This window comes from Sphingobium sp. CECT 9361, assembly GCF_918741285.1.
Classification (GTDB): Bacteria; Pseudomonadota; Alphaproteobacteria; order Sphingomonadales; family Sphingomonadaceae; genus Sphingobium.
In genome coordinates this window covers 1-55293 of the sequence record NZ_CAKKNC010000014.1, presented here as the reverse complement: position 1 = coordinate 55293, position 55293 = coordinate 1, and the positions used below count along the sequence as shown (strand labels likewise).

The 55293-nt window shown below is 62.4% G+C and carries 62 protein-coding genes and 1 pseudogene (1 of these 63 only partly in view); 43 read left to right on the top strand and 20 right to left on the bottom strand.

Annotated elements, in window-relative coordinates; genetic code table 11:
- Together LQ220_RS17485 and LQ220_RS17480 are read right to left on the bottom strand one after the other, a co-directional pair.
- Positions 1-300, bottom strand: the 5' portion of a protein-coding gene (locus LQ220_RS17485; protein ID WP_230189421.1) for a UrcA family protein. Its footprint begins 60 nt before the window's first position; the window shows 300 of its 360 coding nt (coding positions 1-300); its start codon is at positions 298-300; its stop codon lies off the left edge, out of view.
- A gap of 603 nt (positions 301-903) precedes the next feature.
- Positions 904-2211, bottom strand: coding sequence for an amidohydrolase family protein (locus tag LQ220_RS17480; RefSeq protein ID WP_230189420.1), 1308 nt, complete (start codon positions 2209-2211; stop codon positions 904-906).
- Between the two features lie 194 nt (positions 2212-2405).
- On the opposite strand from LQ220_RS17480, the gene uvrA reads away from it, so the two are divergent.
- The 3 genes from uvrA to LQ220_RS17465 all read left to right on the top strand — a co-directional run bounded on the left by uvrA (position 2406) and on the right by LQ220_RS17465 (position 6878).
- Positions 2406-5300 (top strand): excinuclease ABC subunit UvrA, encoded by a 2895-nt coding sequence (gene uvrA / locus LQ220_RS17475; RefSeq protein ID WP_230189419.1) that lies wholly within the window; start codon positions 2406-2408, stop codon positions 5298-5300.
- 110 nt (positions 5301-5410) lie between these two features.
- Entirely contained in the window at positions 5411-6193 is a 783-nt protein-coding gene (locus tag LQ220_RS17470) for a transglutaminase family protein (RefSeq protein WP_230189418.1), read from the top strand.
- Between the two features lie 49 nt (positions 6194-6242).
- Positions 6243-6878, top strand: coding sequence for a YqaA family protein (locus LQ220_RS17465; protein WP_230189417.1), 636 nt, complete (start codon positions 6243-6245; stop codon positions 6876-6878).
- Between the two features lie 2 nt (positions 6879-6880).
- Here LQ220_RS17465 and LQ220_RS17460 read toward each other — a convergent pair whose 3' ends face one another.
- A complete protein-coding gene (locus LQ220_RS17460; RefSeq protein ID WP_230189482.1) occupies positions 6881-7339 on the bottom strand; it encodes a VOC family protein in 459 nt (152 codons plus the stop codon).
- 41 nt (positions 7340-7380) lie between these two features.
- On the opposite strand from LQ220_RS17460, the gene lnt reads away from it, so the two are divergent.
- From lnt to LQ220_RS17350, 22 genes are all read left to right on the top strand, one after another.
- Positions 7381-8970: an apolipoprotein N-acyltransferase gene (lnt, locus tag LQ220_RS17455; protein WP_230189481.1), complete on the top strand. Its 1590-nt coding sequence runs from the start codon at positions 7381-7383 to the stop codon at positions 8968-8970.
- A gap of 45 nt (positions 8971-9015) precedes the next feature.
- Entirely contained in the window at positions 9016-10215 is a 1200-nt protein-coding gene (gene metK / locus LQ220_RS17450; RefSeq protein ID WP_230189416.1) for a methionine adenosyltransferase, read from the top strand.
- A gap of 134 nt (positions 10216-10349) precedes the next feature.
- Positions 10350-11186 carry a hypothetical protein gene (locus LQ220_RS17445; protein ID WP_230189415.1) on the top strand — a complete coding sequence of 279 codons (837 nt, stop codon included), beginning with the start codon at positions 10350-10352 and terminating at the stop codon, positions 11184-11186.
- A gap of 138 nt (positions 11187-11324) precedes the next feature.
- A complete protein-coding gene (locus LQ220_RS17440) occupies positions 11325-11510 on the top strand; it encodes a hypothetical protein (RefSeq protein WP_230189414.1) in 186 nt (61 codons plus the stop codon).
- A gap of 45 nt (positions 11511-11555) precedes the next feature.
- Complete coding sequence (locus tag LQ220_RS17435) at positions 11556-12236, top strand: tRNA (guanine(46)-N(7))-methyltransferase TrmB (RefSeq protein ID WP_230189413.1); 681 nt, start codon at positions 11556-11558, stop codon at positions 12234-12236.
- Between the two features lie 128 nt (positions 12237-12364).
- Positions 12365-13579 (top strand): integrase family protein, encoded by a 1215-nt coding sequence (locus tag LQ220_RS17430; protein ID WP_230189412.1) that lies wholly within the window; start codon positions 12365-12367, stop codon positions 13577-13579.
- Between the two features lie 311 nt (positions 13580-13890).
- Complete coding sequence (locus LQ220_RS17425) at positions 13891-14253, top strand: hypothetical protein (RefSeq protein ID WP_230189411.1); 363 nt, start codon at positions 13891-13893, stop codon at positions 14251-14253.
- 100 nt (positions 14254-14353) lie between these two features.
- Entirely contained in the window at positions 14354-14641 is a 288-nt protein-coding gene (locus LQ220_RS17420) for a hypothetical protein (protein WP_230189410.1), read from the top strand.
- A 165-nt stretch (positions 14642-14806) separates the two neighbouring features.
- A complete protein-coding gene (locus LQ220_RS17415; RefSeq protein ID WP_230189480.1) occupies positions 14807-15973 on the top strand; it encodes a TolC family protein in 1167 nt (388 codons plus the stop codon).
- Positions 15970-17202 carry an efflux RND transporter periplasmic adaptor subunit gene (locus LQ220_RS17410; RefSeq protein ID WP_230189409.1) on the top strand — a complete coding sequence of 411 codons (1233 nt, stop codon included), beginning with the start codon at positions 15970-15972 and terminating at the stop codon, positions 17200-17202. The genes LQ220_RS17415 and LQ220_RS17410 overlap by 4 nt, the downstream gene beginning before the upstream one ends.
- Complete coding sequence (locus tag LQ220_RS17405) at positions 17199-20345, top strand: efflux RND transporter permease subunit (protein WP_230189408.1); 3147 nt, start codon at positions 17199-17201, stop codon at positions 20343-20345. The genes LQ220_RS17410 and LQ220_RS17405 overlap by 4 nt, the downstream gene beginning before the upstream one ends.
- On the top strand, positions 20345-20689 hold the full coding sequence (locus tag LQ220_RS17400; RefSeq protein WP_230189407.1) for a copper-binding protein: 345 nt from the start codon (positions 20345-20347) through the stop codon (positions 20687-20689). The genes LQ220_RS17405 and LQ220_RS17400 overlap by 1 nt, the downstream gene beginning before the upstream one ends.
- Before the next feature lie 461 nt (positions 20690-21150).
- Positions 21151-21777, top strand: coding sequence for a YHS domain-containing (seleno)protein (locus tag LQ220_RS17395; RefSeq protein ID WP_230189406.1), 627 nt, complete (start codon positions 21151-21153; stop codon positions 21775-21777).
- A complete protein-coding gene (locus tag LQ220_RS17390) occupies positions 21774-22289 on the top strand; it encodes a TlpA disulfide reductase family protein (protein WP_230189405.1) in 516 nt (171 codons plus the stop codon). The genes LQ220_RS17395 and LQ220_RS17390 overlap by 4 nt, the downstream gene beginning before the upstream one ends.
- Positions 22290-22362: 73 nt before the next feature.
- Positions 22363-23358 (top strand): YeeE/YedE thiosulfate transporter family protein, encoded by a 996-nt coding sequence (locus LQ220_RS17385; protein WP_230189404.1) that lies wholly within the window; start codon positions 22363-22365, stop codon positions 23356-23358.
- Positions 23359-23494: 136 nt separating this feature from the next.
- A complete protein-coding gene (locus LQ220_RS17380; protein ID WP_230189403.1) occupies positions 23495-23935 on the top strand; it encodes a CBS domain-containing protein in 441 nt (146 codons plus the stop codon).
- Between the two features lie 52 nt (positions 23936-23987).
- Positions 23988-24650, top strand: a complete 663-nt coding sequence (locus LQ220_RS17375; protein ID WP_230189402.1) for a 3-oxoacyl-ACP synthase — start codon at positions 23988-23990, stop codon at positions 24648-24650.
- Entirely contained in the window at positions 24650-25729 is a 1080-nt protein-coding gene (locus tag LQ220_RS17370) for a 3-oxoacyl-[acyl-carrier-protein] synthase III C-terminal domain-containing protein (protein ID WP_230189401.1), read from the top strand. Before LQ220_RS17375 ends, LQ220_RS17370 begins: the two co-directional genes overlap by 1 nt.
- A complete protein-coding gene (locus LQ220_RS17365; protein WP_230189400.1) occupies positions 25716-26444 on the top strand; it encodes an ABC transporter ATP-binding protein in 729 nt (242 codons plus the stop codon). Before LQ220_RS17370 ends, LQ220_RS17365 begins: the two co-directional genes overlap by 14 nt.
- Positions 26441-27517, top strand: coding sequence for an ABC transporter permease (locus tag LQ220_RS17360; RefSeq protein WP_230189399.1), 1077 nt, complete (start codon positions 26441-26443; stop codon positions 27515-27517). The genes LQ220_RS17365 and LQ220_RS17360 overlap by 4 nt, the downstream gene beginning before the upstream one ends.
- Before the next feature lie 92 nt (positions 27518-27609).
- Positions 27610-27999, top strand: coding sequence for a thioredoxin family protein (locus tag LQ220_RS17355; protein ID WP_230189398.1), 390 nt, complete (start codon positions 27610-27612; stop codon positions 27997-27999).
- A 145-nt stretch (positions 28000-28144) separates the two neighbouring features.
- Entirely contained in the window at positions 28145-28870 is a 726-nt protein-coding gene (locus LQ220_RS17350; protein ID WP_230189397.1) for a cytochrome c biogenesis CcdA family protein, read from the top strand.
- 55 nt (positions 28871-28925) lie between these two features.
- On the opposite strand, the gene LQ220_RS17345 is transcribed toward LQ220_RS17350, so the two are convergent.
- From LQ220_RS17345 to LQ220_RS17330, 4 genes are read right to left on the bottom strand one after another with little or no spacing between them, the layout of a single operon-like run.
- Positions 28926-29690, bottom strand: coding sequence for a DNA-binding domain-containing protein (locus tag LQ220_RS17345; protein WP_230189396.1), 765 nt, complete (start codon positions 29688-29690; stop codon positions 28926-28928).
- Positions 29687-30529 (bottom strand): DUF692 domain-containing protein, encoded by an 843-nt coding sequence (locus tag LQ220_RS17340; protein WP_230189395.1) that lies wholly within the window; start codon positions 30527-30529, stop codon positions 29687-29689. The genes LQ220_RS17345 and LQ220_RS17340 overlap by 4 nt, the downstream gene beginning before the upstream one ends.
- Positions 30529-30807: a DUF2282 domain-containing protein gene (locus tag LQ220_RS17335; protein ID WP_230189394.1), complete on the bottom strand. Its 279-nt coding sequence runs from the start codon at positions 30805-30807 to the stop codon at positions 30529-30531. Before LQ220_RS17335 ends, LQ220_RS17340 begins: the two co-directional genes overlap by 1 nt.
- A 23-nt stretch (positions 30808-30830) precedes the next feature.
- On the bottom strand, positions 30831-32087 hold the full coding sequence (locus LQ220_RS17330; protein ID WP_230189393.1) for a hypothetical protein: 1257 nt from the start codon (positions 32085-32087) through the stop codon (positions 30831-30833).
- 396 nt (positions 32088-32483) lie between these two features.
- Here LQ220_RS17330 and LQ220_RS17325 point away from each other — a divergent pair, with 396 nt between their 5' ends.
- The 3 genes from LQ220_RS17325 (at position 32484) to LQ220_RS17315 (ending at position 34758) form a co-directional block, all read left to right on the top strand.
- The gene (locus LQ220_RS17325) at positions 32484-33422 is read left to right on the top strand and encodes an AraC family transcriptional regulator (RefSeq protein ID WP_230189392.1); all 939 of its coding nucleotides are present in this window, start codon (positions 32484-32486) and stop codon (positions 33420-33422) included.
- A gap of 168 nt (positions 33423-33590) precedes the next feature.
- The gene (locus tag LQ220_RS17320) at positions 33591-34127 is read left to right on the top strand and encodes a sigma-70 family RNA polymerase sigma factor (protein ID WP_230189391.1); all 537 of its coding nucleotides are present in this window, start codon (positions 33591-33593) and stop codon (positions 34125-34127) included.
- Positions 34117-34758, top strand: coding sequence for a DUF1109 domain-containing protein (locus LQ220_RS17315; protein ID WP_230189390.1), 642 nt, complete (start codon positions 34117-34119; stop codon positions 34756-34758). The genes LQ220_RS17320 and LQ220_RS17315 overlap by 11 nt, the downstream gene beginning before the upstream one ends.
- A gap of 350 nt (positions 34759-35108) precedes the next feature.
- On the opposite strand, the gene LQ220_RS17310 is transcribed toward LQ220_RS17315, so the two are convergent.
- Positions 35109-35384 carry a hypothetical protein gene (locus LQ220_RS17310; protein ID WP_230189389.1) on the bottom strand — a complete coding sequence of 92 codons (276 nt, stop codon included), beginning with the start codon at positions 35382-35384 and terminating at the stop codon, positions 35109-35111.
- Between the two features lie 233 nt (positions 35385-35617).
- On the opposite strand from LQ220_RS17310, the gene LQ220_RS17305 reads away from it, so the two are divergent.
- Genes LQ220_RS17305 through LQ220_RS17290 form a run of 4 tightly spaced genes read left to right on the top strand, consistent with a single transcriptional unit; the run spans position 35618 to position 37929 of the window.
- Complete coding sequence (locus tag LQ220_RS17305; protein WP_230189388.1) at positions 35618-35896, top strand: DUF2282 domain-containing protein; 279 nt, start codon at positions 35618-35620, stop codon at positions 35894-35896.
- An 11-nt stretch (positions 35897-35907) separates the two neighbouring features.
- The gene (locus tag LQ220_RS17300) at positions 35908-36741 is read left to right on the top strand and encodes a DUF692 domain-containing protein (RefSeq protein ID WP_230189387.1); all 834 of its coding nucleotides are present in this window, start codon (positions 35908-35910) and stop codon (positions 36739-36741) included.
- Positions 36734-37468: a DNA-binding domain-containing protein gene (locus LQ220_RS17295; RefSeq protein ID WP_230189386.1), complete on the top strand. Its 735-nt coding sequence runs from the start codon at positions 36734-36736 to the stop codon at positions 37466-37468. The genes LQ220_RS17300 and LQ220_RS17295 overlap by 8 nt, the downstream gene beginning before the upstream one ends.
- Complete coding sequence (locus LQ220_RS17290; protein ID WP_230189385.1) at positions 37465-37929, top strand: DoxX family protein; 465 nt, start codon at positions 37465-37467, stop codon at positions 37927-37929. Before LQ220_RS17295 ends, LQ220_RS17290 begins: the two co-directional genes overlap by 4 nt.
- 451 nt (positions 37930-38380) lie before the next feature.
- Here LQ220_RS17290 and LQ220_RS17285 read toward each other — a convergent pair whose 3' ends face one another.
- From LQ220_RS17285 to LQ220_RS17260, 6 genes are all read right to left on the bottom strand, one after another.
- Positions 38381-39358, bottom strand: a complete 978-nt coding sequence (locus LQ220_RS17285) for a hypothetical protein (protein WP_230189384.1) — start codon at positions 39356-39358, stop codon at positions 38381-38383.
- Positions 39359-39362: 4 nt separating this feature from the next.
- Positions 39363-39749 carry a thioredoxin family protein gene (locus LQ220_RS17280; protein ID WP_230189383.1) on the bottom strand — a complete coding sequence of 129 codons (387 nt, stop codon included), beginning with the start codon at positions 39747-39749 and terminating at the stop codon, positions 39363-39365.
- 66 nt (positions 39750-39815) lie between these two features.
- Entirely contained in the window at positions 39816-40538 is a 723-nt protein-coding gene (locus LQ220_RS17275; RefSeq protein WP_230189382.1) for a DUF1223 domain-containing protein, read from the bottom strand.
- Positions 40539-40549: 11 nt separating this feature from the next.
- Positions 40550-40687 (bottom strand): hypothetical protein, encoded by a 138-nt coding sequence (locus LQ220_RS17270; RefSeq protein WP_230189381.1) that lies wholly within the window; start codon positions 40685-40687, stop codon positions 40550-40552.
- Between the two features lie 189 nt (positions 40688-40876).
- Positions 40877-41842: a carbon-nitrogen hydrolase family protein gene (locus LQ220_RS17265; RefSeq protein ID WP_230189380.1), complete on the bottom strand. Its 966-nt coding sequence runs from the start codon at positions 41840-41842 to the stop codon at positions 40877-40879.
- A gap of 203 nt (positions 41843-42045) precedes the next feature.
- Positions 42046-42573: a MarR family transcriptional regulator gene (locus LQ220_RS17260; RefSeq protein ID WP_230189379.1), complete on the bottom strand. Its 528-nt coding sequence runs from the start codon at positions 42571-42573 to the stop codon at positions 42046-42048.
- A gap of 235 nt (positions 42574-42808) precedes the next feature.
- Here LQ220_RS17260 and LQ220_RS17255 point away from each other — a divergent pair, with 235 nt between their 5' ends.
- From LQ220_RS17255 to LQ220_RS17220, 8 genes are all read left to right on the top strand, one after another.
- Positions 42809-43294 (top strand): DUF417 family protein, encoded by a 486-nt coding sequence (locus tag LQ220_RS17255; RefSeq protein WP_230189378.1) that lies wholly within the window; start codon positions 42809-42811, stop codon positions 43292-43294.
- A 322-nt stretch (positions 43295-43616) separates the two neighbouring features.
- Positions 43617-44264, top strand: a complete 648-nt coding sequence (locus LQ220_RS17250; protein ID WP_230189377.1) for a DUF1109 domain-containing protein — start codon at positions 43617-43619, stop codon at positions 44262-44264.
- Positions 44265-44432: 168 nt separating this feature from the next.
- On the top strand, positions 44433-45260 hold the full coding sequence (locus LQ220_RS17245; RefSeq protein ID WP_230189479.1) for a DUF692 domain-containing protein: 828 nt from the start codon (positions 44433-44435) through the stop codon (positions 45258-45260).
- Positions 45257-46003, top strand: a complete 747-nt coding sequence (locus LQ220_RS17240) for a DNA-binding domain-containing protein (protein ID WP_230189376.1) — start codon at positions 45257-45259, stop codon at positions 46001-46003. Before LQ220_RS17245 ends, LQ220_RS17240 begins: the two co-directional genes overlap by 4 nt.
- A gap of 28 nt (positions 46004-46031) precedes the next feature.
- A complete protein-coding gene (locus LQ220_RS17235) occupies positions 46032-46736 on the top strand; it encodes a glutathione S-transferase C-terminal domain-containing protein (protein WP_230189375.1) in 705 nt (234 codons plus the stop codon).
- Between the two features lie 10 nt (positions 46737-46746).
- Positions 46747-47553 carry an SDR family oxidoreductase gene (locus tag LQ220_RS17230; RefSeq protein WP_230189374.1) on the top strand — a complete coding sequence of 269 codons (807 nt, stop codon included), beginning with the start codon at positions 46747-46749 and terminating at the stop codon, positions 47551-47553.
- A gap of 17 nt (positions 47554-47570) precedes the next feature.
- Positions 47571-48413, top strand: coding sequence for a dienelactone hydrolase family protein (locus LQ220_RS17225; protein WP_230189373.1), 843 nt, complete (start codon positions 47571-47573; stop codon positions 48411-48413).
- Positions 48410-48844, top strand: coding sequence for a hypothetical protein (locus tag LQ220_RS17220; RefSeq protein WP_230189372.1), 435 nt, complete (start codon positions 48410-48412; stop codon positions 48842-48844). The genes LQ220_RS17225 and LQ220_RS17220 overlap by 4 nt, the downstream gene beginning before the upstream one ends.
- Positions 48845-49013: 169 nt before the next feature.
- Here the strand turns inward: LQ220_RS17220 and msrA are convergent, their stop codons facing one another.
- Positions 49014-49682 (bottom strand): peptide-methionine (S)-S-oxide reductase MsrA, encoded by a 669-nt coding sequence (gene msrA / locus LQ220_RS17215; RefSeq protein ID WP_230189371.1) that lies wholly within the window; start codon positions 49680-49682, stop codon positions 49014-49016.
- Between the two features lie 107 nt (positions 49683-49789).
- On the opposite strand from msrA, the gene msrB reads away from it, so the two are divergent.
- From msrB to LQ220_RS17200, 3 genes are all read left to right on the top strand, one after another.
- Entirely contained in the window at positions 49790-50302 is a 513-nt protein-coding gene (gene msrB, locus LQ220_RS17210; RefSeq protein WP_230189370.1) for a peptide-methionine (R)-S-oxide reductase MsrB, read from the top strand.
- Between the two features lie 156 nt (positions 50303-50458).
- Positions 50459-51385: a LysR family transcriptional regulator gene (locus LQ220_RS17205; protein ID WP_230189369.1), complete on the top strand. Its 927-nt coding sequence runs from the start codon at positions 50459-50461 to the stop codon at positions 51383-51385.
- A gap of 27 nt (positions 51386-51412) precedes the next feature.
- The gene (locus LQ220_RS17200; protein ID WP_230189368.1) at positions 51413-51721 is read left to right on the top strand and encodes a hypothetical protein; all 309 of its coding nucleotides are present in this window, start codon (positions 51413-51415) and stop codon (positions 51719-51721) included.
- 15 nt (positions 51722-51736) lie between these two features.
- On the opposite strand, the gene LQ220_RS17195 is transcribed toward LQ220_RS17200, so the two are convergent.
- The 5 genes and pseudogenes from LQ220_RS17195 to LQ220_RS17175 all read right to left on the bottom strand — a co-directional run.
- Positions 51737-51961, bottom strand: coding sequence for a DUF2274 domain-containing protein (locus LQ220_RS17195; protein WP_230189367.1), 225 nt, complete (start codon positions 51959-51961; stop codon positions 51737-51739).
- A complete protein-coding gene (locus tag LQ220_RS17190; RefSeq protein ID WP_230189366.1) occupies positions 51958-53181 on the bottom strand; it encodes a TrbI/VirB10 family protein in 1224 nt (407 codons plus the stop codon). The genes LQ220_RS17195 and LQ220_RS17190 overlap by 4 nt, the downstream gene beginning before the upstream one ends.
- Positions 53178-54194 carry a P-type conjugative transfer protein TrbG gene (trbG, locus tag LQ220_RS17185; protein ID WP_230189365.1) on the bottom strand — a complete coding sequence of 339 codons (1017 nt, stop codon included), beginning with the start codon at positions 54192-54194 and terminating at the stop codon, positions 53178-53180. The genes LQ220_RS17190 and trbG overlap by 4 nt, the downstream gene beginning before the upstream one ends.
- Positions 54191-54874: a conjugal transfer protein TrbF gene (trbF, locus tag LQ220_RS17180; protein ID WP_230189364.1), complete on the bottom strand. Its 684-nt coding sequence runs from the start codon at positions 54872-54874 to the stop codon at positions 54191-54193. Before trbF ends, trbG begins: the two co-directional genes overlap by 4 nt.
- A gap of 3 nt (positions 54875-54877) precedes the next feature.
- Positions 54878-55293: pseudogene (locus LQ220_RS17175) on the bottom strand (P-type conjugative transfer protein TrbL); the annotation flags it as partial.

Genomic DNA, 55293 nt, shown 5'->3' with positions numbered 1-55293 from the left:
TTCGGCCCGTGCGATGGCGGCGCTGATCGGCTGCTTGATGTGGTTCAGCGTCTTCTCACGGCATGCCATCATTTCACGGGCGTCAGCAGTTGCACACACTTTGGTAGCAGCCTTGTAGATGCGGGCGTTAAGGGCGCGACGGCCTGCAGCATTGTTCAGGTCCAGATCGCCGTGACGGACTTCGACGCTGCGACCGTTGGATACGAAGGTTTCTGCAAATGCTGGCGTGCCAGCGACGAGGGCGGCAGCGGCAGCCAATGCGGCAGTGAAGCTCTTCGTCTTGGTGGAAAATACGGACATGGCAAAATCTCCTCGAAACAGTGGGTTGGACCTGGAGTGGTCCTGCCCGTTTTGGGGGCGGCAGAGCCATTCCGGGGCGGGGAACCGTCGATCCTTGTTGCGATCGTTGCGATCCGTCCTGCCCTTTCTTTCTAGGCCGGGCGTGCACATTGATCGCGCTCGGTTCGACCAGCATCCCGTAGCATCGGCGGACAGCGGCGCTGTCGATAAACAGCATATGCGTAACGACCAACGGTCATTCGTCGAAGCGGACGAACGCATTAATCGCGGTTTCCGTAAAGGAAATGTGGAACTGCGCCGGATTTGGGAAGAGAACTAAAAACGCCCCCGGTGCAAGGGATGACCGGGGGCGCATCCTGCTCATGCTGTCGGGCACTTCAGGATCTCTCAAAACTCAAAGCGATGGCTGCACGGGCAGCGCCATCCGCTTTGGCTATTCATATCGCAACGCCGTGTACGCTGGGCGGTTGCTTCGATAGCGGACCATCCCTGTCGGCGAACGACACTGCAGTCGACGAACGACGGTTCCTAGTCGACAAATAACATCTGTCAGGGATGATGATAGAGCTTTATTGCTACGCAGATGCGTCAGATCGAGACATATTATTGCTCGACAACTACTCCAGCCTTCATCACTTTCGGGGGATTTTCGAGGATCCGGATATTGTTCAGCGGATTTCCATCGACTGCAATGATGTCTGCAAAGCGCCCTGGCGCAATTGCGCCGATGTCCTTTTCGCGCTGCATCAGTTGCGCGGCACTGATTGTCGCCGCTTGAATCGCCTGCATCGGCGTCATCCCGAAGCGCACCATATAAGCGAACTGGCGGGCGTTCCAGCCATGCGGATATACGCCCGCATCTGTGCCGTAACCGATTCTGACGCCTGCTTTGACTGCCTTTGCAAAGCCGTCACGCTGCGTCTGCGTGGTTTCCAGGTTCTTACGCAGATACTCGTTGGGCCAGCCCTGCTGCGTGCCGATGCTGTCGATATAGTCGCCGTCATAGACGTCCATGACGAGCCACACACCTTTGGCTTTTGCCAGTGCGATCCCTTCGTCATCGATCAGGCTGGCATGTTCGATGGAGCGTGCGCCGGCGCGGATGGCCGTCTTGATCCCGGCAGCACCATGGGCGTGGACGGTGACGTAGCTGTTATGTGCCTTGGCGACAGCCACCGCTGCGGCGATATCGTCGACGGTCATTTCTTCGGTTCCCGGCTCGGTGCCGATGGCCAGCACCGCGCCGGTTCCGATCACCTTAAGTTGATCGATGCCGCTTGCGAACAACGCCTCGGCTTTCTGCTGCACTTCGGCCGGATTGCGGGCTACGCCCAGACGCATGTCGGGGGGCACTGCCATTCCGACGGGCAGACCTGTTATTTCGCCACCCCCGCCGGGAATAGTAAGATATGCGCCGGCAACGGCCATTCGTGGTCCCGGAAACAATCCTTGTTCGATCCCATCGCGCACCGCGACATCGACCAGACCGCGATATGTGCCCAGATCGCGCACGGTGGTGAAACCCGCCTTCAACGTCAGCCGCGCGTTCCGCACACCCAGCAAGGCCGTCTGGACTGGTGACGTCTTGACCGGAAGAGCGACATCTTCCGAAGTACCCGTGTCCGCAATATGCGTGTGCAAGTCGATTAGCCCAGGAAGTACGGTGCGTTTCGTCCAGTCGATTACAGTCGCGTCCGCAGGTGGCTCTGTCCACTTCCCTACCGCAACGATGCGATCGTGGCGCACATGAATGCTCTGATCGGTCAAAACCGTCCCAGCCAGCACATCGATGATACGCCCGGCATGAATGTAGGTATCTCGTGCGAAAGCGTATGCGGGTTGCAATAAGCCGATGAGCGCAAAAGGCATCGTCAGCCGATTTTGCCACTTTTTGCCTGACCGATACTCCATAGCCTCACCCTTTTGCCGCGTGTTTGACAGGCACATTCCTGCCAAACGCGCTCTTCGTCCAGTGTTAACAACAGAAGTGTTCGCAGTGGTGTCTTCCGGCCTTGCCCCGGCTACCCTGCCGCCCCATATTGCTGCCGCGGACCGTCCCGTTCGCCCCCTTGCCTCACCTGAACAAATGTGGAACAAAGCGCCCCATGCTGACTCATATCTCCGTGCGTGGAGCGCGCGAACATAATCTCAAAGGCGTGGACGTGGATCTGCCGCGTGACAGCCTGATCGTCATCACCGGCTTGTCTGGTTCGGGGAAGTCCTCGCTCGCTTTCGACACTATCTATGCCGAGGGGCAGCGGCGTTATGTCGAGTCCCTATCGGCTTATGCGCGACAGTTTCTGGAGATGATGCAGAAGCCCGATGTCGAGCATATCGACGGGCTGTCCCCGGCGATCAGCATCGAGCAGAAGACCACGAGCCGTAATCCCCGCTCCACCGTGGCCACGGTAACGGAGATATACGATTACATGCGTTTGCTCTGGGCGCGTGTGGGCGTTCCCTATTCGCCGGTCACGGGTCTGCCGATCAGCGCGCAAACCGTCAGCCAGATGGTCGACCGCGTGATGCAGTTGCCCGAAGGAACGCGGTTCTTCCTCCTTGCCCCCGTCGTGCGCGGTCGCAAGGGGGAGTATCGCAAGGAACTGGCGGAGTGGCAGAAGGCCGGGTTTACGCGCGTCCGCATTGATGGCGAACTGTACGAGATCGAGGATGCCCCTGCCCTCGACAAGAAACTTAAGCATGACATCGAAGTCGTGGTGGATCGTATTGCGGTGCGCGATGATATCCAGACGCGGCTGGCTGAGAGTTTCGAGACAGCGCTGAAGCTGGCCGACGGGCTGGCCTATGTCGATCTGGCGGATGGGAACGTGCCGGGTCGCGAAGATGAGACCCAGACGACCGGCAAGATGAAAAACACCGGCATCCCCGCAAACCGTATCGTGTTCTCGGAGAAATTTGCCTGCCCGGTCAGCGGCTTTACCATTGCTGAGATCGAGCCGCGCCTGTTTTCGTTCAACGCCCCGCAAGGCGCTTGCCCCGCATGCGACGGTTTGGGCGAAAAACTGCTGTTCGACAGCCAGCTTGTCGTCCCGAACGAAGACCTGAGCCTGAAAAAAGGCGCCATCGTTCCATGGGCGAAATCCAATCCGCCTAGTCCTTATTATATGCAGGTGCTGGGATCGCTTGCGAAAGAGTTCGGCTTTTCGCTCGATACGCCGTGGAAAGATCTGCCCGGCGAAGTGCAACTCGTCATCCTGCACGGCACCGGCGGCAAGGCAGTTACCCTGCGCTTTCAGGATGGACGCAAATTCTACGAGGTCAAGAAAGCTTTCGAGGGTGTCATCGGGAACCTCAATCGCCGAATGCTCCAGACAGAAAGCGCGTGGATGCGCGAAGAACTGTCCAAATATCAAACGGCGCAGCCTTGCGAGACCTGCCATGGCGCGCGTCTGAAACCCGAAGCGCTAGCGGTTAAGATAGCGGGCGAGGACATCTCGATCCCCACCCGCCGTAGTGTGGTGGATGCGCTGGGTTTCTTTACCGAACTGCCGCAGCATCTCAACGATCAGCAGAACCAGATCGCCAAGGCAATCCTGAAGGAAATCGTCGAGCGTCTGGGCTTTTTGAACAATGTGGGCCTAGACTACCTCAATCTTGATCGAACCAGCGGCACTTTGTCAGGCGGTGAATCGCAACGTATTCGCCTTGCCTCGCAGATCGGCTCCGGCCTGTCGGGCGTCCTTTACGTGCTGGACGAGCCGTCTATTGGCCTGCACCAGCGCGATAACGACCGATTGCTCATCACGCTCAAGCGCCTGCGCGATCTGGGTAATACTGTGATCGTTGTCGAGCACGACGAGGATGCGATCCGTACGGCTGACTATATTCTGGATATGGGTCCGGGCGCGGGCGTGCATGGCGGCACGGTCGTCGCGCGCGGGACTCTGGACGAGATCCTCAAGTCGAAGGATTCGCTGACTGCCGATTATCTGAACGGTACGCGCCAGATCGAAGTACCGAAGAAGCGGCGCAAGGGATCGGGCAAGAAATTAACAGTTCATAATGCGCGCGCCAATAACCTGCGTGGCGTTACCGCGTCTATCCCACTAGGCACCTTCACCTGCGTTACGGGCGTGTCGGGTTCGGGCAAATCGAGCTTCACTATCGACACCCTCTACGCCGCGTCCGCGCGCGCCTTGAACGGGGCGCGCATCATCGCGGGTGCGCATGACAAGGTGACGGGCTTGGAATATTGCGACAAGGTCATCGACATCGACCAGTCGCCCATCGGACGTACGCCACGGTCCAACCCGGCGACCTATACGGGCAGCTTTACCAACATTCGCGACTGGTTCGCTGGCCTGCCCGAATCGCAAGCGCGCGGATACAAGCCGGGGCGGTTCAGCTTCAATGTGAAGGGCGGACGTTGCGAAGCCTGTCAGGGCGATGGGCTCATCAAGATCGAGATGCACTTTCTGCCCGACGTCTATGTCACGTGCGACGTGTGCCATGGACAGCGGTACAACCGCGAAACGCTGGAAGTGAAGTTCAAGGGCAAGTCGATCGCCGACGTGCTGGACATGACGGTCGAGGACGCCGTGGAATTCTTCAAGGCTGTACCGCCGATCCGCGACAAGATGGCAATGCTGGTCGAAGTTGGCCTTGGCTACGTCAAGGTCGGCCAGCAGGCGACGACATTGTCAGGCGGCGAAGCGCAGCGGGTGAAACTCGCCAAAGAGCTTTCCCGCCGCGCGACCGGCAATACTCTCTACATATTGGACGAACCCACGACCGGCCTGCATTTCGAGGATGTGCGCAAGCTGCTTGAAGTGCTGCATGCGCTGGTTGAGCAAGGCAATAGCGTGGTCGTGATCGAGCATAATCTGGACGTCATCAAGACCGCCGACTGGATCATCGACATGGGTCCGGAAGGCGGCGTGAAGGGCGGCATGGTGGTCGCGGAAGGCACCCCGGAAAAGGTCGCCGCCACTGAAGCCAGCTTTACCGGACATTATCTCAAGGCAATGCTCAAAACATAACAAATTTCAGCGTTCGCCGATTGTATTCATGATATTGCCGCAGGTAGTAGCTAGCAAGGAACAAACATCCTGCTCGATGCTTCACGCTGCTCCTCCGATGAAAGACTATCATGCGCCTTCAGATCGAAGCGGACCTGCACTATAATTTCCGAGAGCCTACGGATTTGCTGCTGGCGATAGAAGCAGCGGACTTGCCGGACCAGAAGATCATCGAGGACAAGATGGTTGTGACCGGGGCGGGGCCGCTATCCACCATTCCGGGCGGCAATCGTGTGGGGCGGCGTACATGGACGCGCACAGAAAGCGGCGCTTTCCATGCAAATTATCGCGCCACGATGGATGTTGATCGTCCCCATAAATCCGTTCTTGGCTTATCCGCGTCACCATTGCCGAAAATTCCGTCCGAAGTCGTGCCGTTCCTGTGGCCCAGCCGCTATTGCGAAGCGGACCGCCTGTTCAGCTTTGCGCATCAGGAGTTCGAAGGACTGGACGGCGGCGACTTCGTGCACGCGGCAGTTGAATGGGTGCGCAGCCATATCCGCTATGTCTCTGGCAGTTCGGACGCGACCACCACCGCTGCCGACACGTTCCTTTCGCGGCAGGGCGTGTGTCGGGATTTCGCGCATTTGACCGCAGCGATCGTTCGCGCCCATGACATTCCGGCTCGGATCGCATCGGTGTATTCCTGGCGCCTCGATCCACCGGATTTTCACGCAGTCGTCGAAGTGTGGCTGGATGATGCCTGGCATATCGTCGACGCCACGGGTCTGGCCCCGATCGAAGGCATGGTGCGGATGGCCGTAGGGCGCGACGCGACCGACGTGGCTTTCATGACAGCCTTCGGCAGCGCGATGTTGAACTCCCAGTCCGTGAGCGTGACCCGCATCGACTAAACGCGATTGGGGTAGCGGCGCACGCGCAAACCCGCTACCGCACCGCAGCATGCTCAATCGCCTCTATCAATGGACGCTGGCCAAGGCCGCCCATCGCCATGCCGAACGATGGTTGTTCGCCATTTCGTTCATGGAATCGAGCTTCTTTCCCATTCCGCCGCATCCTTTGCTGGGCCTCATGTGCCTAGCGCGGCCTGAAAAGGCGCTGCGCTACGGTTTCATCTGCACGCTGGCCTCGGTGCTGGGTGGGATGCTGGGCTACGCGATTGGCCATTTCTTTTTCGCCATGTTCGGCAGCGCGCTGCTGGACACTCTCGGATTGGCCAAGAGCTTCCCTGCGGCGCAATGTTATTTGCGCGAATATGGCGCGGAGATCATCCTGATAAAGGGTGCAACGCCCATTCCATTCAAGCTGATCACCATCACGGCGGGCTTCGTAGGCCTACCGCTCTTCACGTTCCTGTGGGCCAGCATCGTCTCGCGCGCCTTTCAGTTCATGCTCGTCGGCTTTCTGTTCTGGAAATTCGGGCGACCGATCAAGGCCTTCATCGAGAAGTATCTTGGCTGGCTCTCCGCGTTGTTCCTAGTGCTCATCGTCGGTGGGTTTATCGCGGCATCCATGTTGACCGGCGGCGCGGGCAAGAGCGACAAATGCAGCCAACCGAACGCCGTCCAAGCCGGTTAACTCTAAGTCGCGAATATCATTGCATCGTCGGCAAAACTCTTGAACTCCAGGGCATTGCCGCTGGGGTCGCGAAAGAACATTGTGGCCTGCTCACCGACTTGCCCCGCAAAACGCACATGCGGCTCGATGCCGAACACGGTGCCTGCGGCGCGCAACCGTTCGGCCAGAGCGTCCCAGTCGGCGCGTTCCAACACCACACCGAAATGCGGCACCGGAACATCGTGGCCGTCGACAGAATTGCAGTGCTTTTCTCCGGCACTCCCCGGCGCAAGATGCGCGACGATCTGGTGACCGAACAGATTGAAGTCAATCCAGCGGTCGGAACTACGGCCCTCTTCACATCCGAGCACCTCTCCATAAAACGCTCGCGCGGCCGCAAGGCAGTGGACGGGAAAGGCCAGATGGAATGGGCGGATCGGCGATGTCGCCACGCTATGCTGCTCCACGATTGAAACTGTCATCAAAGCAGGCAATAGCAGCAACCGTGTCACAACGTCATCCCCTGCCGCGCGTCCTTGCCGCGAACCCCAAGGCCACAGCTTTTTTTGCGGGGCTTATTTCCGCAACAGGATTTGCGCCGCTTTCGCTTTGGCCGGTCACGATTATCTGCCTCACGGTTCTGATCCTGCTTATTCAGGCGGCGGAGACCCGGCGGGATGTTTTCACGCGCGGATGGATGTTCGGCGCGGGGCATTTCACGCTGGGCCTGAACTGGATCGCGCATGCGTTCACCTTTCAGGACGCCATGCCGCACTGGTTCGGTTATGGGGCGGTATTGCTGCTATCGCTGTACCTGGCGGTCTATCCGGCGTTGGCCAGCCTCATTGCATGGGAAGCGGCGCGGCGATTGCCTCCGGCGCGCCGGATCGATGGCCGCGCCCCGCGCGTCAGTGCCGCGCTTTCGCTGTTGCTGGCGGCAAGCTGGATCGTCACGGAATATCTTCGCGCGACGTTGTTTACCGGCTTTGCGTGGAATCCGCTTGGGGTCATCTGGTTGCCGACCTCGCTGGCGTACAGCGCCACGGTGGTCGGAACCTACGGCCTTTCAGGCCTGACAATCGTTGCAGCCGGAGCGCTGCATTTGGCGATAGGACGGCGCATAGGATCGGCGCTGACCATGGCATTGCCGCTGGCGGGCGCGGCGAGCATCGGATTGCTGTGGAGTTTCTACACGACACCGGAAACATACGAAGTGCTGGCTCCTAGCATTCGCATTGTGCAGCCGAATATCGGGCAGGATGTGAAATACAGTCCCGAGATGGAGGCAACCAACTTCGCCAAACTCTCGACCTTGTCCGGCGTCCCCGGAACGCGCGGTCGCCTGGTCTTCTGGCCTGAAGCGGCGATTCCGGCATGGTTGGATATGGAGCCGGAATGGCGCGCGCGTCTTGCAACATTGCTCGGCCCCAGCGATCTCCTGCTGACCGGGGGAGAAAAGGTCTATTTCAAGGACAAGGTGCAGGACGGCTATACCAGCCGTGTGCTGGCCGGTGCACGCAACAGCCTGTGGATCGTCGATCCCAAGGCGCGGCTGATCGGGCGGTACGACAAAGCGCACCTCGTGCCGTATGGCGAGTATCTTCCCCTGCGACAGATACTGGAACCTATAGGCCTCTCTCGTTTGGTCCCCGGTGACGCGGATTTCTGGCCCGGTCCGGGTGCGCGCAGTCTGCCCCTGCCCGCCGGCAATGGCCGCCCTTCTTTGAAAATGGGCGTTCAGATTTGCTATGAAATCATCTTCTCCGGGCATGTGGTGGACGAAGCGAACCGGCCCGATTTCATCTTCAACCCGTCGAACGACGCTTGGTTCGGAAGCTGGGGTCCGCCGCAGCATCTGGCACAGGCGCGGCTCCGCGCCATCGAGGAGGCAATCCCGGTGCTACGCTCGACCCCAACCGGCATTTCGGCTGTAGTCGACGCGCAGGGCCGGATCGTCGACAGCCTGCCACATGAAACGGCGGGCTATATCGATGCGCTTCTTCCCAAAGCCGGGGGACGAACCCTGTTTTCGTACATCGGTAACTGGGCCTGTCTTTTGCTTGCGTTGGCGCTCGTCGCCTTGGCAGTTGCCACGCGCCGCACCAGCTACTAAAGGGTCTATATAAAGTTTTGTTTATATCCCTATGGCTGGAGCATTATGCGTAATCATTTCCTCTTCACGTCCGAAAGCGTCAGCGAAGGCCATCCCGATAAGGTTGCTGACCAGATCAGCGATTCCATCGTCGACCTGTTCCTCTCGAAAGACTCCGAAGCGCGCATCGCCTGCGAAACGCTGACGACGACGCAGCTCGTCGTGCTGGCCGGAGAAATCCGTTGCAAGGGCGTATACGAAAACGGCGAATGGGCACCGGGCGCGCTGGAAGAAATCGAGAAGACCGTTCGCAACACCGTCAAGAGCATCGGTTATGAGCAGGATGGGTTCCACTGGGAAACCTTCCGCTTCGAAAACAATCTGCACGGTCAATCCGCCCACATTGCGCAGGGCGTCGACGCATCCGGGAACAAGGACGAAGGCGCAGGCGATCAGGGCATCATGTTCGGTTATGCGACAGACGAAACGCCAGATCTGATGCCCGCAACGCTATATTACTCGCACAAGATACTGGAACGCCTCGCCGCTGATCGTCACGCGAAGACTGTCGACTTCCTTGAACCCGACGCCAAGAGCCAGGTCACTCTTGCGTACGAAAACGAAGTGCCCGTACGCGCGACCGCCGTCGTGGTCTCGACCCAGCATGCGACCGGTATGGACAATGACGAAGGCCGCGCCAAGTTGCGCGAATACGTCAAGGGCGTGATGACCGATGTGCTGCCCGCAGGCTGGATGCCGGAGGACAAGAATGTTTACGTCAACCCGACTGGCTGCTTCGAAATCGGCGGCCCGGATGGTGATGCTGGCCTTACCGGGCGCAAGATCATCGTCGACACCTATGGCGGCGCATCTCCCCATGGCGGCGGCGCATTCAGCGGCAAGGACCCCACAAAGGTCGATCGCTCGGCAGCCTATATCAGCCGTTATATGGCTAAGAACATCGTTGCGGCAGGTCTTGCTCGCCGCTGCACCATTCAGCTGAGCTACGCCATTGGCGTTGCGGAGCCGCTGTCGCTCTATGTGGATACGCATGGCACGGGCACGGTAGAGGAAGCGAAGATCGAAGCGGTGCTGCCGACCTTGCTTACCCTGACCCCGCGCGGCATTCGCACGCATCTGGGCCTGAACAAGCCAATCTACCTGAAGACCGCTGCTTATGGTCACTTCGGGCGGACGCCCGAGGGCGATCTCTTCCCGTGGGAAAGGACCGATCTGGTCGAGAAGCTCAAAGCCGCCCTCGCCTAAACCAGCGCATCCTGATCAGACACGAAGCGCGTCTTCCATGTTATCATCGCCATTCCGAAACGATTCGGGCGGAAGATGAGCATGGAGGGCGCGCTTTGTCACACCTAAGACTCGTTGCATTGGGCACGCTGGCAATGGCGAGCCCAACGTTCGCACAGACGCCCCAGATCAGCCGGGCAGAAGCTGCGCAGCTTTATGCCGCAGGCGGCTTCCCTATCGTTAAGAACCAGCCGACGGGCCCATGCGGTGCGCCTGCCAAGCCGACCATCACCTTCGTCGACATGAACGCAGACAAGCGCCCCGAAGCGCTCTTCATCGACCGAGGCCAATGTTATTTGCCGGATCGCGCATGGTTCAGCATCGCGGCGAAGGGCGCGGACGGCAAATGGCGGCAGCTCATCGGCCAGAACGGAACCGTCAAGACCATCGGCACGATGACAGGCGGCTGGTTCGATCTGCAATGGACGAGCAACGGAAAGGCGCAACCCCTGCGCTATGACGGCACAGGCTATACCGTACCGAAGCCCCTCAAAGCGGCAACCCCGTCGAAGACTCCGGTTGCCGCAGGCGGTGACGCTGCGATCTACCGGGCGGCAGGCTTTACCAAACGCGGCAATCAATGGCGCAGCGACTGCGACGATCCCGACACGCTCTCTTATTCTCCCGGCACGATCGAAAGTCGCAGCGACCTGAATGGAGACGGTCGCCCCGAAGCTGTCGTTACAGAGGGCGGCACTTATTGCTATGGCAACACCGGCACTGGGTTCTGGCTGGTCAGCCAGCAAGCGGACGGATCATGGAAACTGATGACCAGCAGCCATGGCATTCCGCAGTTCCTGAAAACCAAAGGTGTCGACGGATGGCCCGACATCCAGATAGGTGGCCCCGGATTCTGCTTTCCCGTATCGCGCTGGAACGGCAAAGCCTATGTTTCTCATCGCCGCGAATATGAAGGCAAGCCTTGCAAATAGTGGCGTTGACCACCGCACCCCAACATGACAAAAAGTTCACTAGGGATAACAGGGTATCGCGCTTATCAAATGGATGTCGGGTCTCGGTTACCCCCTGTTATCGAACCCGACACCGCATTCACACAGAGGGTGCCATTCATGCGTAACGCCATCGCCGCTTCGTTGTTTGCCGCGCTACTCGTGGTGACCAGTGCGACCCCTGCCCTCGCTGCCCCCTGCAAGGATGCAAAGGGTAAGTTCATCAAGTGCCCACCCAAGCCGACTGCTGCTGTAAAAAACGGTCCGTGCAAGGACGCAAAGGGCAAATTCATCAAGTGCAAATGATCTGACGGCTTGGCAGCGCCGCCCTGCGCCGCTAGTCCGCGCGCAATGAAAGATCCTACTACTCTCAATCGCCTGTACGGTCGCCGCTCGGGCCACAAGCTACGCGTCGGCCAATCCGATCTGGTCGAACAGCTTTTACCTGCGATTAGCGTGCCGGAAGATGGCCCGATTACTGCTGAGGGCCTGTTCGGATATGACCGGCCCCTGCATTTCGAAATTGGCTTCGGCTCCGGCGAGCATCTGGCATATCGCGCAGACATGCTGCCGGACCACGGGTTCATCGGGTGCGAGCCGTTCCTGAATGGCGTAGTCGGTGCGCTTGCGCATGTTCGCGACCAAAGCCTTCCCAATGTCCGTCTGCATATGGGCAATGCGCTTGAGGTGCTGTCACGGATCCCCGATGGCAGCCTCAGCTTCGTCTATCTGCTACACCCCGATCCCTGGCCCAAGCTACGCCATGCAAAGCGTCGGATGATGAACAAGGGGCCGGTGGACATGATATCCGCCAAGCTGAAACCCGGCGGTGAGTTTCGCTTCGGCACCGACCATCCTGTCTACCTGCGCTGGGCGCTTATGATCATGAACGGTCGGGTCGATTTCGAATGGCTGGCGAAGGAACCACAAGACTTCCTCGTCCGTCCCGGCGGATGGCCCGAGACGCGATACGAAGCAAAGGCCCGAAAGAAAGACCACGAAGTCTGGTACTTCCGTTACCAGCGGATTTAGATCAATAACCTGGCGCCATGAATTATGAGTTTTCAGTTGGTTAAACCGAAATACGCCGCCGCCTGCCGCCGCCGATTTCCGTTCCGGTGATTGCTGGGTGATTACTTTTCTGGTACATGAGGTTCGTCATGGCCACCGGAAAAATCACCAAGCGAACCCTCGATGCTCTCCAGGCAGGGGCTGTTACCGGCTTCCTTTGGGATGACGAACTGAAGGGGTTCGGACTCAAGATCACCGCAGGCGGCTCTGCGTCCTATGTCGTCCAGTATCGGATGGGTGGTCGCGAGGCGAAGACGCGTCGCTACACCATCGGCGGTCATGGCTCGCCATGGACGCCCTTCACCGCTCGCGAGGAGGCGACGAGACTCCTCCGCCTCGTCGCCCAAGGGATCGACCCCGTCGAATCGGACAAACAGCGACGGCGCGAGGCTGTCGACCTTGCCTTTTCCAACTATGCCGACCGCTTCGCAGCGGACTGCAAGGGGACAGGATGGTCGACCCTCGTAACGCGATCGCTTCAACTGCACGTCAAACCCGTTTTGCGTGATAGGGCGCTTCCTGCAATCACGCGTATTGATGTGGTGGCCGTGTTCGATCGCATGCCGGCGGAACAGGCAGCCAATCGTCGCAACGTGTTCGCGGTACTAAGACGGTTGTTTCGATGGGCGGTGAGCCGCGGCGACATCGACAGAAGCCCGATGGAGGGGATGGAGACGCCCAAAGCCGTCAAGCCCCGCGAGCGATGGCTTAGCGATAGCGAGTTGGCGAGGGTTTGGGTGCAGGTTCCGGAATGCCATCGCTGCTTCGGGCCAATCGTTCGCCTTCTGATTGTTACCGGCCAACGTCGAGAGGAGATCGGCGGCCTTCATTGGCAAGAACTTGACCGCTCAGAACGGGAGATGCGGCTGTCCGGCAATCGGACAAAGAATGGCGAGCCGACGACCATTCCGCTCAACGACCTAGCGATCGCAGAATTTGACAAGGTGGCTGGTGGGGAGAAGTGGCCAAGTCGTGGCAGGGTGTTTCCCACTGCGACTGGCGCCGCATTCACCGCCTATCACAAGGGTAAGGCGAAGCTCGACAAGCTGATTTCAAAAGACGGCGGCAACTCAATGCTACCTTGGCGCCTCCACGACCTCAGGCGAACATTGGCGACCGGCTTTCAAAGGCTCGGAGTTCGCTTCGAGGTGACCGAAGCGGTTCTCAATCATGTCGGAGGTTCGCGCTCAGGAGTGGCAGGTATCTATCAACGCCACGACTGGAAACCAGAAAAGCGCGAAGCACTAGCGATGTGGAACAATCACATTTCCAGCACCATCGCGGTGGCAGAAGTGCCCGTATGATACACACTAGCCGTAGTGGCAGCACAGAAGTTCGAATCGCTCCGGGCGCGGCGCCCCGCGCCGGACAAACATGACGAATATATGTCGCCGTTCACGCTACTCTAGCGCCGTCCGCTAACGCCCTTAGCCGTCGTGAGCCGTTAAATCTCGTCGCAAACGCTTCGATGAGGCCGAAATGACCAGTTCCGTCCAGCTACCTTTGTGCGGAGGCTCGGATGATTGGATGAGGAAGCGGCCAGCACGCGACACTGTAACCAAACTGCGCGGCAACGCGAATTGACTTTCGCCATGTCATCACGCACCCATATTAAATGCTGAGGCTGCTTCGCCATCTATTGCTCGTGGGAGTCCTGTTCGGGCTTGTCGGCAACGGCGTGGCCGCGGCAGCGCCGCCGTGCAACATGATGATGCAGAGCCAGACCTCGGCGATGGCGGATATGCCCGACTGCGACATGGCGATGAAGTGTCCGGACTGCGATAAGAAGCAGAGCAAAGATACGAAGCGCGGCTGCGCGCTGATGGCGAGTTGCGGCGTCATGCTGGCTGTCAGTGAGCCCGCGCCCGCCGCGTCGTCGCCGTACATCACTCCGATCGGGGTGTTCTGGCCGGTCACGGCCGTATTTGCCGGGCGCACCGTCACGCCCGAGCCTGAACCACCCTCACTCCTTGGCTGAACCGATCCGGCGTCGGTGATTGCTGTCCAGCGTCGTGCCCGGCACGCGCTCCGACGATCGCCATTCGTCCAACTGCGATTCAACCAAGGATACTATCACCATGAAGACTATCGTTCGCGCCGCAGCCATTGCGGCCACCCTCGCCCTGTCCGCAACGGCCTCGGCCGCGTTTGCTGCGGACGCGCAGCCGGCTCCTTCGACGGGGCACTTCGAATGGCGTAGCCAGCCGTCCTACGGCCCACGGGCACCCACTCGCGCGCCCGTGCGCGTTTGGGTCAGCGACAGCAAGATGATGGCCGCTGACTGCGATTGCTCGATGATGCGCGGACCCCAGGCGGCCAACTGCATGACCATGCCGTCCGCCAGCAACCCGGCTCGTCAGGGCTGAGCAACCGACTGGTGGCGTAGCGGGCGAAACGCATGTTTCCCCGCGGCGCCATCGGCGTCGGTGCCGCCCGCAAGCCGGTTCCGTCCCAATGGGGAGGACGACATGAAATACGCCATAATCCTGCTCGCCTGCGTGGGTGTGCCGTCCGCCGCGCTCGCCGACCAGATGACCTATGATCAGGCGCTGGCGCGCGCGGCGGCTGCGGCGCCCAGCGTTCGTGCTCGCGGCGCCGCGACCGATGCGGCGCGCTCATCAGCGATTGCGGTCGACCGCCTGCCCGATCCGACGCTCGATCTCCGCCTCCAGGACTTTCCCGTCACTGGCCCCGCGGCGGGCAGCTTCACAGGCGACAACTTCACGATGTCGGTGATCGGTCTGACGCAGCGCTTTCCCAATTTGGCGAAGCGTCGCGCGCTCGCCGAGCGGGCAACCGCCAATATCGGCATCGCCGAGGCCGGCGTCCTCACCGAAGCGCGCGCCGTTCGACTGGAGACGGCGCTGGCGTGGATCGACCTTTACTATGGCGAGCGCCGGCTGGCGCAGCTCGACCTGCTCGACGCGAGCCTCGACGATCTGCAAAAAACGGTTGCGGCGCGACTGACGGCTGGCACCGCACGACCGTCGCAGACGCTCGAACCGGCGCAGCTACGCGCCGCGGTCGCCGACCGGCGCGCGGATATGGTCGCGGCGGTGGCGCAGGCGCGCGCGCGACTGACGCGCTATACCGGCGATACCAATCCCGAGGTGAGCGGTCCCCCGCCGAGCCTCGACATCGACCCGGCGCTATTGATGGCCGGGATCGATGCGCTGCCGGCGCTGCGCGCTGCCGACGCGGCGATTGCCGGGGCCGATGCCGATACGCGGCTGGCGCGCGCCGACAAGCGCCCTGACTGGTCGCTGAGCACATCCTATGGCCGCCGCGACCCGCGCTACGGTGATCTCGTGTCGGTCGGCGTGTCGATCGATCTGCCGCTGTTCGCGGGCAAGCGGCAGAACCCGAAGATTGCCGCCAGTGAAAGCGCAGCGAATGGCACCAGACTGGATCGCGAAGCGGTCAGACGGCAATGGATCGCCGCGCTCCAGTCCGACCTCGCCGATCACGCCATGCACCATGAGCGGCTGGAGAATGCGCGCAGCACCCTCGTGCCGCTGGCCAAGCGCCGTGCCGAACTCGATCGCGACAGCTATGCCGCGGGCAAGCTCGACCTTGGCAGCGCGCTGCTCTCGGCGCTCGCGCTCGCCGAAGCCGAAGTCGATGCGCTCAATCGCGAAACCGATGTGGCGCGCGACGCCGTGCGCATCACCATCACTTATGGAGGGGAACCGTCATGACGCTTTCGAGCACCCAGGCTGCACGCTGGCGCGGCGCGGTCCTGCTGGCGGCGATCGTCGCCGGCGGAGGCGGATACTGGCTGGGTCAGAGCGCCAATGAAGCGCCGCTTACACCGGCAAGCGCGGGCGGCTCGGCGCCGCTCTATTACTATGATCCGATGTTCCCCAATCAGAAGTTCGACAAGCCGGGCAAATCGCCGTTCATGGACATGCAGCTCGTCCCCAAATACGCCGATGGCGCAGCGGGCGGCGCCGCGCCGGGCGTCAGCGTCGATCCCGCCGCACGGCAGAGCCTGGGCATTCGAGCGGTTGCGGCGACGATGGGCAGTCTCGCCAGCGCGCTCGACGTCACCGGCACGATCGATTTCAACCAGCGCGATGTTGCGATCATCCAGGCGCGATCGGGCGGGTTCGTGCAGCGCGTCTATGCCCGCGCGCCGGGCGACGTGGTGCGCGCTGGCGCACCGATCGCGACGCTGCTGCTGCCCGAATGGGGCGGTGCGCAGACCGAGTTCCTAAGCGTCAAGCGCCTCGGTAAGCCCGACCTGACTGCGGCGGCGCGGCAACGCTTGCGGTTGATGGGCATGTCCGACGGGCTAATCAGCAGCGTCGAGCGCAGCGGGCGGCCGAACGGCGTCGTGACGATCACCACGCCGATTTCGGGGGTGATCCAATCGCTCGACGCGCGCGCCGGAGTGACGCTGGCAATGGGGCAGACGCTCGCGCAGGTCAGCGGCCTCGACACGGTCTGGCTCAACGCCGCCGTGCCCGAGGCGCGCACCGGCGACGTTCGCGTCGGCCAGACGGCGACCGCGACGCTGACCGGCTTTCCGGGCGAGCCGTTTAGCGGGCGCGTGATCGCGATCCTGCCGACCGCGCAGGCCGACAGCCGCACGCTCACCGTGCGGATCGAACTCGCCAATCGCAGCGGGCGCCTGCGGCCCGGCATGTTCGCCAGCGTCGCGCTCGGCGGCGATGCGCGGCCAGCCCTGCTCGTGCCGAGCGAGGCGGTGATCCGCACCGGCACACGCACACTGGTCATGCTGGCGACCGGCGACGGGCGCTATCATCCCGCCGAAGTGCGGGTCGGGCGCGATGCGGGCGGCCAGACCGAAATTCTCGCCGGTCTGGCGCCGGGCGAAAAGGTCGTCGCATCGGGGCAGTTCCTGCTCGATTCCGAAGCGAGCCTGACGGGCATCCCGGTTCGCGCGATCGGCGCAGCGAAATGATCGCGCGGATAATCCATGCATCGGTCAAGGCGCGCATGGCCGTGGTTCTGGCGGCCTTGGTTCTAGTGGCGATCGGCATCGGCGCGATGCGGACCACGCCGGTCGATGCCTTGCCTGATCTGTCCGACGTGCAGGTCATCATCCGCACGTCCTATCCGGGGCAGGCGCCGCAGATTGTCGAAAATCAAGTTACCTATCCGCTCGCGACGACGATGCTGTCGGTGCCGGGCGCGCGGGTGGTGCGCGGTTATTCGTTCGTCGGCGACAGCTTCGTCTATGTGCTGTTCGACGACGGGACCGACCTGTATTGGGCGCGCAGCCGGGTGCTCGAATATCTGAGCCAGGTGCAGGGCCGCCTGCCCCCCGGCGCGACGGCCTCGATCGGCCCCGACGCGACCGGGGTGGGCTGGATCTACGAATATGCGCTGGTCGACAGGACCGGTCGGCAGGACTTGCAGCAACTGCGATCATTGCAGGACTGGTTCCTGCGCTACGAGCTGAAATCCGTCCCCGGCGTGGCCGAGGTCGCGAGCATCGGCGGCATGGTCAAGCAGTATCAGGTGCTGCTCGATCCGCAGAAGCTGATCTCCTACGGCATCACCCAAGCCGAAGTGAGCGAGGCGCTCAAGCGCGCCAATTCGGAGACCGGCGGCTCGATCGTCGAGATGTCGGAGGCGGAATATATCGTTCGCGCGACCGGCTACCTCTCGTCGCTCGACGATTTCCGCAGCGTGCCGATCCGCACCGCCACCGGAGGCGTTCCCGTTCTGCTGAGCGATGTCGCGACGGTCCAGATCGGCCCCGACATGCGCCGCGGCGTCGCCGAACTGAACGGCCAGGGCGAGGTCGCGGGCGGCGTGATCGTCATGCGCCAGGGCAAGAACGCGCGCGAGGTGATCGAGGGCGTCAAGGCGAAGCTCGACGAATTGAAGAAGAGCGTGCCGCCGGGGGTCGAGATCGTCACCACCTACGATCGCTCGGGGCTGATCGACCGCGCGGTCGATAATCTCACGGGCAAATTGTTCGAGGAGTTTTTGGTCGTCGCGCTCGTCTGCGCGCTGTTCCTCTGGCACGTTCGCTCGGCACTGGTCGCGATCCTGACTTTGCCGCTTGGCATCCTCGCCGCCTTCGTCGTGATGCGGGTGCAGGGTGTCAACGCCAACATCATGTCGCTTGGCGGGATCGCGATCGCGATCGGCGCGATGGTCGATGCCGCCGTCGTGATGATCGAGAATGCCCACAAGCACCTCGAACGCTGGGCGCACGATCATCCCGATACCGAACTGGCCGGACCGGAGCGCTGGCGCGTCATTACCGATGCCGCCGCCGAGGTCGGGCCGGCGCTGTTCCTCTCGCTATTGATCATCACCTTTTCCTTCATCCCGATCTTCTCACTTCAGGGCCAGGAGGGGCGGCTGTTCGCCCCGCTCGCTTTCACCAAGACCTATGCGATGGCGGCTGCGGCGATTCTGTCGATCACGCTCGTGCCGGTGCTGATGGGGTGGCTCATCCGCGGGCGGATTCCGGGCGAGGAAGTGAACCCGGTCAACCGCTGGTTGTCGCACGCCTATCGCCCGGCGCTCGATTGGGTGCTGGCACGGCCGAAGCAGGCACTGTTGATCGCCGGACTGGTCTTCGCTTCCAGCCTATGGCCGATCAGCCAGACCGGCGGCGAGTTCATGCCGCAGATGAACGAGGGCGACCTGCTCTACATGCCGTCCGCGCTGCCCGGTATCTCGACCGCGAAGGCCGGGCTGCTGCTCCAGCAGACCGACCGGCTGATCAAGACTGTGCCTGAGGTCGAGAGCGTGTTCGGCAAGGCGGGCCGCGCCGATACCGCGACCGATCCCGCCCCCCTCGAAATGTTCGAGACGACGATCCGGTTCAAGCCGAAGAACCAATGGCGTGCGGGGATGACGCAGGACAAATTGGTCGAGGAACTTGACCGCACCGTGAAGGTGCCCGGCCTCGCCAATTTCTGGATACCGCCGATCCGCAACCGCATCGACATGCTGGCAACCGGCATCAAGAGTCCGATCGGGATCAAGGTGTCGGGCGCCGATCTCGGCCAGATCGATCAGGTCGCGCAGAAGATCGAGGCCGTGGCAAAGACCGTGCCGGGGGTCAGTTCGGCGCTGGCCGAACGGCTGAGCGGCGGCCGCTATATCGACGTCCAGGTCAATCGCGCCGCCGCTGCGCGCTACGGCATGAACGTCGCCGATGTGCAGGAGGTGGTGTCGGGCGCGATCGGCGGCGCTGTAATCGGCGAGACAGTCGAGGGGCTGGCACGCTACCCGATCAGCCTGCGCTACCCGCGCGAGCTACGCGACAGTCCGGACAAGATCGTCAACCTGCCGATCCTGACGCCCTCGCGTCAGCAAATCACGCTCGGCACCGTCGCCGATGTCCGCATCGTCTCGGGCCCGCCGATGCTGCGCAGCGAGAATGGTCGCCCGGCGACGTGGATATATGTCGATGCCCGCGGCCGCGCGCTGACCGATATGGTCGGCGATCTGCAACGCGCGGTCTCGGCCAGGGTCGCGCTGCCGCCGGGAATCAGCGTTGCCTATACCGGCCAGTTCGAGTTTCTCGAACGCGCCACGCAACGCTTGAAGATCGTCGTGCCCGCGACCCTCGCGATCATCTTCCTGCTGCTCTACCTGACGTTCCGGCGATTGGACGAGGCGGCGCTTATCATGGCGACCTTGCCGTTCGCGCTGACCGGCGGGGTGTGGCTGCTCTACCTGCTCGGCTACAACCAATCGGTCGCGACCGCGGTGGGGTTCATCGCGCTCGCCGGCGTGTCCGCCGAGTTCGGTGTGGTGATGCTGATCTATCTGAAACACGCGCTCGCCGATCGTGGCGCTGCGCCCGATGCCGGCAAAGTCGAAGAAGCGGTCCGCGAAGGCGCCTTACTGCGCGTCCGGCCCAAGGCAATGACGGTGGCGGTCATCCTCGCCGGCCTGCTGCCGATCCTGCTCGGCACCGGCACCGGATCGGAAGTGATGAGCCGCATCGCCGCGCCGATGATCGGCGGGATGCTGACCGCGCCCCTGCTCTCGATGTTCGTGATCCCGGCCGCCTACCTGCTGATGCGCCGCAGCGCCGCTTCACCCGTTGCAACCCAAGGAGACCCGACGTGATGAAAATTCCGTTTATCGCCGCACTATTCGCCATTCCGCTGGCAGCCTGCGGACAGTCCGCCTCGACCGGCCAGGCAACCAAGTCGGATGCCATGTCCAACATAGCGATGTCCGGTGAGTCCAAACAGGCGAACGGCGTTGGAACGATCACCGCGATTGACGCCGCCACCGGCCAGATCACGCTCGATCATGGCCCCGTCGCGGAACTGAAATGGCCGGCGATGACGATGACGTTCGCGGGCAATGCCGCGATGGCGCAGGGCCTGGCCGTTGGCGACAAGGTGGCATTCTCGTTTCAGTGGGACGGGCAAGCCGGCCGGTTGACCTCGATCCGCAAGGAATGAGCCGACCGCTCTGCCAACGCGAAGGATTTTCAGACCTGCCGCACAGGCCCGGCTCAAGCCGCCGCACCTACTATGATGATCGAAGCGTAGGCGGCTCACGGGCACAACACGACGGCAGACGGCGGTGTTTGGTGCGCCGCGCCGGATAAGCGTGACGAATATATCTCGCCGTTCGTATTACTTTAGAGCCGTCACGAAGCGCCGCGCGCCGTCGCCGACCGTTACGTCTTGCATCGAGCGCTACGGCGATGGCCGGACAGATTCCGGCGGGCCGCGCTACTGATGGTCGTTTGCGCTGGGTAACGGATTGCAACCCAAGCTGCCATCCTAGGACCGACGGCGCCCCGAGGAATCAGGAGTGCTGGCCGACAGAGAAAGCGCCGCAACCAGCAGGGTGACCATTGCCGGCGCTACATTCATCGGCGGAGCCAACACGTCCCCACCGTCGCCCGACCTCGGGGTTGGCTCGTTGGCAAAAACAGCTGCAATCGCGCGCGATTCGTCGTGAAATAATCGCGGAACCTGTAACCGGGACCGTCATGCCGTCGAACTCATCTCGGATCACCTCAGGGTCCGAACAAATGGGAGACGGATATATGTTGCGCGTTGGTTTTCGTTCTTTAGCAGCTGCGTTGCTTGCAGTTTCTGCGCCGTCGGCTCTCCTATCCTCGACCGCCGTGCACGCGACCGTGCCAGGTTCAACCTTGGCCGTGAACGTCGACCAAGATGGCCTCGCGATGCGCGGTTATGATCCTGTCGCCTATTTCGATACCGGCACGCCGACGAAAGGACTCGCCAGCCTCGATGCGAGCTTTGACGGAGCCCGCTATCTTTTCGCGAGCGAGGAGCATCGCCAGCAGTTCATGGCCGATCCGGCAAAATATGTGCCGCAATTTGGTGGTTTCTGCGCGATCGGAACTTCCTTTGGCGAAAAGGTCGATGCCGATCCAGAGACCGGCCGCGTCGTCAACGGCAGGCTCTATGTGAATTTCAATGAGAAGGCGCAGGCGCTGTTCAACAAGGACGTGCCAGGCACCATCCAGCGCGCTGAGCAGAACTGGCCCACGGTGAAAGACGAGGCGCAGTGAGCGGGCGAGGCATTGTCTCGCTTTCAATTGGCCAGTGCCTGCTCATCTTGACGTTGCTCGGGGTCGGCGGTGTTTCGGCGAACGCCCGGTTAAGGCCGGACCGTGCCGGACCAGCGGCATTCCCGGCGCTAGTTGCGGACAAGGGCCGGACAATCAAGCTACAGTCGCTCCGCGGTCATGCCGTCATCGTCAATTTCTGGGCGAGTTGGTGCGTACCCTGCCGGGCAGAACTGGCGAGTCTCGAACGGCTTGCTGCAGCGCGAACTGGCAAACTGATCGTGATCGCCGCCTCGGTCGACGAGGATTCTCGCATGGGCAAGGCTGCCTTCGGCAACACCCGTCCGCACTTGCGCCTGGCGTTCGCTTCTCTCGCGGCCGTCCAGAACTACGGCGCACTCGGGATGCCATATTCCGTTATCCTCGATGCGAAAGGCGCAGAAGTTCAGCGGGTGACGCGCTCCATCGACTGGACCGGCCCTGAGGCGACCAAGATCCTTGCACGCACGCAATGAACGCAAGCGATCCGGATATCGGATCGCGTAGGCTCCCGGTGCACAGAGAGAGAGCAATCGAGGCGAATGAACGATGGCCATGCCTTGGTCGAGCGAACTTACCGAGATTGGGCTATCGCTGACCCCGCATCGAATCTTGTTCGGCACCATTTGCACCTTCGTCATGGGATATGCCATCCAGCGCGGGAGCACCTGCCTCGTTGCAGCAATCGAGGAACTGCTTCACATGCGACGAGGCTCTCGCCTCGCCGCAATCGCCGAAGCATCGATCTGGGTTGCGGGTGGGATGGCGATTGCGCGGCTTGCAGGTTTCGCGGTGACCGTACCACAACCTTCAACGACGGTGGCCTGGGCAATCGCCGGAGGGCTTTTGTTCGGAGCGGGCGCTTGCGTGAACGGCGCCTGCGCGTTTGGTACTGTCGCGCGGCTGGGCTCGGGGCAATGGGCCTATGCCTTCACCCCGATAGGAATCCTCGCAGGCGATATCGCGTTCGTTCATCTGCACCGGATGATGGCGGCGGGCATGTTCAGTGCCTCGACTGGCCTGATCGAGCACGGTTGGCTGCTGGCGCCGATCATCGGGCTGCTTGCATGGCGTGCTCTTGGCGTCGGAGGAGCACTCGCCAGACGTCCGCTGGTCGCACACCCATCGACCGCGCACCTTGCCACGATCGGAATTGCCCTGACCTTCCTCGCGATGTTTTTGACGGTCGGCCCCTGGGCGTACACGGACGTTATTGCGGATATCGCACGCAACGGCGGCAGCACCCGTGACGGAAGGTGGATATTGATCGCCAGCCTTTTCGCTGGTGCGGTCTTCGGCGGGTGGCATGGTGGCCGGCTCCGCCTGCAATCGCCGAGCGTGAGAACCGCCCTGCGCTGCCTCGTCGGGGGCGCGTTGATGGGCTGGGGAGCCGATTTGATTCCCGGCGGCAACGACGGCTTGCTGCTGATCGGTATGCCCCTCCTGCGCCCTTATGCCTGGATCGCGGCGGCAGCCATGGCGGCGGCGATACTGGTCCTCCTCACTATTTCGCGGCGTTCGCACAGCGGTATCGCTGCGGGGTGACGTCTTGGTCCGTCACGCGCCACACGCAAAATCGTCATCCTCCAGAGCCGTAGCCGTAACCGGAAGAAGCGCGCGGTCGAATATCTGATTGAGCGCGCCGAATGTGAGAGCGCTTAGTTTAAGAGAGGAATGTCAAATGCTTGTGCGCGACGTACTCAATAACAAATCGAGCAATGTTCATCAGATCATCATGACGGCAACACTATCGGCGGCCGCAGGTCTCATGTCCTCCTCCGGCATCGGCGCGCTCGTCGTCGAAGACGCCGCCGGCAACATGAACGGTCTGATATCGGAGCGCGAACTCACCGCCGCTGTCGCCCGGTGGGGCAGCGATGCTCCGCACCGTAAGGTGCAGGACATCATGGTCAAGGAACCACTGGCGGTGCGTTCGACGGACACGCTAAACGTTGTCACGACGGCCATGACGCATCTGCGCGCGAGGCACGCGCTCGTGATCGACGAGGACAAGCTGGTCGGGATTCTCAGCATCGGCGATGTGCTGAAGTTTCGTCTCGACGAGAAAATCCAGGAGAACCTCGTTCTTCAGGATATCGCGCGTTGGCGCACTGCGGCCTGACGGCGCGTGGCCTGTGACCGCTGTCGACAAGAGCCCCCCGAGCGGCTCGCCAATGAGCCAGCGCTGCTTCGGATCAGCCGCGCGTCCACAATTCTCGCCGATCCAGTCGAGTTTACCGGACCGCGCCGCAGCGGCCTTGGCCGAGTTGCTGCCAGTTCTGGGGTGCGGTGAGGAGGCGGCCGGACTCGCGTTCGGCAGCCTCGCCGATTCGGGGATAGCAGACGTCGCGGGCATTGCGGCGCTCAGGTTGATCGCCGACGAAGAACGGGTTCATGATGGTTTGATCGCTTCACTTATGGCAGGGTTGCCCCCGCCGCCCGACGCAACGCGGTTGCGCACCATTTCGAGGCGCTTCCATCTCGAGCTCGGCCGCGGCGATCATATCATGCGGCTGGCGCGGATCACGGCACTCGATTCCGCAGTCTGCCTCATATTGTCGCGATTGCTGCGCCCGGGCACTCCGTTATCGGCCGATCCGGTGATCACCGGCATATTACGCCGCATTGCACGCGACGAAGCGGGCCATGTCCGGCTCACGCGACATCTCGTATGTGATCGAGCTGACGAAGCTACGCTCGTTTGCGTCGGCGTGCATGTTCGCGAAGCCCTCGCCGTCCTGCTCGAGCAAGCTGGCGATGCGTTCGAGGCGCTTGCTTTCGATCCACGCTGGCTACGCGCCGATCTCGCGCGAATCCCTGCCGGCCTGTATCGCTGATGGATCGGCTCGTTCCGCCGGAAACCTGGTTTTCTCACCGGGTAGCCGCAGTGCTTGGAACCGGCATCGCGCTCCCGGGCCCGGCGGTCGCGACAGAACGCCTGCTGGATCAGGCTGGCCTTGAAGGACGCCAGCGGTCGCTTGCGAAAACCGTTGCCGATCGTCTCGGCATTCGAACGCGCCATGTCGGCCGAAGCTGGTCGGCGCGTATAGACGCGCTTTGCGAAGGCGCGGACAATCCGACGCTCGCCGCGCGAGCCATTGGCGCGGCGTTGAACGATGCGGGCCTCCAGGTAAGCGATCTCGGCTATCTGATCGGCCACACAGCGACGCCGGCGCAACCTCTCCCCGGCAATATCACCTTCGTTGCCGATCGGCTGGGGTATCGCGGGCCACATGTCGAGCTGCGCCAGGCATGTACCGGCTTCGCCAATGCGCTGATGATCGCCATGGGCCTGCTGTCTGCCCCAAATGCCCGGCCCGTCGCAATTGTCGGTTCGGAGACCGGGTCCGTATTCCTCGACCTTACGGCGCTCGCCGATGAAGCTGGCCAGATAGTGAACCTCGTCCAGATGGGCGACGGCGCCGGAGCGATTGTCCTTGGACCGCCAGCGCCTGGTGCCGATCGTCTGAGTGCCGCCTGGTTCGGCTCAATCGGGCTCGATCGCAGTCCCGGCTTGCAGATGCGCAATGGCGGCTCGGCCGCGCCCGGCAACAATAGTCGGGGACCACTCGGCTTCGAGCATGACTTCTCGGCCGTGCTACGCGGCGGTGCCGAGCTCTTCGAAGCGGGCATCGCAGCGGCGATGAGCCAAGGGCTCGCGCTTGGCGACGTGGACTGGATCATTCCCCATCAGGCTAGCGGCAAGGTCGGCACGCTTCTGGCGCGCCATCTTGGGCAACCCGAGGAGCGCTTCTTCGTCAATGCCGATCGCCTTGGTAACACGGGATCGGCCGCGATCTGGATCGCGCTTGCCGAATTGAGGGCGAGAGGACTGCCGCGCGGCACCCGAACGCTCGCGCTTGGTGCGGAAGCGACGAAGTACATGTTCGGAGGCTTCGTCCATGAAAGCGCGTGAGGCACCCCTGATTTCTGTCCGCGGGCTTGGAAGGCGTTTCGGCACACGCTGGGTCGTGCGCGACCTGAGCTTCGTCTTGATGCCCGGCGTTATTCTCGGCCTTGTTGGCGCCAATGGCGGCGGGAAGACCACGACGCTCCGGATGCTCGCGGGCCTGACCCGGCCAAACGAGGGCGAAGGCAGCGTGTGGGGACGCGACATCTATCGCCTCGATCGCCAGGCGCGCCGCGACATCGGCTATATGAGCCAGCGCCTGTCGCTCTATCCCGAACTGACGGTGCGCGAGAATCTTGCCTTTCGGGGAGCCTTGCTACCCCCGCCTTCGCGGCCGACGATTGATCTCGCGATCGAGCGATACGGATTGAGTGAGGTTCTCGACACGCGGTTTGACCTCTTGTCCGGCGGCTGGGCACGGCGCGCGCAATTCGCCGCGGTGACACTCCACAGTCCTCGGATCCTCTTGCTGGACGAACCGACGGCTGGCCTCGACGTCCTCACCCGTCAAACGATCTGGCATTGGCTGAGCGAGTTCGCCGACGCCGGCCATGGCGTCATCATCAGCACGCACGATCTCGCCGAGGCGGAGCGCTGCGCGTATATCCTACATTATGCCGATGGCAGGGTGAATGGGCCGATGCCGCCGGCGGCGCTTGTCGTCGAGGCCGGCGCGGCGAGTCTTGAGGACGCGGTGATCCGCCTCGCGACGCGCAGATGAGAGCAAGCCTGCGTGCCACGATCGCGATCTCGAGAGTCGAGCTGTTGCGCCTGTTGCGCTCGCCGACCAGTTTCACGCTGCTGCTGCTCGTCCCCGCGCTGCAAATCCTGCTGTTCGGTTATGCCATCCGGCCGACGTCAGCCGCCGTCGCGGTTGCGATTGCCGGTCCTCCGGCAGGCCAGGCCGATATCGCGCGCCTCGCCAGGGACGCGCACCTCACGCTTGTGGCGCAGAACCTTCGACCTGGCGGCGCGCGTGCCATGGTGGAGGCAGGCAAAGCCTCGATCGGGATCGAGCTTCCTATCGAGCCATTCGCGCCCGTGCGGGCGGTCATCGACGCGAGCGATCCCAATCTGACCGCCGTCGCGGAGCAAAAGGTCAGCGCCATCTATTGGCAGGCTCTCGCAGAGCGGAATGAGGTCGCCGACATTGGCCCCCGGTTACAGATCGATCGCTTGTTTAACCTCGACGCGCGCCCCGATTGGGCGTTCCTGCCAGCACTGGCAGGGACGATCATCATGATCAGCATGCTTATGTTGGGAACGCTGAGCATGGCGCGCGAGCGGGAGACCGGCACGTGGGAAACGCTCGCTTCGCTCCCTGTTGGCCGCGTGGCTCTTCTCGCCGGAAAAACGCTCCCGCTGGCTTTGGTGGGGACCGCGCAGGGGGTGATTGTGGTGGGGCTCAGCATCCTGCTGTTCGATCTGCCGGTTCGCGGCAGTATCGCAGCCTTGCTCGTTCTATTCCCGATCTTCGCATCCGCCCATCTAATCCTTGGCCAGGCCCTTGCCGCCCGTGCGCGGACCCAACTCGCCGCATTACAAGGCGCAATCGCATTCTATCTGCCGGCGATGTTGCTGTCGGGATTCCTCTATCCGTTTTCGACCTTGCCGGTCTGGGCGCAGTGGTTGGGTAATCTGTTTCCCCTGACCCATCTCATCCGGGCGGCGCGCGAAGCGACATTGCGCGGGGGCGACGCCGGTGCCGTCCTTCTTCAAGGCGCATCAATCGTCATGTTCCTTGCCGTCACCCTGCTGGCGGCACTCGCCCAATATCGGTCAAGGCTCGATTGAACCCGGATTGTAACGATGGCGCAGCCGCCATCGAACTATCGAATGGACCTGCGGGCCATACCTATTCAGACCACGAACTCTACGAGGTTACGATGCGGCGCTTCTTCCTGACTGCCAGCTTATTCTCCGCAGCGATTGCGGCCGCGCCAGCGCAAGCTGCGGAGTTCCGCGATTTCGACCAGGTGGCCTTTGCTGCGGCACAGGCGCAGGGCCGCCCCATTCTGCTCGACGTTCATGCCTGGTGGTGTCCGGTTTGCGCCTCGCAAAACCGCACGATCAAACAGACCGCGATGGCGTCCGCCTATGACAGACTGATCGTTTTTCGGATCAACTACGACAAGCAAAAGCCGGTTTGGCAAAGCTTCGGTGTTCGCAAACAAGCGACTCTGATTGCCTTTCGCGGGCGGCAGGAGGTTGGCCGGATTCAATACATGACCAACAAGGACAAGATCAACGCGCTGCTGGCGTCGACTCTTCACTGATCTCGGCGGTGCCCGGACCGCGATGTCGTTCGGCCTGTAACCAGCGCAAGGGCTGCCCCGAAATCTAACAAAGCCGAGGCGTTCGCGCCGTGATCCATTTGCTCCGGCGCCCAGTCATGGTCGCGATGTCCAGGGAGAAACGACGATGAGCAACGCATTGAACCCGGTGCTCGCCTATGCGGCGGGCGCCCTTACCATCCTTTCTCCCTGCGTACTGCCGCTGGTGCCAATCGTGCTGGGAAGTGCCGCGCAACGGCACCGCTTCGGCCCGCTCGCGCTCGCTACCGGACTCGTAATCTCTTTCTCGCTCACCGGCTTCGCCTTGGCGACCGTCGGCGAGGCGGCCGGCATCGACAGCGATACGGTTCGGCTGATCGGCGCGATCGTGCTCATCCTGATCGGTCTCGCGCTGATCATCCCATATTTTCAGCGATTGTCGGAGCGCCTGGCGTCGCCGCTGGCGGGCTGGGCGGGCGAACGCCAAGCCGGACTTGAGAAATACGGCCTTTGGGGGCAAGCCGGAATCGGAGCCCTACTTGGACTCGTGTGGAGTCCGTGCGTCGGGCCGACGCTGGGTGCAGCGACCATTCTTGCATCCCAGGGACAGAATCTTGCCGGCGTTGCGATCGTGATGGCGGCCTTCGGCCTCGGTATCGCTTCGGTATTACTCGTGCTTGCGCTTGCCGCACGGAGCGTGCTCGCGAAGTGGCGCGGCAAGCTGATGAACGCGGGCAACAGCGGGAAGAAAGCGCTGGGAGTGCTCGTCATGGCGGTTGGGCTGCTGATCATCACAGGCACCGACCGCCTCATCGAGGGAGCCATTCTCACCGCTTCGCCCGACTGGCTGACCGATCTCACGACGTCCATCTGACGCTGAAGGTTAGCCCGATCCGAGAGCGTGGCTCGATCAACCCCAGCGCCTACGCCTATCGGCTCGACGATCCCAATGCGCGCAGCATCGCCAGCTCCTGAAGGGCCGATGTCAAATCGAATTCCGGATCGTCGTCCAATGCCCGGCTCCAAGATGATCCTAGTGGGACACCCTTGGTCAGCGCGATGAGGAATGTCGCTCGCGCCGCCTCGAAGCGGCTGACTAGCGCCTCGCCGTCCGCTGACCGTGAGACAAGAACGATCTCGTTACCCGGGCCAGGCGGAGTAGCTTTCAATTCCTCAAGGCTGTCAGGCTCCTGATGAGCCATCCAGATTCGATAAATCGGAAAGGAGGTCGTGATGGTCGCCGCACACGGATGGAGGTTCACCACCAGCTCCATGAGCGCGTTCGGCGAAAGCAGCGTCAGCGCCCGCAGGTCGATTGCCGGCGCATCATCGGAGAAGGCCGCCCGGATCCGGGCCCATTCCAGTTCGGCGATATCGGCGAGATATGGCAATGTCGATGCGGGCTGATATGCCGAAAGGAATTCCGGGAAGCCGCGGCCATAAGCGGTCAGCCACGATTTGGTCGGCGGAGAATTGCTGACAAAGCAGCGCGCCGCCTCGACGAAAAAGGCATCCCCCACCAGCGCGCGGACCACCGGGAAACTCTGCTCAAGCGCTAAAACTAGCGAATTTCGGATGTTGCGAGCGTGAATGGCATAACCTCGAGTTGCCGTGGACGCGCTGAAGATGGGCGCGTCCGCAAACAGCCTTTCGGCAAAGCGTGACTGAAATTCAGCGAGGCGGCGGTCCGTCATCGCGCTGCCGTCCCGACAATCTCACTGGCGCGGTCTGCTTCCGCCAGCAGCGCGCCAAGCGGCGGCCAATTGCAATCACGCTCGATGATCGTCGGCCGGGGGCCAATGCGCGCGACGAGATCGGCGTAGAGCATCCACACACCCTCTCCGATGTCGCTGCCATGCGTATCGACCAGCAAGCCGCTACCGGCAGCATCCGACTCGTGGCCCGCAAGGTGGATTTCGCCGATTGATTCGAGCGGAACTTCCTCCAGCCAATCAAGCGGAGACCGACCCAGATTGCCGGATGAGACGATCAGATTGTTGAGATCGGCAAGTAATCCGCAGCCGGTCCGCTCGACGAGCCGCTTGAGAAAGGCGCCTTCGCTCATCGTCCCGCCCGGCACATCCAGATATGCGGAAGGATTTTCGATCAGGATGCTTCGGCCGAGTCGGCGCTGCGTGTATTCGACATTGCGCGAGACGACATCAAGCGTCTCCTCGCTCAACGGGAGCGGCAGGAGATCGTTGTAATAGATTTCTCCAAGCCGGCACCATGCGAGGTGCTCCGAGATCTGGCACGCACCGACACCATCGACGAGCGCGGCGAGACGCTCAAGATGGTCCTCATCGACTGGCCCGGCCGAGCCGAGCGATAGCCCCACACCATGTACGCTGATGGGATAGCGGTCCGCGATCGCTATGAGCGAGCGATAACGGGGGCCAGAGCGATCAAAATAGTTCTCGGCATGAATCTCGAGCCAGTCGACGGCGGGGTCGTTCTCGGGATCGCTGAAAGCAGCATGATAGGGGCCGCGCAATCCGATCCCGACCCAGTCGATGCCTGGTGCCCGATGCATCAAGATTTTACGGGCCCGGTCGATCCTCCGGCGATCTTCTTGCATGTCCCCGCCGGCACATAAATCCAGGCATCGGCTTGACGGTCGGCTTTGGACGTTCCGCCGCAGGCGTTCGCCGGCCCGAAGCAGTCGTTTTCACCCGCCTTCACGACGCCATAGCATTTTTCGAATTTGTAGGTGGGCTTGGGCACGTTGACCTGGCCGTGCGCGGCATTCGCCGCCATGGTGACCGCGGCGAGAAGCCCGGCGGCACTGACGATAGTGGTTGCCTTGTTCATCGATTGTCTCCCGGTTGAGAAAGTCAGTAGAATGAGAAGCGGGCGCCTGTGAGGAACACCTGACCCGATTGCCGCAACCGATCAGCTGCGCTCACAGTGCTTGCGAACCGATAGAGATAGATGCCGGCGAAGAGTTTTACGTCCGTATGGAACTTCTGCCCCAACAGATCGTGATTGCGATCCAGTAGGTAGGACGCGCCGAGTTCACCGATGTCGACAGTATCGCGAGAGACGATCAGCGTTTGGCTGTCCGCTGTCGCGTGCTGATAATATCCGCCGAAGGTCCAGGGGCCACGCACGTAATCGGCGCTCGCGACAATTCCATAGGGTCTGGTCGCACGGCGCAGGCCGGCGGGCGCGCGCGCGACCCGGGACCAGCCATCATAGGTTCCGCTGATTCCGATCGAGACCGTGTCGCGGAACGTGGCGCTGATGCCGCCGCTCAATGAATCGGACCGCCGGAGCGGCGCGAGTGGCGTTGCGGGCGTGTCAGCAGTGGCGCGCGAATAGGTCCCACCGATCGAGAGATCGAGCAACTCGGTCCTGTGGTTCCAGACAAGCGCCGCCTGAACCACGTCACGGAATCGGCCCTCCGCCATCGAAGGGGCGATCGTGCCACTCTGTGCCGTGGTGCCATTGGCGACTTTGAAGCCCGAAGGCCGCACTGTTTCGGGCGTATACGAAACCGCGCCGTAGAACCCGCCCTTTGAGCGCGGCGAGAGATAGATGATCTTCGGCGACGCATCGCCGTAGAAACGTGCTGCATAGCCCAGGTAGGTGAGCGCATTGACCCGCGATCCCAATCCGCGGGGCAGGAAGCTGGTCGGCAAGCGCCCATTCGGATCGAGGCGCGCGCCCGATTCCGGGCCAAAGCCCGGCGTCGTGAATGCGATCTCGGAGGGAGTAAAGCCGACAAGGCTTTGCGGGAATCCTGCCCGCTCGCCGATCTCGATCCGCCCGAAGTCACCGATGACGAACAGGCTCACCTCCGGGACTGACAGTCGATACGACGAGGAGGTATTGCTTGCCAGCCCTTGCACATTGGCGACGCCGCGAAATGCAAGGACCGTCCCTCCAGTGGTGCGGTATTGGGGTGTGATCTCCGCTTCGGCCTCGGCTAGACCGCCCCCGCCCGCGTCGGGCTGGGCCGTGGCGTCAGCGAGAGTGCCGTTGGCATAGCCACTGACCTTCAGCGCGAACTGTCCGGGGGCAGCGGCTGCCTGCGCGTTTGCACTTGCTGGGACAAGAAAGCCCGCGCAGCCCGCCGCGACAAATCGCACAAGATGCGTGCGCCGACGATGCCGGCCCCGAAAGATACAGAAAACGCGCATGTTCGGATGTTCGGGACAACTGTCAAAAGGTTACAGAAGCCGACGAAAAGCGCTCGTTCGTTGCGCCACTTACGCCATTGACCTTCAACCGCCGAAGGGACCGCCGCCGTAACCAGATGCGTCATCACCGGGCTCGATGCCGACACAGCGCGAGGCACGCCGACCTTGGACCAGCCAGCAGCACAAGTAAGTCTCGCCGAGCAGCGAAGGCCGATCGCCAGAAGATGGCTGCTCACGCCATCTGAAGTTGCGGATCATCCGTTAGCGTGCCTGATCGTCCGAAACTTGCCTGCCGTTGCGAATCGTCTGGAATCATTCTGACGATAAGGCACACATGAAGTAGCTATGGAACACTCGGCGCTTGATCAGATTCTGGCCGTCCTCGCGGTGGACGTGAAGGAATTCGCGATATGCGAATTTGCATCGAGCTCGGCGATCGAGATTCCGCCGCTCGAACAGATCGAGGTCCATTTCGTGCTCGCGGGCAGCTTGCACCTCAAGATCGGCGACGACCCGATTATGACGGTTCCGCAAGGCGGGATTGTTTTAGTCCCGCCTTTAATCAGGCAGGTCATTGGCGGTTCGCCAGCACCCTCCAGCATGTTCAGTCCGTCGGAAACCTGTAGTCGGCGGCGCGATGGCTTGATGCACTACGATGCTTCCATGGGCGAGCCTGCGAGCGTGCTGATCGCATGTGGGCAGATAACGGCAGATTTCGCGGGATCGTTCGGCCCGTTTGATGGGCTGAGGGAGCCAATTTATTCGTTGCTCGCCGATGAGCCCTTCGCCCGCAGCGCGTTCGAACGGATATTGCTCGAGACTCGGATCACATCGATCGGGAGCAAGGCGCTCATTGCCTCGCTCATGAAAAGCTGTCTGATTCTCGCGATCCGGCGATTTGCGGAGAAGCAAGGATCGCGGAGGGCGTTGCCTGGATTATTCGAGGGTCCGTCGCTTGCGCGCGCCGTCGCCCAGGTCATGGAAAATCCGGCCGCCAACCACACTCTGGTGGGTCTCGCCCGGAGCGCGGGCATGAGCCGTTCCAAGTTCGCCAAGATGTTTGCCGAGACCGTCGGATCTCCACCGATGGAATTCGTGGCCCGCACACGCCTCGATCATGCTCGCAATCTGCTGCTTTCCACGCAGCTTCCGGTGTCGATCGTCGCCAATCGCGTCGGATTCATCAGCCGCAGCCATTTCAGTCGCGCTTTCCGGAATACCTTTGGGATGGACCCGACAAAAATGCGGAAAGCCCGAGACCATCAGGAGGTTGTTGATGCGTAAGGGCGTGGCCGGCGCCGCGGTTCGTCCAAGGACTGCCGCGCATTTTTCGCGGAAGCCGAGTGTAACCCGCCAGCTAGTTGTATCGAATACGTATCCGTGCGCCTTGACCCTCGCCCCCAGACCGCCCGCCGGACGGCCGAACTTGCCCGATTCATCCCGGCGCCAGTCATGACCGCAGCCGAGGAAGAATGGGGACGGCTGATGGTTGCGGCCCAGCAGGGAAATGCCGGGGCATATAGGCGGCTCCTCGACGAACTGAGGAAGTGGTTATGCCGGTTCTATGCCCGTCGTCTGCCGCCGGCCATGGTGGAGGACGCAGTGCAGGATACGCTGATCGCGATTCACGAAAAGCGCCATACTTATGACTCCGAACGCCCGTTCAAGCCATGGCTCGCTGCGGTCGCCCGTTACAAATGGATCGATCGCCTTCGATCGATGGGTCGAGCGACAATGGAGGAACTGCCTGACGACATCGCCATTGAGGACCATGAGAGCAGCGTGACAAGTTCCGTCATCTTGACTCAGTTGATGACCAAACTGAAACCCGCTCAGGCCGAAGCTATTCGACTGGTGAAGATCGAGGGTTTCTCCGTCGAGGAAGCGTCGGCACGAACTGGCCAATCCGGGTCGCTGATCAAGGTCAACATCCATCGCGGGCTGGCGCGGTTGGCCACGATCGTTCAGAAGCAGCCCGATGTCGAGTGATCTTCTGCTAGATCGACTGGTTGACGAACTTCGCCCCGTCCGCCCGTCGAATCCGCGTCGCCAGCTGGCGATTTTGCTTTGCCTGGCCGCCGTCGAGCTTGCCGGTTTCCTGGCGCTTGGCACGCTGCGTCCCGACGTGGCGGCAGCGCTTGGTCGCGCAGCATTTTGGTGGAAGATGGGAGGCCTCGCCCTGTTGGCGGCGTTCGGCGTCCACATCGCTCTCGGTTCGTTCAACCCTGTCTCGTCGCCGCGCTCGGGGCTGCGCCGTTGGGCTGTGCTGGTCGCCGGTCTCTTCCTCGTCGGCTGGGTCATCGATGTCGCGGGCCAAGGCACGAGCGCGCTTGTTGCCCGCCTGATGTGGCGCATGGGCGTCGAATGCCTGACGGTGATGACGATCTTGTCGATTCCGCCAATCGTCGCGCTTGGCCTGATGATGCGTCGCGGCGCACCGACGGACAGACAAGCCAGTTCCGTCGCGGTGGGAGTTGCCGCGGCGACATGGGGTGCATTGATCTTCGCCTTCCATTGCCCCAGCGACGATCCCTTCTACATCGTGTTCTGGTATTCGCTCGGCGTGTCAGCGATTACGTTGATGGCGCGGGCGGTGCTCCCACTTGTCTCTCGCTGGTGATCCAATGTGCGAATGCCTTGCCCTAAACGGGCTTTCGCAGCCTGTCTAAGACCGGGCGACGTTCGTCGTGGGCACCACGCGCGCGAAAGGTGATCGTCTTTCCCGACTGAGCATTCCGGCCGATGCCCATGGATCGCTATAGCCGAGCCGCCGCGAGGAGGCCGACCCTTAATCGATGAACGCGCAGCAGTGCGTGCCGCCAGACCTCACCGGGATGTCGCTCGGCCGATTTTCCTTCGCCTTCGCGACGCACACGAGAATAGGCGGCACAAACAAATGCCGCCCGCCAGCGCGAAACTGACGGGCGGCTCGTGATTGTGCTCGGTTTAACGACCGGGCGGTGCCGACGATTAGCCGGCCTTCGGGGTGAGGCTGCCGCCCTGCGCCTTGCAGGCCTTGGCCGAGAGAGCCTTGAAGCCCTGGCCCTTGCAGCTGTTCTGGCCTTTGCAGTCATTCGTGGCGGTCTTGCAGTCAGACGTGCCCTTGCACGAATTGACGCCATAGCAGTGCTGCACCTTGGCCGCCTTTCCGCCTGCGGCATAAGCCGGAGCGGTAGTCGCGAGGCCCGTCAGCGCGAGCATGGCAGCAGCGGAAGCAATGGCGGCGCCGGTCTTGAAGGTCTTCATGGGATACTCCTGAATAGAGATGATGTTTCGCCAAGTGGCATGGCGGTTTTCGCGTTCGATACGACGCCGGTTACAGACTTCGACAAATTCTATTTTTCCTGAGCAAGTGTAACCGCCGGCCAGCCTTCAGCGGACCCGACATCGTGGTCCGACCTAATCAGCCTCCCGGGCCACCGTGCGGCGATCGCCTTTCCGGAGATCGTCGCACGTGAGGCTGATTGAAGGAGACTGTCATGACCAACCGTAAGACCGCCGCGCTCAGCGCGCTGCTTCTCGCCTCGCTCGCCGCCGGTGCCACCAACGCGGCCCATGCTCAGGCCAAGAAGCCGATGGAAAAATGCTACGGCGTCGCCAAGGCCGGCAAGAACGACTGCAAGGCCGGCGCCGGCACGACCTGCGCGGGAACGTCGAAGATCGACTATCAGCGCGACGCCTGGAAGCTGGTGCCTGCCGGCACCTGCGCCAAGATCAAGACGCCCAAGGGCTACGGCTCGCTGACCCCCAAAGCCTGAGGATCAACGCCATGTCCATAACCGCAGGCCTGAGTTTTAAGCTCGAGCATCTCGATGAAGCGCTAACGGCGCGGAACCCAGGCCTGTGGTTCGAGGTGCACGCCGAGAATTACATGGTGGACGGGGGGCCGCGGCTGCGGGCACTCATGACGCTCGCGGCATGTTTCCCTATTTCACTGCATGGCGTCGGCCTTTCGCTCGCCTCCGTCGAACCCCCTACGCCGGAGCACCTGGCGCTTTTGCGGCGCCTCGTCGATCGTATCCAACCCACCGCTGTTTCCGATCACCTGGCGTGGCAGAAATGGGAAGGAGCGCATCATTCCGACTTCCTGCCATTTCCCCGCACACGCGAAGCGCTCGGCATCACGGCCGACAATGTCGCGCGTGTCCAAGATGCGCTCGGCCGCGCCATCATGGTCGAAAATCCATCGCTTTATGTCGATCTGCCCGGACACGAACTCGATGAGGCGGACTTTCTGTCGCAGCTCGCAGCGCGGACCGGCTGCGGCCTTCTCGTCGACGTGAACAATATCTACGTCAGCGCGGCGAACCTCAATTTTTCGGCAGAGTCCCGCATCGACGCAATTCCGGCGTCGATCGTGGGGGAGATCCACATCGCTGGCCACCGCCCCGATCCCGATCCGGACAGTGGGCTCTTGATCGACAGCCATGACGCTTCGGTGGCTGACCCTGTCTGGCTGCTCTATCGGCGGTTGATCGAGCGGATCGGCCCGCGACCCACTATCGTCGAACGCGACGACGACATCCCCCCGTTCAACGAGCTGATGATGGAGCGCGATCACGCGCACCGCCTTCTCGAACAGCGGATGCCGGCCAATGCTTGATGCCCGCTCATTCCAGCATGGCTTCGGCGCGATGCTTGCCTCGCCAGAACGGGCGCCCGATCCGGCGATCAGACGCGCTCTGGCCGTGCATCGCAACACAGCAACCAAGGCCGCGCGCGATGCCTTGTTCGCCAACTATCCGGTCGCGGCGACCCTCGTCGGCGACGATGCTTTCGCAGCCTGCGCGACGGCCTATGTCGAAATGTCCCCCCCGGCGGAAGCACGCCTCTGCTTTTATGGCTCCAGTTTTCCGGCATTCGTCGACACTTGGAGTCCTTTCGCCGAGGCACGCTATCTCGGTGCCGTCGCTGCGCTTGAGCGGTTGGTGACGGAGGCGCTTTTCGCCGCGGACGCAGACGCTCTCGATCCCGAGACACTCGCGGCGGGGATCGATCCAGACGCGCCGCTGAGCTGGCACCCGGCAACACGGATCGGACGGAGCCTGTCGCCCGCAGCAAGCCTATGGCTTGCGCATCAGGCCGACGCGCCGCCCGAAGCCCTCGATGAGGTGCTCTGGACGCCGGAGCAGTTCCTCATCACGCGGCCGGCCGACGCAATCGAGGTCCGGGTAATCGACGCGCCAATGCGTGCCTTCCTTGCAGGCTCAACGCTTGCGGTCGCGGCGGCGAACGCTGCCGACGAAGACGGCGATGTCGCCACGATCTTCGCAACCTTGCTTTCGGCCGGCGCCTTTGCCGGACACATCCAACAGGGAGAAAATCCATGAACATTTACGCCCGTATCGGCCAAAAACTCGACCAGCTTCCAGGCTCGATCCTCCTTTTGGTCGCCCGCCTCGGTGTTGCCGGCGTGTTCTTCATGTCCGGCCGCACCAAGGTCGACGGTATCCTTCATATCACCGACAGCACCTACTCGCTGTTCGAGACCGATTATCGCATCCCCTTGATCCCGCCTCACATCGCGGCCCATCTCGCGGCTTATCAGGAGCATCTGTTCCCGATCTTGCTGGTGCTCGGGCTGTTCAACCGTGTCGCGGCTCTGGGGCTGCTCGGCATGACGACGGTCATCGAGGTGTTCGTGTATCCCGACGCCTGGCCGACGCATTTGAGCTGGGCCGGATTGCTCCTCCCGATCATTTTCCGCGGCGGCGGCAAGTTTTCGCTCGACCATCTGCTCGGGATCGATCCGGCACGCGGAAAGCTGAACAAGGATTATGCGGCCGATTGATATCGGCTCATCGTCAGTGTTTTTCCTCGTAGTTGAGGCTGGGATCTATCATCGCTTCATCCCGGGCAGCGGAAGTTCAACGCTGCTCAAGATCGGCAAAAAACTTCCGGGGACAGTAACCTGACTATCCGTTCCATCGAATACCATAGTGTCGCGGCCGTAACCCTCCCTTCAGCCGACGACGCCGCTGCCCGATGGGCGGTGACTCCTGTCGCTCAACAGTGGCGGCAGTCCGTAAGACGATGCCGGGCCGGATTGCCCCTGCGGCCCGGCATCGCGATACGCCCCAGAACCGCGCGCTCACTATTTCCCCGGCCGGGCCCACCACACTGCGCCAATCAGATCGACTGTGGATCCGATCCGTTGATGATCGTCACCTGACTCCTCCTCCCGTCAATTATGATTATAGTCGGCAATCCCGGCGAACGTCGGCCAGGGTTCTCGCTCCGGCCTACCGCGGCGGGAGCGTTACCGTTCGCCGCAATTCAGCTAACTGAGCGTGACTATCGAAGGAGATCGCGCCATCGCCGAGCTGGATTATGCCAAGCTGACGGAACAGGTCGGGGAGATCGGGGACCACCCGCGTGTCGGCGAAACGGGTATAGAGGTCGATCAACGAGTTTGCCCCGATCGCCTGGTCGCCGGCCGTCATGAGTTGCTCGGGCGACCAATCCATCGTGTTTCCACCGCTCGCGCGATTGATACGACGAAGCGCATCACGGAGTGAGCGCTTGCCCATGGTATCGCGATAGATGGCGATCTCCGCCAGCAGCCAGAATGCGGCACCGCCCCAATAGAGCCGGCCCCAGGCCCGGGTGCCATCCATACCGCCATCGGCAGGCTGTGGACTGCCCTTCGGCAACCCCGTGACCAGCTGACGCCACACGTCCGCCGCCGGGATCTGGCCTGCCATCACACGCGCGATGGGCTCGACATAGGTTGCGTTTCCTTCCTGTAGCCATAGCGCGCGGCGAGGCAGGTCGGGAAGCGCCGTATGGACCATTTCATGGACCAGCACCCAGTCATTGCGAAAGGCCGTGCTTGTGGCCCCAGTCCCGACATGAATCCTGGTGGCGGAACCGGCGTAGCCGAACGTGGTCGCGTGGCCGACCTTATCGGATGAGTCGGCGATGATGAGCAGACCGAAATCCTCGACGGGGAAGCGTCCGAAATAGGCCGTAACCGCAACGGCTGCCGTCTGTATCCATGCCAGGACCGGGTCGCGAACGAGCCCGGGCGCACCATCGGCGAAAACGACCCGTATCGTCCCGCCACCGATCCTCAGCACCTGCTGAGGTTGGCGGCCGAGCGCGGCATACATGTCGTCCGGGTCTTCATAGCTCGGAGTCGCGATAGCTCCGGCCAAGGAAGTGCCGCCGATCGCGACAGCCCCGAGGCTTGCAATGACGGCGCGGCGATCGAAGCGCATGGCGTCAGCGCAGAGGCTTTGCGGCGAACGCCTTCAGCTGCGCAGGATCCGTAATGCCGACGATCCTGCCGACTTCCCGGTTGCCTTTGTAGGCGATCAGCGTGCTTTGCTTGGTGATGCCGAGCAACTTCTTCTCAGCCCCCTGATTGTCATAGTCGAGGCGAAGGATGATCAGGTTCTTGTACGCGGGATCTTTCGCGAGCTTTTCGATCGTCGGCGCCTGGGCGCGGCAAGTTGGGCACCAAGGCGCAAAGGCGTCCACCAGAACAGGCTTGCCGGCCGCCTGAGCCGCCTTGAGCGCCGCTAGGCTGAATGGTCGAACCGGCTGGGCCTGAACGGGAGCAGCAATAACGATAAGCGCTGCAAGAGGCAGTACGCGAAGAAAGGTCATGATCGCAATTCCATGGTTGATTGGAGACGAGGAGAGCTTCGATCAGACTCTTGAAGAGGTTACAGCTCAGCTTGCCTTGGTTACGGCCAGCACCGGACCACCCCGACCCGCTTGCAGGAAGATGGCTGTAGCCAAACCGGGGGCGGCTGGGGGAAGAGCGAAGCTGATCGCTCTACCATCCCAGTGCCCGATCCTCACCAGCCGACGAACGATGTTGCGATGCGGGAGGGTCCGACCTCCATTCTCACCGGCCCTAATCGGAACCTGAACCGTTCGCGGGTCATAGTTGGCGATCCAGACATCCGCACCGCCGGCCGGCGCGCGGCCGGCGCCAACACTAGCCTTGCCGTTCGCGATGGCGAGCGGAGGTCCGTCGCTGCGCGCTGTGCGGATCGATGCGTCGAGTTCGCTTCGGCTGTTGCCGACGATCGTCTTCGTGCCATTGATCCAGACCTGAGGTGTCGCAACATTGCCAAGACGGTTGTAGCGTGAATAATCCCACTGGCGCTGCGTGAATTGCGGCGTTGCAAAACTGTCGCGCCAGCCGAGATAGTCCCAGTAGGTGACACCGAACGACAGAGCCACGACATCGGGGCGGTCGGCCAGAGCATTCACGTTGGCGTTGGCCGGTGGGCAACTCGAACAACCCTGGCTCTGATAGAGTTCGACCAGAACGGGACCGCCGCGCCGCGCTGGAACCGCCTGAGCATCCCCGCGACCGGACTCGATCAAGCCCATGACGCCCGCGCCAAAGGCGAGCACGCCGAGAATCAGCGCTGGAGCGCGCATCACGGTTCCTTTCAGTAGCCCGGCATCGCGCCCATTATGGCGCCTGCGATTGTGATCGTGCCGATAGTGAGCATGGCGATGAGCGCCACGCCGGAGCCGATGACCGGGAGCGCGCCGGAAAATGCCGCCTGGGTGGTATTGGTCCGCACGATTTCGTTCCTCTCGGACATGTTGCTTGATGATTGGGAATTCGCCGCCATCGGCGCGGTGGTTACAGTTCGCCGACCAAGAAACTCCCTTGGAGCGCGTAATCCGCAACAAAGCAGCGGGCAGCGCGTGTAAAGAACGCAGCCGCGATCGACAGCGCCCGTTCCACCACTCGATCGCGGACGACTGTCTCAGTTAGTGAACCGCACGCCCGAGCGTTCTCGTGCATCGACATGCAGTTCGAAGATATCGGGCCTCGAATAATGGCCAGCGGTATCGAGATAGAGGCGCCCCTCGGCGAGCCTACCCGGATCGATCGTGGCGCTGAGCGTGGAAGGATCGCCGCTGGCCGCAACCACGATGATCGAGGTATCCGGGCCGATGATGGCGCTACCCCCCGATTTCAGCAGTTCGCGCTCCGCGGGGATCGCCTCCAATATTGAACGCGCGTCGGGTTCCGCAATGTCGAGGCTATCAAACCCGTCGAGCACATCGTCCCTGGTCAAAACCGTGCCCGCGGCCGCGACATAGCATTGGCCTTCGAAGGCATAGTGACGGCTCGCGAGGAGGTGGAGTTCCGTGACGGCGGGCCACAAAGCGAAATGCAACACCTCCCCATGTTGATGCCGCGCCGCTCTGGCGAGCGGCATCCAATGCTCCCAGCAGATAAGCGCACCGACAGGTCCGTGCGTTCCTGGCCAAGGCCTCAAGGTGCTGCCGTCAGCGGCCGCCCAAATCAGCCGCTCGTTATGCGTCGGCATGATCTTGCGGTGGATATCACGCCACCCGCTCGGGGTTGTGCGAACGACACTATTGTAGATGCTTGAGCCGCGTCGCTCCTGAATGCCCATCACGATCTCGACCGAAAGCTCAGCGGAGAGGTCGGCAAGCCGCGCGATTTCTGGCCCCTCCAAATCCGGGCAATTCGCAAACAATATTCGAAACAATGACTCCGCCGGGCGATGTCCCCAAAGCGCCGCGCCAGCGCTCTCATCCAGCCAAACGGGATAGCCGGGTAACCAGGCTTCCGGGAACACGACAATAGCAGCACCGCTTCGGGCCGCATCACGTATCAACACCTCGGCGCGGTCCATGCTGGCCGCAAGATTGAGGAAGACGGGCGGAGCCTGGACGATCGAGATAGAGAAATCCGTCACCGCGTCGCTCCCGTCCGGAAAAATGTGTGTGGCGGGAAGCGGGGGGGCATCTCCCGCCACACAGCGCCGCCTTCTTGACTCTTTTTACACGGCGCATTGGTTCATTCGCCCATAAGCAATCGGGGGTTACAGGAAGTCACGCCCGCCTCTGTGATTTCCTTAAATCAATCTGCTGCCCCACAGTCCCGACGCCTGGTGAAGAATCAGCCAGCGCTCCCTTCAACCCGTTCCTTCAATTCGGCGTCGATCGGACAGTTGGTGCAAGCATCGTGCTGGCACAGGCGGCAGATGCGATATGAATGGTCTGAATCGCGCAGACGGGAGCGGAGGACACGCTGAGACAATTCCGCCAATATAGCGATCTCATCTGCGCTCAGAACGTCAAGGCTGGACGCCAAGACTTCGCCCCTCGCTTCAAGAACGGCGGCGCAGGCCTGCTGCCCCGTTGGGGTTAGATAGAGCGAAACGGCGCGACCGTCGTCGGCATGCCCCCGTCTTTCGATCAGCCCTTCGGAGACGAGTCGATCGACGAGTCGAACAGTGCCTGCATGAGACAGTCCGACACCAGCGGAGAGCGTCCTGATCGAAAGGCCCGGTTCGTGATCCAAAAGAGCCAGCGCCGCGGCCATCGGGCCGGCCTCGGGTGCCTTGGACGCGACTGCACGGGCAATTTCGTCACCGATCATCAAGGCGAAGGCCCCGATCGTGTTCCTGTCACGGTTCGTATGCATCGCCCACATCTATATGCGCGGCGCATATAGACAAGCCTCAATCTGCAATATATGCGCGGCGCATATAATTCACGTACCGGAGCATGAACGCACGAGATCGCTCAATTCCACCGCGCTCCTCATTCGAGCGCCGCGACGAGCGGGATCGATCAATTGAAGCTGGACACCCACGGCGCAGTGGGGACGCGAAATCACACCAAGCACTTTCCAATTCGCATAAAGAAAGGACTGAAATATGAAAATTTTCGACGACTACGGCTTTCGGGTCGCGGAGCATGGCCGGAGTGACCTCGCCCTCCTGCGCTGGGCATTGGTCATTGTCTTCCTCTGGTTTGGCGGAATGAAATTCACCGCCTATGAGGCAAACGGAATCGCACCGTTCATCGACAACAGCCCCATCATGCACTGGCTCAACATGCTCGGCATCCAGGGGCAGAGCTATGCCATTGGCGTGATCGAACTTGCGACGGCGTGTGCCCTTGTTGCTGGAGCTTTCCATCCCACTTTTTCAGCACTCGGCGCGGCGATGTCGATTGCGACCTACGCCATAACGCTGACGTTCTTCGTGAGCACGCCCGGCGTGGCTGAGCAAACCGCCGGCGGTTTTCCCGCAATCTCGGCGGCGCCCGGCCAATTTCTATTGAAAGACGCCGTTCTTCTGGCTGCATCCCTCGTCTTGTTCGTAAACTCGGTCCAGCGGAAGGGATCAAGCGTCGCCTAACCAGGCTGCGGCTTGACGAGAGGCGAACTTGAGGAGACGGCAACATGCCATTTCAAGGCGGTGGCACGGCCACCGCCCTCTCCCGAACCAATAACGGGCCATGACCGGCGCCAAAAGTTCGCGCGAAGGCGTTCGGCGGACGTCAGGTGTAACCCTCTCCACCACTCTGTCGGGATTTTTCTCGCGAACATCCTCCGTTGCCTCTTGGATGCACGTCAGTCCCGGACCGACCCCAGCGTAACCGATTGCCTCGCGGTTCCGAATGTAGAGTCAAGACTCGCGGCGTGGAGGCCCGTCGACCGAGTGTTCGACGGAGCATTTGATGAATACCGAAGTGTTGATTGTGGAGCTTTCCAGGAATTTGCAGCCCGTGCCCCTGCATGGTCCGCGCGCCCTTTTGCGCCGGGGTTTAATTCGGGGTGCGGCCGTCGCGATGGTGCTGGTCTTGTTCTGGCCTTCGCTGGCCGTGCGTAGCGATTTGTCCGTAGCGGCCGTGACAATGGGCTTCTGGATGAAGCTGCTCTACACCGCCTCGATCGCGTCGCTCGGCTTTTTCGCTCTCGAACGATTGAGCCGGCCTGGCGCTCGCGACCTTCACTGGACGCGACTCTTGTGGCCACCCATCGCTCTGTTGGCATTGGTCACGTCCATCCAGCTGGCCATCGCCCCCGACGGAAATACTGCCTCCTTCTGGATGGGCTCGAGTTGGTTTCAGTGCCCGCTCTATGTGATGTTGTTATCGGTGCCGGTGTTCGTTGGGCTGGTGCGGGCGATGGCCCACCTTGCTCCGACGAGGCTTGAGGCCGCTGGCGCAGCTGCGGGATTGGTTGCTGGCGCCACTGGCGCTTCCATCTACGCTCTACACTGCGCCGAGACATCGCCTGGCTTCGTGCTGCTATGGTACTCGCTCGGCCTTGCCGCAGCGACGTTGGTCGGCGCCGCCGTCGGACCACGGCTCTTACGCTGGTAAGGCGGCGGGCCCGTCTCGCGCCCACCCCAATCGCATTGCGGCGCGAAACTTTCGGAGCAGGTGTAACCGCCAGACGCTACCACTCGTATTCCGTCATGTGCCGGGCTGTCCCTCCGTTCCGTCCGGGCCCGGCACACCGATCGGAGTAAGTCTGTGCCGGAAGAAACAATCGCGCCATTTCACGGCTTCGGGCTCGGCCTGCGGATTCCACACTTCCAGAATTATCTGACCGAGGCCGTTCCTGTCGATTTCATCGAGATCATCTCCGAGAATTTCATGGGGGCCGGCGGGCGCCCGATCCACGTTCTCGATGAGGTGCGCGATCGCTGGCCCGTTGCGATGCATGGCGTTTCAATGTCGATCGGTTCGGCTGACGGCATCCGTTCCGACTATCTTGCGCGCCTGAAAGCGCTGGCTGATCGAATCCAGCCATTATGGGTCTCCGATCATCTGAGCTGGTCGCGCGTTGGGGAGGTCAATTCCCATGACCTGCTCCCGCTGCCCTTCACCGAGGAAGCACTCAACACCGTTTGCGCGAACATCGAGCATGTCCAGGATGCGCTCGAACGTCCGCTGGTCCTCGAAAACCCCTCGACCTATCTGACCTTCGCCGACGACCAGATGACCGAATGGGCCTTCCTTGCCGAGATGACGAAACGGACGGGCTGCTACCTGCTACTCGACGTCAACAACATCTATGTGAGCGGAACGAACAACGGCTTTGACCCCTATGATTATCTGGCGGGCGTGCCGGCGGACCGTGTTCGGCAAATCCACCTCGCGGGCCACAGCCAGGGGCAAGGCCGGCTAATCGATACGCACGACGAGCCTGTTCCCGATCCAGTTTGGGATCTGTTCGCCCGGATTTATCCTCGTCTCGGACGCGTCGCCACTATGATCGAGCGCGACGACAACATTCCTCCGCTTCAGGATATGTTGGACGAGCTGGATGTTGCGCGCCGCATCGCAGGCGACGTCACGGCGGCCGCGGCATGACGCTTCTCGACCTTCAACGCGATTTCCTGGGATTCCTGTTGGATGAACCGAGCGACATTCCGGTTGCCGTTGGCGGGTCCAGTGGGCCGGGCCTTGCCGTCTATCACAACGCCTATGGTGGCCAGCTCGTAGAGTGCCTCAAAGACAGTTACGAACGCCTGTGGGCGTGGCTCGGAGACGAGGCGTTCGAAGCGGCTGCGCGCCGGCATATCGCCGCCCACCCGCCGCATAGCTGGACGCTCGCCGACTACGGCGTCAAATTCTCGGAGACAATGGCCGACCTTTACCCGGACGATCCTGAGGTCGCCGAAATCGCCGCGCTCGACTGGGCTTTGCGGCGCGCGTTCGACGGCCCCGACGCACCGGCCTTCGACCGGCAACAGCTCGCAGCGGTCGATTGGGATGAGGCGGTGATCGCATTCGTGCCGACGCTCACGTTGCTGCCCGTCAAGACCAACTGTGGCGCGATCTGGAACGCGATCGCCGCCGAAGAGGAAGTTCCGGCAGCCGAGTTGCTGCCCGAGCCGGGTTGGGTGCGTGTTTGGCGCGTCGGTCTTCAACCGCATTTCGCCTCGATCGAGACCGCTGAGATGGGCGCGATCCAGCTCGCATCGTCGGGCATGAGCTTTGCTCGCCTGTGCGACCGCCTGTCCGAAGAAATCGGCGTCGAAACGGCGGTCGATGCCGCCGGCCGCTATCTCGCGTCCTGGGTGCAAGACCAGATGATCGCAGACGTCCGGTGAGACTGTTTTGCATGAGGACCAAACCGAGATGATCCGCTTCTATTTTCACCCGACCCCGAACCCCTTGAAGGTCGCCCTGCTGCTCGAAGAGCTCGGCATCGGCTATGAGCTTGTGCCGGTCGATACCTTTAAGGGCGAACAGTGCGCGCCCTCCTTTCTCGCAATCAATCCGAACGGGAAAGTCCCGGCGATCGTCGACACCGAAGGCCCCGGCGGAGTTCCGACGGCGGTCTTCGATTCGACCGCGATCCTACTCTATCTCGCAGAAAAGCACGGTCAATTTCTTGGATCACCCGAGGATCGAGGGCAATTGCTCTCTTGGCTGTTTTTCGTGGCGTCGGGCCTTGGACCGTTTTCCGGCCAGGCGGTTCATTTCCAGCGCGCCGCGCCAGCGGGTCTGGACTATGCGCTCAACCGCTATCGGCGCGAAGCCGAGCGCCATTACCAGGTTCTCGACGATCACCTGCGCGATCGGACGTACATAGTCGGCGAGACCTACACGGTCGCGGATATGGCGGCCTGGGGATGGATCGAACGCGCCGGCTTCGTCTTCCCCGAATTCGACGAGCCCCTCAGTCGCTATCCCGATTTGGCCCGCTGGCATCGGCTGGTCAATGCGCGGCAGGCGGCGTGGCGTGCTCGCGATGTTGGGAGCGATCACGAATTCAAGCGCGAGTTCGACGAGCAAACGCTGCGCGCGCTCTTTCCCTCAAACTATGCTGCAGAAGGTTGAGGTGCCGGTCATGGACGTCGAAGGAAAACGGGTTCTCATCACTGGCGGGTCAAGCGGGATCGGGCTTGAATTGGCGCGTGGGCTTGCCGCGCGCGGTGCACGTCTGGTCATCGCTGCGTGCGGAGCAGCGCGCGTCGATGAAGCTGTCGGGGCTTTGAACGCATCAGGTGCGGAGGCTGCCGGCATCACTGCCGATGTCGCGACCCCGATAGGTCGCACGGCAGCCTTGCAGGGCGCGATCGAAGCATTCGGCGGGCTCGATATTCTCGTGAACAACGCCGGCGCGGTTCGCGCCGGTCGCCTTGATGCGATTGATGAAGAGGAGATCCGCGCCATGATCGAGGTGGATCTTGTTGCCCCTATCATGCTGACTCGCACGGCGTTGCCGTTGCTGCGAGCTGGTTCCGAGAGCATGATCGTTAACGTCTCTTCCGCGATCGCATTGGTCGCGATGCCGTTCTATGCGACCTATGCGGCGGTGAAGGCCGGTCTGTCGAGCTTTGGGGAGTCGCTGCGGCGCGAGCTCAATGGAGAAGGTGTTCGTGTGATGACGGTCTACCCCAGCGGCACCGATACCCCGATGATGGCGACGAACCAGGCGGGCCCAGAGATTGGATTCTCGCTGGAGCCAGCCGAAGCTGTCGCTGAAGCGATCATTGCAGGGATCAAGCATGACGCCATCAATGTGGTTCGTGGTGGTCCCGAAAGACAGGCCCTGATCGACCTGAACAGCAAGGATCCGATGGCGATCGACGCCCATTTTCTTGCGATCAAGGACGTCTTTGAGCGAGACGTACGCTCGCACTGCGCGCTGTGAACTGATGAGGAGCCCCCATGCTGACCAGGCCCGAAGGCTCATTGCCGGAAGACTTCCACCTGACGCGCCGGGCGGCCGCTGGTTTGTTCTTCGCCGGCTATGCTCTCGCGGCTTTCTCCGCGGAGGCCGCGCCGATCACGACACCTGAAGACGGGCTGATTATTGAGGGCGTAACGATTCCGAATGGCGCGTCCCAGCACTTACCGGCCTATGTCGCCCGGCCCGCCGGTCAGGCCCGACATGCCGCGATCATCGTCGTGAATGAAATCTTCGGAATCCACGATTATATCAAGGACATCTGCCGACGGTTGGCGCGTCTCGGTTATGTCGCGATCGCGCCCGATTTCTTCTACCGTTCGGGCGTCAATCTCCCGGCTATCGCCAACATCGAGCAGATCATCCCGATCGTCCGACAGGCGACACCCGACCAAGTCGACAACGATGTCGCAGCGACTTCGACGTGGCTGAAGGCTCAAGCGTTCGTCGAAGGCACGCGGATCGCGATCACTGGCTTCTGCTGGGGTGGCGCAGTCGTCTGGCGTGCTGCCATGGAAGATCCCGATATCAAGGCAGGCGTCGCCTGGTATGGACAGCTCAAGCCGCTGATCAGCCGTGCCGCAGAACTGAAGGCCCCGGTGTTAGGCCTGTACGGCGCGCTTGATCAGGGCATCCCCCAGGCCGATGTCGAAGCGATGCGCGCTGCGTTGCAAGCCGCCGGGAAAATGGGTTCGAATATCCACGTCTATCCCGACGCCCAGCATGGATTTCACGCCGACTATCGTTCGAGCTACAACAAAGGCGACGCGCGTGACGGATGGTCGCGGATGTTGGCACATTTCAAGGCAAACGGGGTGGTATGATGATCGATCGCTCGATTGACCCGACCGCTGATCAGGTACGCCAGTTGCGTGATGATGGACCGGACGGCCCCGTGACGATGGTCAACCTGCTGAAGTTCAAAGATCGGGCCGTCTATCCCGAAGACAGCGGGGAGCCGGCACGCTCGGGAAGCGAAGCCTATGCCCTGTACGAAAAGGCATTCAGCGTCACCGTCGGCACCGTCAGTCAGGCGAACATCATCTATAATGGCGATGTCGGGCTGGTTTTTATCGGCGAACCCGGCACGGCTCCGACTGACTGGGATCGGGTGCTGATCGTTCGCTATCCTTCGCGCGGGCATTTTCTCGCGATGATGCGCGACGAAACTTATCGCGCCGCGCTTGTTCACCGCTATGCAGCTATTGAACGAACCGTTCTCCTGCAATGCGGCACTGAGCTGGCCGCGCTGTAGATCCTTCTCAACATCGTAACTTTCGCAAGAGCGTTCATGGCCTCCGCTGGATTCGCAGCAGCTGGTGATGAAGGGCAAACGCTTGCTATCCGATGTGCGTGCGCCGGCTTCCGACGGAATTGTGGTCAACCGCGTCCTCCCGGTGGACCGGGAGGACGCGGTTCGTGGATCAGGCCTTCCAGTTCTCGGGGAAAATCCGTTTGAGCGCGTCGACCTTCGGCCGATCATTGACAATGATGTAGGGGTAGTTCGGGTTGCGGGCCATAAAGTCCTGGTGGTAGCCCTCCGCCGCAAAGAAGCCCCTCTGCTGCTCGAGGCGCGTGGCGATCGGCGCGGAAAAGACGCGAGCGGCGCTCAGCTGGCTGATGTAGGCACGCGCCACCCTCGTCTGGGCCGCCGATAGCGGGAACAAGGCGGTGCGATATTGGGTGCCTTCATCAGGCCCCTGTCGGTTCACTTGGGTTGGGTCGGCGACCACGGAGAAATAGATACGCAGCAACGTAGCGTAGTTCACCTGCCGAGGGTCGAACACGACCTTGACCGATTCCGCGTGGCCAGTCGCACCGCTCGAAACAGTCTCATATTGCGCGGTCGATGCCGAGCCACCGGCATATCCCGAAGTCGCGCTAACCACACCCTTCACATGGCTGAAGACACCTTCGACACCCCAAAAGCAGCCCCCGGCAAAGATCGCCGTCTCGCGATTTCCCCCAGGCGCCTCCTTCATGACCGCGACGGGAACCTTGATTGCGCTATTGCGAGCTTCGCTGGGCCTTATCGCAGCGGTCACGGCGACACCGGCGAACAATGTAACCGCAAGGGCAGTGGAACGTAACATGGACTCAAACTCCGGAAACATACCTCCAATCCGGCATTCGTTCGTGCCGCGACACAGGTTACACTCCTTCCTGTAACCATCCTGCCTTCGACTACGAATATGTCAGCATGGAACGATCGCTCGCTCAGCCTACTCGCCGCAAGCTCCTTGGGCTTGGCACAACTGCAGCCCTCGGCGCGCTCGCATGGCGGTTGATAGGCGCCGATGATGCCGCGGCTGTGGCGACCGTACCCGCCACATTTCGTCTCACCGACGCGGAATGGCGCAAGAGACTCTCTCCGCAGGCTTACGCCGTGCTCCGACGAGCATCGACCGAATACCCCTATACAAGTCCGCTCGATAAGGAGCACCGCAAAGGCACGTTCGCATGTGCTGGATGTGCGCTCCCGCTCTATTCGTCCGCGACTAAATTCGACAGTGGCACGGGCTGGCCGAGTTTTTACGACCACCTTCCTCACGCCATCGGCGAGCACCGCGACAATAGCCTTGGTGTGGAACGCACCGAGGTTCATTGTACACGATGCGCCGGTCATTTGGGACATGTCTTCAATGATGGCCCGAGACCGACCGGGCTTCGCTATTGCATGAACGGCGTAGCGATGACGTTCAAGCCAGCTTGAGCGGGCCATGACGGGCGCCAAATTAATTGTCGCCGGGCTCAGCCACCGAAGTTACCTCGAAGGCGGCTGCCTCTTCGTGCCTTGGCGAACCGCATTGGGATCGGGACGGCGCGCAATAGCAACAGCAATCTATGCCCCCTCTACGGTTGATTGCTGATGTCATTCAGCATTTGCCAGATACGACACGTCCTCGCCGCGGCCGATCACGGCAGCTTCTACAAAGCTGCCCGCGCATTGGGGATGGAACAGTCCACACTTAGCCGGGACGTTGCCAAACTAGAACGAATGATCGGAGTCCAAATTTTTGTGCGTTCGCGTGCAGGAATAAGTACGACAGGGGCCGGACGCGATTTTATTCGATGCGTTAGGCCAATGCTCGCGAATGCGGACAAGCTCGTAGCCATAATGCGTGCTGCTGGTCAGGGCCGCGCCGGCGACCTCGTTATCGGACATTATTGCTCGCTCTCGGCCGGCAACCTACGCGCGACCATGCTGGGTTGGCGCGGTGCGCATCCAGACGTCAATCTAGACGGGATAGAGGCAAACCGAGGTGCTTTGCTTGCTGGTCTCGATACCGGGGAGATCGACATTGCCATTATGGCGGGCGAAGCTGCCCATGATGGTTATCAGCGCGAAGCGTTCTGGAGCGAGCGCGTGATGGTAGCCCTGTCGTCGAGCCACCCTCTTGCAGAACGCGAGATCATCCATTGGACCGACCTTCGCAGCGAACGCTTCCTGCTCCCCGCAACAGACCCCGGTCCAGAAATTCGCGACATGCTACTCGGCCGCCTGTCGGTGGCGGGAATGCAGCCGGACGTCAGAATGCACCAGTCCGGTCATGGGACAATTCTTAGTGTGCTAGGCGACGGGCGCGGCCTCAGCATCATCTGCGAGGGTGGCTCCGGCACACAGTATCCCAATGTGGTCTATAGGCCCATGTACGGAGAACAAGGACCAGTGCTGATCTGCTATTCCGGATACTGGCGCGACGAAAATTGCAATCCCGCTTTGCGGCGATTTCTCCAATTCGTCAAAACACGCTATGCACTATCCTTCAAAATTTCTGAGAATTCAGTAGAATAGGGTTAGTTTTCGTTGGAGCGTAATGCCATGTCACAAGGCAAGCCACTTATCATTGTTCTGGTCGCGTTGGTCTTCGGATTTGCCGGAGGGTTCATCCTACGGCCGATCATCACGCCAGCGCCGCAAACGGCTGCGGTCGCCAGCCCAGCGACAGTTGCGCCGACATCGACAGAGGCGCGCGGCACACAGTATTTCGTGGCGCATGTCGATGAAGCGCGGCGGATCGTCGCCGGATGTCGCGATGGCTCAGTGCGCGGCGGCGAATGCGCCAGTGCCGAGCAAGCCGTGGCCGAAGTGGAAGGCCGCGAGCGCTTCAAGAAATTCATGGGCAACTGACGGCAGCGTGATGGCTCAGTCTTTCGCGCCGCCGCGACGCCGCGAAAACCCCCGGTCGCTTGCCATGAACTTCGCCAACATGGGTGAGACGAGCTTCTCGGGGGCGATGGCTTCCCCTCCCGTTTCGGCTGCGAGCGCAGCGGCGTAGGCGGCGAGATCGCGGTGAACGGCGGCGGGCAGTTCGACCGTCAGCTTCACCGGCCGATCATCGGCGAGAGGCCCCAGCTTCAATTTCGTCATCGTGCGCCTCCAGTGGGTTCCAATACGAGGTCGCGGGTCAGGATCACGCGCAAGGGGTGCCCCGGCCGAATGGTGAGTGTCGGCTGCACATTGAGCTGCCGCCGCACGATCTGCTGGCCGGTCTGGTTGATGGTGTCCTGCGAGCCGCGCCGAAGGGCACGGGTCAGGTCATCCTCACTGTCCGCGCCCAGCTCGGCGCCGACGCCGAGCAGCGTCGAGACGGCAGCGGCCTTGAGCAGGTTTCCCCAATGCTGATTGACGCGATCCTGTAGGCCGGCAAACCCGGCTCCGTCCGCGCCGGGCTGGCGCTCGAGAACGATCGAGCGGCCATCCGGCATGATGAGCCGGTCCCAGGCGAGCAGCACGCGGGTCTGCCCGGCGGCGATCTCGCTGTCATACTCCCCGATCAGCCGCGCGCCCTGCGGGATGAGCAGGATGCGCCCGGTCGGGCTGTCATAGACGTTGGCCGTCACCTGGGCCGTGATCTGGCCGGGCAGGTCGGAACGGACGCCGGTGATGAGCGCGGCGGGAATGATGCTGCCTGCCTGAACGATGTTGGGCGATGCCGGCGCCGTCAGTCGCTCGACGCTGACCGTGCGCTGGTTGGCCGCCTGCGCCATGAAAGCGCGCTTGGCGGCCTGATCGCTTTGCGCCGCCGTATCCCCTGCCGCTGGTGTCGCCGGGCTTGCCACGGCCAGGCTGGGCAAGGCCGGCGCGGCCGATGACGACGCTCCCCCGCCGCTGCCGAGAAAGACCGCGCTGGTGCGAGCCGCGTCCCGCTCCTGAGCGGCGCGCTGGCGGGCAGCTTCGGCGGCTTGGGCGCGCGGATCGGGCTGCGCGCCGACCGGCGGCACGGGCACGGGCACGGCATCGCCGCGCTGCTGCGCCGAGACGATCGGCCGGCCAAGATCGCCAGGTAGTGGCGGGCCAAGGCGCGGCGTTTGGCCGTAGTCCTTCGGCCCCGAGGTGATCGCGTCGGCCGTGGTCCGGCTGTCGGTATTGTAGAGTTCCTGAGCGGCCTTCTCGCCGGGCGGCCGTAGCGCGTAGATCAGCGAGCCGCCGATACCGAGACCCGCGGCGACGCCCATCACGGCCAGTGCCTTGCGCGACAGGCGCATGACGCGCGGCGGGTCGCCTCGGAGTTGGAAGGCTTGAGGATCGGAACGCGGCGCGCGCGTGGCGGGCGCTTCGGTCGAGGGAGTGTCGGCAGAATCGCTCACGGCCGCCGCCCCCGTCCATCGTCGCGCACGATGCGGACGCGCTGCTCACTGCGTTTGTCGCCGAGGCGCAGTTCGGCGGCGGCGAACAGGCGATCGACCACCATGTAGCGGCCCTGGACGCGGTAGTTGACCAGCTCGGCATCGCCGGCCGCGCCGGTCACGAACAGCGGCGGGATCTCGCCCTGCGAGATCCCGGCCGAAAACTCGATGAAGACCTGCTGGCCGTCGTCGAACGCGCGGGCGGGACGCCACGGCGCCCGATCGCCCTCGATGCGGTAGCGGAAGTTGAGAGCGGACACATCCACGCCCGTCGCCACTGGGGCGGCGGATGCGGCGGCGGCGTTCCGGCCCTGCAAGGCGATCAGCGCATCCTGCGGATAGGTCCAGCTCACCGACGCCATATAGGTCGCCGCCGTGGCGCGCAGCTCCAGATGATAGGTGCGCCGGTCGGTGTTGATGACGAGGTTCGTTGAAAGATCGGGCCGGGTGGGCTTCGCCAGGATATGCACGCGCGCCGTGGGACCGCTGCCGCTGATCGTATCGCCGATGATCCAGCGCACGGTGTCGCCGGCCGCGACCGGACCCGGCCCGACGAGCTGCTCACCTTCCTGCAAGGCGATGTCCGTGACCTGGCCGGGCGCGGAATAGACCTGATAGAGCGCGCCATCGGTCCAGGGATATTGCTGGATGGCGTTGAGGAACCCGTCGCGCACCGGCTGCACGCGCGCGGCGGCATTCGCCGCGCCCACGCGCCGGCGGGGATCGGACGGCTCCGGCGCGCGCGGCGTATCCGTCACCGGCTTTAGCTGGCCGGGAAGCGGCAGCGGCTCGGGGATCGTCACCACCTCGACCGGGCGTGGCGGTTCCGGCGCGGGCGTTGCCGTGATCGGCGCGGGCGGATCGTCATAGGCGATGGCGGGCGGCTTCGCCGATGTGGTGGCGCAGCCGGCGAGCGCCGATGCGGAAACGAGCAGCGCAGCGGACGCGGCGCGGCGGAACGGACTCGCGGTCATTGCGACAGCTCCTTCGACCAGTTGAGGGCATTGACGAAGACGCCGAGCGGATTCTTGCGCAGGGCATCGGGGGTGCGCGGCGGCTGCACGACGACGGTGAGGATCGCCGACCATCGTTCCGTCGCGGCAAGGCTGCCGTCCTGATAGCGGCGCTCGGTCCAGGCGACGCGGAAGCTGTCGGGCGAAGCGCGGATCACGCTCGATACGTCCACCGCGACCTGCACCTTGCCGACCTGCGCGAACGGATCGTTGGCGCGCGCATAGTCGTTGAGGAACAGCGCCCCCTTGTCGGTGGTGAAGTCGTAGGCGCGGAGCCAGTTCTGGCGGACGATGACGGGATCGGCGGGGATCGCGCGGACCTGCTCGATGAAGCGGGCGAGATGGAACGCGACCTGAGGATCGGTCGGGCGGTAGCCGCCCTCGGCCGGCGCGACCGCTTGGGCCTCGCCGAGCCGATCGACCTCAACCACCCAGGGCACGATATGCCCGCGGGCCGACTGCCAGACGAGGCCGCCAGCCAGGCCGCTCGATAGCGCCAGCGCGCCGAAGAAGGCGAGCCGCCAGTTCCTCGCCTGCACGCGAGACGAGCCGATCCGGTCGTCCCACACCTGCGCCGCGCGCTGGTAGGGAGTCGTCGGCTCCGGGGTTTGTCCGTATCGGATGCTGGGGCGTCGAAACATGGATCAATCCTTCTGGCTGAGATCGACGGACGATCCGCCGCCGCCGCCGTCGCCCGAGCGCAGCGTATGGGCGGCGACGGTCGCGCCGTGGGTCATGGTCTGGCGGCGTCTCATCGCGGCGGCCCAGGCGGGCGAGCCGCCGGAAGCCTCGGCCGCGGGCGCGGGGCTGCCGCCCGAAATGGCGCCGCCCGTCGCGGTGACGGCGGCACGGCCGCCCGAGCGGTAGCTGTCCTTGAGCGAAGCGGCGGCCTTGCGCAGCGGCGACATGGCTGCGCCGGCGGCCGCGCGGCCGACACCGGCGGCGCCGCCCGCGACGGCAGCGCCGCCGGTCTTGCCGGCCGAGCCGAGCGCGTAGGCGCTGCTGGCAGCGCCAGAGGTGAAGGCCGCGCCGCGGGCTGCACCACCCACGGCGCCCGCAA

Coding starts and splice junctions, on each gene's coding strand:
- LQ220_RS17480 (WP_230189420.1), bottom strand. CDS start 2,211: ATGGAGTATCGGTCAGGCAAAAAGTGGCAAAATCGGCTGACGATGCCT.
- uvrA (WP_230189419.1), top strand. CDS start 2,406: ATGCTGACTCATATCTCCGTGCGTGGAGCGCGCGAACATAATCTCAAA.
- LQ220_RS17470 (WP_230189418.1), top strand. CDS start 5,411: ATGCGCCTTCAGATCGAAGCGGACCTGCACTATAATTTCCGAGAGCCT.
- LQ220_RS17465 (WP_230189417.1), top strand. CDS start 6,243: ATGCTCAATCGCCTCTATCAATGGACGCTGGCCAAGGCCGCCCATCGC.
- LQ220_RS17460 (WP_230189482.1), bottom strand. CDS start 7,339: ATGACAGTTTCAATCGTGGAGCAGCATAGCGTGGCGACATCGCCGATC.
- metK (WP_230189416.1), top strand. CDS start 9,016: ATGCGTAATCATTTCCTCTTCACGTCCGAAAGCGTCAGCGAAGGCCAT.
- LQ220_RS17445 (WP_230189415.1), top strand. CDS start 10,350: ATGGCGAGCCCAACGTTCGCACAGACGCCCCAGATCAGCCGGGCAGAA.
- LQ220_RS17440 (WP_230189414.1), top strand. CDS start 11,325: ATGCGTAACGCCATCGCCGCTTCGTTGTTTGCCGCGCTACTCGTGGTG.
- LQ220_RS17435 (WP_230189413.1), top strand. CDS start 11,556: ATGAAAGATCCTACTACTCTCAATCGCCTGTACGGTCGCCGCTCGGGC.
- LQ220_RS17430 (WP_230189412.1), top strand. CDS start 12,365: ATGGCCACCGGAAAAATCACCAAGCGAACCCTCGATGCTCTCCAGGCA.
- LQ220_RS17425 (WP_230189411.1), top strand. CDS start 13,891: ATGCTGAGGCTGCTTCGCCATCTATTGCTCGTGGGAGTCCTGTTCGGG.
- LQ220_RS17420 (WP_230189410.1), top strand. CDS start 14,354: ATGAAGACTATCGTTCGCGCCGCAGCCATTGCGGCCACCCTCGCCCTG.
- LQ220_RS17415 (WP_230189480.1), top strand. CDS start 14,807: ATGACCTATGATCAGGCGCTGGCGCGCGCGGCGGCTGCGGCGCCCAGC.
- LQ220_RS17410 (WP_230189409.1), top strand. CDS start 15,970: ATGACGCTTTCGAGCACCCAGGCTGCACGCTGGCGCGGCGCGGTCCTG.
- LQ220_RS17405 (WP_230189408.1), top strand. CDS start 17,199: ATGATCGCGCGGATAATCCATGCATCGGTCAAGGCGCGCATGGCCGTG.
- LQ220_RS17400 (WP_230189407.1), top strand. CDS start 20,345: ATGAAAATTCCGTTTATCGCCGCACTATTCGCCATTCCGCTGGCAGCC.
- LQ220_RS17385 (WP_230189404.1), top strand. CDS start 22,363: ATGGCCATGCCTTGGTCGAGCGAACTTACCGAGATTGGGCTATCGCTG.
- LQ220_RS17380 (WP_230189403.1), top strand. CDS start 23,495: ATGCTTGTGCGCGACGTACTCAATAACAAATCGAGCAATGTTCATCAG.
- LQ220_RS17375 (WP_230189402.1), top strand. CDS start 23,988: ATGAGCCAGCGCTGCTTCGGATCAGCCGCGCGTCCACAATTCTCGCCG.
- LQ220_RS17370 (WP_230189401.1), top strand. CDS start 24,650: ATGGATCGGCTCGTTCCGCCGGAAACCTGGTTTTCTCACCGGGTAGCC.
- LQ220_RS17365 (WP_230189400.1), top strand. CDS start 25,716: ATGAAAGCGCGTGAGGCACCCCTGATTTCTGTCCGCGGGCTTGGAAGG.
- LQ220_RS17360 (WP_230189399.1), top strand. CDS start 26,441: ATGAGAGCAAGCCTGCGTGCCACGATCGCGATCTCGAGAGTCGAGCTG.
- LQ220_RS17355 (WP_230189398.1), top strand. CDS start 27,610: ATGCGGCGCTTCTTCCTGACTGCCAGCTTATTCTCCGCAGCGATTGCG.
- LQ220_RS17350 (WP_230189397.1), top strand. CDS start 28,145: ATGAGCAACGCATTGAACCCGGTGCTCGCCTATGCGGCGGGCGCCCTT.
- LQ220_RS17345 (WP_230189396.1), bottom strand. CDS start 29,690: ATGACGGACCGCCGCCTCGCTGAATTTCAGTCACGCTTTGCCGAAAGG.
- LQ220_RS17340 (WP_230189395.1), bottom strand. CDS start 30,529: ATGCATCGGGCACCAGGCATCGACTGGGTCGGGATCGGATTGCGCGGC.
- LQ220_RS17335 (WP_230189394.1), bottom strand. CDS start 30,807: ATGAACAAGGCAACCACTATCGTCAGTGCCGCCGGGCTTCTCGCCGCG.
- LQ220_RS17325 (WP_230189392.1), top strand. CDS start 32,484: ATGGAACACTCGGCGCTTGATCAGATTCTGGCCGTCCTCGCGGTGGAC.
- LQ220_RS17320 (WP_230189391.1), top strand. CDS start 33,591: ATGACCGCAGCCGAGGAAGAATGGGGACGGCTGATGGTTGCGGCCCAG.
- LQ220_RS17315 (WP_230189390.1), top strand. CDS start 34,117: ATGTCGAGTGATCTTCTGCTAGATCGACTGGTTGACGAACTTCGCCCC.
- LQ220_RS17310 (WP_230189389.1), bottom strand. CDS start 35,384: ATGAAGACCTTCAAGACCGGCGCCGCCATTGCTTCCGCTGCTGCCATG.
- LQ220_RS17305 (WP_230189388.1), top strand. CDS start 35,618: ATGACCAACCGTAAGACCGCCGCGCTCAGCGCGCTGCTTCTCGCCTCG.
- LQ220_RS17300 (WP_230189387.1), top strand. CDS start 35,908: ATGTCCATAACCGCAGGCCTGAGTTTTAAGCTCGAGCATCTCGATGAA.
- LQ220_RS17295 (WP_230189386.1), top strand. CDS start 36,734: ATGCTTGATGCCCGCTCATTCCAGCATGGCTTCGGCGCGATGCTTGCC.
- LQ220_RS17290 (WP_230189385.1), top strand. CDS start 37,465: ATGAACATTTACGCCCGTATCGGCCAAAAACTCGACCAGCTTCCAGGC.
- LQ220_RS17285 (WP_230189384.1), bottom strand. CDS start 39,358: ATGCGCTTCGATCGCCGCGCCGTCATTGCAAGCCTCGGGGCTGTCGCG.
- LQ220_RS17280 (WP_230189383.1), bottom strand. CDS start 39,749: ATGACCTTTCTTCGCGTACTGCCTCTTGCAGCGCTTATCGTTATTGCT.
- LQ220_RS17275 (WP_230189382.1), bottom strand. CDS start 40,538: ATGCGCGCTCCAGCGCTGATTCTCGGCGTGCTCGCCTTTGGCGCGGGC.
- LQ220_RS17260 (WP_230189379.1), bottom strand. CDS start 42,573: ATGCATACGAACCGTGACAGGAACACGATCGGGGCCTTCGCCTTGATG.
- LQ220_RS17255 (WP_230189378.1), top strand. CDS start 42,809: ATGAAAATTTTCGACGACTACGGCTTTCGGGTCGCGGAGCATGGCCGG.
- LQ220_RS17250 (WP_230189377.1), top strand. CDS start 43,617: ATGAATACCGAAGTGTTGATTGTGGAGCTTTCCAGGAATTTGCAGCCC.
- LQ220_RS17240 (WP_230189376.1), top strand. CDS start 45,257: ATGACGCTTCTCGACCTTCAACGCGATTTCCTGGGATTCCTGTTGGAT.
- LQ220_RS17235 (WP_230189375.1), top strand. CDS start 46,032: ATGATCCGCTTCTATTTTCACCCGACCCCGAACCCCTTGAAGGTCGCC.
- LQ220_RS17230 (WP_230189374.1), top strand. CDS start 46,747: ATGGACGTCGAAGGAAAACGGGTTCTCATCACTGGCGGGTCAAGCGGG.
- LQ220_RS17225 (WP_230189373.1), top strand. CDS start 47,571: ATGCTGACCAGGCCCGAAGGCTCATTGCCGGAAGACTTCCACCTGACG.
- LQ220_RS17220 (WP_230189372.1), top strand. CDS start 48,410: ATGATGATCGATCGCTCGATTGACCCGACCGCTGATCAGGTACGCCAG.
- msrA (WP_230189371.1), bottom strand. CDS start 49,682: ATGTTACGTTCCACTGCCCTTGCGGTTACATTGTTCGCCGGTGTCGCC.
- msrB (WP_230189370.1), top strand. CDS start 49,790: ATGGAACGATCGCTCGCTCAGCCTACTCGCCGCAAGCTCCTTGGGCTT.
- LQ220_RS17205 (WP_230189369.1), top strand. CDS start 50,459: ATGTCATTCAGCATTTGCCAGATACGACACGTCCTCGCCGCGGCCGAT.
- LQ220_RS17200 (WP_230189368.1), top strand. CDS start 51,413: ATGTCACAAGGCAAGCCACTTATCATTGTTCTGGTCGCGTTGGTCTTC.
- LQ220_RS17195 (WP_230189367.1), bottom strand. CDS start 51,961: ATGACGAAATTGAAGCTGGGGCCTCTCGCCGATGATCGGCCGGTGAAG.
- trbG (WP_230189365.1), bottom strand. CDS start 54,194: ATGACCGCGAGTCCGTTCCGCCGCGCCGCGTCCGCTGCGCTGCTCGTT.
- trbF (WP_230189364.1), bottom strand. CDS start 54,874: ATGTTTCGACGCCCCAGCATCCGATACGGACAAACCCCGGAGCCGACG.